59 protein-coding genes, 2 tRNA genes and 1 CRISPR repeat array (2 of these 62 running past the window's edge) are annotated in these 54499 nt (G+C 62.3%); of the genes, 20 read left to right on the top strand and 41 right to left on the bottom strand.

The window, feature by feature from the left end; translation table 11 throughout:
* Window positions 1–3075: a CRISPR direct-repeat array (repeat unit 28 nt; unit sequence CTGCACTGCCGGATAGGCAGCTCAGAAA); it reaches 13 nt to the left of the window's first position.
* Between the two features lie 153 nt (window positions 3076–3228).
* The 5 genes from BMZ23_RS10390 to BMZ23_RS10380 form a co-directional block, all read right to left on the bottom strand.
* Complete coding sequence (locus tag BMZ23_RS10390) at window positions 3229–3438, bottom strand: hypothetical protein (RefSeq protein ID WP_093476512.1); 210 nt, start codon at window positions 3436–3438, stop codon at window positions 3229–3231.
* Between the two features lie 139 nt (window positions 3439–3577).
* On the bottom strand, window positions 3578–3676 hold the full coding sequence (locus tag BMZ23_RS15200; RefSeq protein ID WP_281242323.1) for a DUF4113 domain-containing protein: 99 nt from the start codon (window positions 3674–3676) through the stop codon (window positions 3578–3580).
* A gap of 9 nt (window positions 3677–3685) precedes the next feature.
* The gene (locus tag BMZ23_RS15195) at window positions 3686–4264 is read right to left on the bottom strand and encodes a DinB/UmuC family translesion DNA polymerase (protein ID WP_245748184.1); all 579 of its coding nucleotides are present in this window, start codon (window positions 4262–4264) and stop codon (window positions 3686–3688) included.
* Window positions 4265–4288: 24 nt separating this feature from the next.
* Window positions 4289–4633: a Y-family DNA polymerase gene (locus BMZ23_RS15190; protein ID WP_245748183.1), complete on the bottom strand. Its 345-nt coding sequence runs from the start codon at window positions 4631–4633 to the stop codon at window positions 4289–4291.
* Between the two features lie 5 nt (window positions 4634–4638).
* Entirely contained in the window at window positions 4639–5388 is a 750-nt protein-coding gene (locus tag BMZ23_RS10380; RefSeq protein ID WP_093476510.1) for a CLCA_X family protein, read from the bottom strand.
* A 378-nt stretch (window positions 5389–5766) separates the two neighbouring features.
* On the opposite strand from BMZ23_RS10380, the gene BMZ23_RS10375 reads away from it, so the two are divergent.
* A complete protein-coding gene (locus BMZ23_RS10375) occupies window positions 5767–6075 on the top strand; it encodes a hypothetical protein (RefSeq protein ID WP_093476508.1) in 309 nt (102 codons plus the stop codon).
* Between the two features lie 166 nt (window positions 6076–6241).
* Here the strand turns inward: BMZ23_RS10375 and BMZ23_RS10370 are convergent, their stop codons facing one another.
* Together BMZ23_RS10370 and BMZ23_RS10365 are read right to left on the bottom strand one after the other, a co-directional pair.
* Window positions 6242–6886, bottom strand: a complete 645-nt coding sequence (locus BMZ23_RS10370) for a metallophosphatase domain-containing protein (RefSeq protein WP_093476506.1) — start codon at window positions 6884–6886, stop codon at window positions 6242–6244.
* Window positions 6883–7518, bottom strand: coding sequence for a 3'-5' exonuclease (locus BMZ23_RS10365; RefSeq protein WP_093476504.1), 636 nt, complete (start codon window positions 7516–7518; stop codon window positions 6883–6885). Before BMZ23_RS10365 ends, BMZ23_RS10370 begins: the two co-directional genes overlap by 4 nt.
* A 697-nt stretch (window positions 7519–8215) precedes the next feature.
* On the opposite strand from BMZ23_RS10365, the gene BMZ23_RS10360 reads away from it, so the two are divergent.
* Entirely contained in the window at window positions 8216–8602 is a 387-nt protein-coding gene (locus BMZ23_RS10360; protein WP_093476552.1) for an antitoxin Xre/MbcA/ParS toxin-binding domain-containing protein, read from the top strand.
* 107 nt (window positions 8603–8709) lie between these two features.
* Here BMZ23_RS10360 and BMZ23_RS10355 read toward each other — a convergent pair whose 3' ends face one another.
* The 7 genes from BMZ23_RS10355 to BMZ23_RS10325 all read right to left on the bottom strand — a co-directional run bounded on the left by BMZ23_RS10355 (window position 8710) and on the right by BMZ23_RS10325 (window position 13721).
* Window positions 8710–8964 carry a helix-turn-helix transcriptional regulator gene (locus BMZ23_RS10355; RefSeq protein WP_093476502.1) on the bottom strand — a complete coding sequence of 85 codons (255 nt, stop codon included), beginning with the start codon at window positions 8962–8964 and terminating at the stop codon, window positions 8710–8712.
* A 185-nt stretch (window positions 8965–9149) separates the two neighbouring features.
* Window positions 9150–9225, bottom strand: a tRNA-Thr gene (locus BMZ23_RS10350).
* Window positions 9226–9552: 327 nt separating this feature from the next.
* Window positions 9553–10752: a methyltransferase gene (locus tag BMZ23_RS10345; protein WP_093476500.1), complete on the bottom strand. Its 1200-nt coding sequence runs from the start codon at window positions 10750–10752 to the stop codon at window positions 9553–9555.
* Between the two features lies 1 nt (window position 10753).
* Window positions 10754–11455: an ABC transporter permease gene (locus BMZ23_RS10340; RefSeq protein ID WP_093476498.1), complete on the bottom strand. Its 702-nt coding sequence runs from the start codon at window positions 11453–11455 to the stop codon at window positions 10754–10756.
* Window positions 11452–12144 carry an ABC transporter permease gene (locus BMZ23_RS10335; RefSeq protein WP_093476496.1) on the bottom strand — a complete coding sequence of 231 codons (693 nt, stop codon included), beginning with the start codon at window positions 12142–12144 and terminating at the stop codon, window positions 11452–11454. The genes BMZ23_RS10340 and BMZ23_RS10335 overlap by 4 nt, the downstream gene beginning before the upstream one ends.
* A gap of 44 nt (window positions 12145–12188) precedes the next feature.
* Window positions 12189–12941, bottom strand: coding sequence for an ABC transporter substrate-binding protein (locus tag BMZ23_RS10330; RefSeq protein WP_093476494.1), 753 nt, complete (start codon window positions 12939–12941; stop codon window positions 12189–12191).
* A gap of 12 nt (window positions 12942–12953) precedes the next feature.
* Window positions 12954–13721, bottom strand: a complete 768-nt coding sequence (locus tag BMZ23_RS10325; protein ID WP_093476492.1) for an ABC transporter ATP-binding protein — start codon at window positions 13719–13721, stop codon at window positions 12954–12956.
* Between the two features lie 469 nt (window positions 13722–14190).
* Here BMZ23_RS10325 and BMZ23_RS10320 point away from each other — a divergent pair, with 469 nt between their 5' ends.
* The 3 genes from BMZ23_RS10320 to BMZ23_RS10305 all read left to right on the top strand — a co-directional run bounded on the left by BMZ23_RS10320 (window position 14191) and on the right by BMZ23_RS10305 (window position 19398).
* The gene (locus BMZ23_RS10320; protein WP_093476490.1) at window positions 14191–15507 is read left to right on the top strand and encodes a tyrosine-type recombinase/integrase; all 1317 of its coding nucleotides are present in this window, start codon (window positions 14191–14193) and stop codon (window positions 15505–15507) included.
* Between the two features lie 2 nt (window positions 15508–15509).
* Window positions 15510–16256, top strand: coding sequence for a hypothetical protein (locus tag BMZ23_RS10315; protein ID WP_093476488.1), 747 nt, complete (start codon window positions 15510–15512; stop codon window positions 16254–16256).
* A 754-nt stretch (window positions 16257–17010) separates the two neighbouring features.
* Window positions 17011–19398: an ATP-binding protein gene (locus BMZ23_RS10305; protein WP_177197265.1), complete on the top strand. Its 2388-nt coding sequence runs from the start codon at window positions 17011–17013 to the stop codon at window positions 19396–19398.
* A gap of 794 nt (window positions 19399–20192) precedes the next feature.
* On the opposite strand, the gene BMZ23_RS10300 is transcribed toward BMZ23_RS10305, so the two are convergent.
* From BMZ23_RS10300 to BMZ23_RS10280, 5 genes are all read right to left on the bottom strand, one after another.
* Window positions 20193–20268 (bottom strand) — tRNA-Phe (locus tag BMZ23_RS10300).
* An 83-nt stretch (window positions 20269–20351) separates the two neighbouring features.
* On the bottom strand, window positions 20352–20624 hold the full coding sequence (locus BMZ23_RS10295; protein ID WP_093476484.1) for an oxidative damage protection protein: 273 nt from the start codon (window positions 20622–20624) through the stop codon (window positions 20352–20354).
* 13 nt (window positions 20625–20637) lie between these two features.
* Window positions 20638–21705, bottom strand: coding sequence for an A/G-specific adenine glycosylase (gene mutY / locus BMZ23_RS10290; RefSeq protein WP_093476482.1), 1068 nt, complete (start codon window positions 21703–21705; stop codon window positions 20638–20640).
* The gene (locus BMZ23_RS10285) at window positions 21702–23888 is read right to left on the bottom strand and encodes an AsmA family protein (RefSeq protein ID WP_093476480.1); all 2187 of its coding nucleotides are present in this window, start codon (window positions 23886–23888) and stop codon (window positions 21702–21704) included. The genes mutY and BMZ23_RS10285 overlap by 4 nt, the downstream gene beginning before the upstream one ends.
* 41 nt (window positions 23889–23929) lie before the next feature.
* Entirely contained in the window at window positions 23930–25045 is a 1116-nt protein-coding gene (locus tag BMZ23_RS10280; RefSeq protein ID WP_093476478.1) for an NAD(P)/FAD-dependent oxidoreductase, read from the bottom strand.
* Window positions 25046–25156: 111 nt separating this feature from the next.
* Here BMZ23_RS10280 and hisB point away from each other — a divergent pair, with 111 nt between their 5' ends.
* The 4 genes from hisB (at window position 25157) to hisF (ending at window position 28037) form a co-directional block, all read left to right on the top strand.
* Window positions 25157–25750: an imidazoleglycerol-phosphate dehydratase HisB gene (gene hisB, locus BMZ23_RS10275; RefSeq protein ID WP_093476476.1), complete on the top strand. Its 594-nt coding sequence runs from the start codon at window positions 25157–25159 to the stop codon at window positions 25748–25750.
* Entirely contained in the window at window positions 25750–26385 is a 636-nt protein-coding gene (gene hisH, locus BMZ23_RS10270; protein WP_093476474.1) for an imidazole glycerol phosphate synthase subunit HisH, read from the top strand. The genes hisB and hisH overlap by 1 nt, the downstream gene beginning before the upstream one ends.
* A gap of 97 nt (window positions 26386–26482) precedes the next feature.
* Entirely contained in the window at window positions 26483–27226 is a 744-nt protein-coding gene (gene hisA / locus BMZ23_RS10265; protein ID WP_093476472.1) for a 1-(5-phosphoribosyl)-5-[(5-phosphoribosylamino)methylideneamino]imidazole-4-carboxamide isomerase, read from the top strand.
* Window positions 27227–27263: 37 nt separating this feature from the next.
* Window positions 27264–28037, top strand: coding sequence for an imidazole glycerol phosphate synthase subunit HisF (gene hisF / locus BMZ23_RS10260; RefSeq protein WP_093476470.1), 774 nt, complete (start codon window positions 27264–27266; stop codon window positions 28035–28037).
* Here the strand turns inward: hisF and BMZ23_RS10255 are convergent, their stop codons facing one another.
* Window positions 28038–28640: a helix-turn-helix domain-containing protein gene (locus BMZ23_RS10255; protein ID WP_093476467.1), complete on the bottom strand. Its 603-nt coding sequence runs from the start codon at window positions 28638–28640 to the stop codon at window positions 28038–28040.
* 104 nt (window positions 28641–28744) lie between these two features.
* Between BMZ23_RS10255 and BMZ23_RS10250 the strand changes: the two genes are divergently transcribed.
* A complete protein-coding gene (locus BMZ23_RS10250; protein WP_245748182.1) occupies window positions 28745–29101 on the top strand; it encodes a DUF1329 domain-containing protein in 357 nt (118 codons plus the stop codon).
* A gap of 170 nt (window positions 29102–29271) precedes the next feature.
* Here BMZ23_RS10250 and BMZ23_RS10245 read toward each other — a convergent pair whose 3' ends face one another.
* The 10 genes from BMZ23_RS10245 to nrdR form a co-directional block, all read right to left on the bottom strand.
* Window positions 29272–29718: a hypothetical protein gene (locus BMZ23_RS10245; protein ID WP_093476461.1), complete on the bottom strand. Its 447-nt coding sequence runs from the start codon at window positions 29716–29718 to the stop codon at window positions 29272–29274.
* Complete coding sequence (gene ribA, locus BMZ23_RS10240) at window positions 29718–30329, bottom strand: GTP cyclohydrolase II (RefSeq protein ID WP_093476458.1); 612 nt, start codon at window positions 30327–30329, stop codon at window positions 29718–29720. The genes BMZ23_RS10245 and ribA overlap by 1 nt, the downstream gene beginning before the upstream one ends.
* Window positions 30330–30438: 109 nt before the next feature.
* A complete protein-coding gene (locus tag BMZ23_RS10235) occupies window positions 30439–30927 on the bottom strand; it encodes a phosphatidylglycerophosphatase A family protein (protein ID WP_093476455.1) in 489 nt (162 codons plus the stop codon).
* Window positions 30920–31900, bottom strand: a complete 981-nt coding sequence (gene thiL / locus BMZ23_RS10230) for a thiamine-phosphate kinase (protein WP_093476548.1) — start codon at window positions 31898–31900, stop codon at window positions 30920–30922. The genes BMZ23_RS10235 and thiL overlap by 8 nt, the downstream gene beginning before the upstream one ends.
* Before the next feature lie 28 nt (window positions 31901–31928).
* Window positions 31929–32408, bottom strand: coding sequence for a transcription antitermination factor NusB (nusB, locus tag BMZ23_RS10225; protein ID WP_093476452.1), 480 nt, complete (start codon window positions 32406–32408; stop codon window positions 31929–31931).
* A complete protein-coding gene (gene ribH, locus BMZ23_RS10220; RefSeq protein WP_093476449.1) occupies window positions 32409–32885 on the bottom strand; it encodes a 6,7-dimethyl-8-ribityllumazine synthase in 477 nt (158 codons plus the stop codon).
* Window positions 32886–32937: 52 nt separating this feature from the next.
* Window positions 32938–34032, bottom strand: a complete 1095-nt coding sequence (ribBA, locus tag BMZ23_RS10215) for a bifunctional 3,4-dihydroxy-2-butanone-4-phosphate synthase/GTP cyclohydrolase II (RefSeq protein ID WP_093476446.1) — start codon at window positions 34030–34032, stop codon at window positions 32938–32940.
* A 22-nt stretch (window positions 34033–34054) separates the two neighbouring features.
* Window positions 34055–34720 carry a riboflavin synthase gene (locus tag BMZ23_RS10210; protein WP_093476443.1) on the bottom strand — a complete coding sequence of 222 codons (666 nt, stop codon included), beginning with the start codon at window positions 34718–34720 and terminating at the stop codon, window positions 34055–34057.
* A gap of 81 nt (window positions 34721–34801) precedes the next feature.
* Entirely contained in the window at window positions 34802–35950 is a 1149-nt protein-coding gene (gene ribD / locus BMZ23_RS10205) for a bifunctional diaminohydroxyphosphoribosylaminopyrimidine deaminase/5-amino-6-(5-phosphoribosylamino)uracil reductase RibD (protein WP_093476440.1), read from the bottom strand.
* Window positions 35943–36413 (bottom strand): transcriptional regulator NrdR, encoded by a 471-nt coding sequence (gene nrdR / locus BMZ23_RS10200; RefSeq protein WP_093476437.1) that lies wholly within the window; start codon window positions 36411–36413, stop codon window positions 35943–35945. Before nrdR ends, ribD begins: the two co-directional genes overlap by 8 nt.
* A gap of 109 nt (window positions 36414–36522) precedes the next feature.
* Here nrdR and BMZ23_RS10195 point away from each other — a divergent pair, with 109 nt between their 5' ends.
* The 6 genes from BMZ23_RS10195 to BMZ23_RS10170 all read left to right on the top strand — a co-directional run bounded on the left by BMZ23_RS10195 (window position 36523) and on the right by BMZ23_RS10170 (window position 41421).
* On the top strand, window positions 36523–37173 hold the full coding sequence (locus tag BMZ23_RS10195) for a class I SAM-dependent methyltransferase (RefSeq protein ID WP_093476435.1): 651 nt from the start codon (window positions 36523–36525) through the stop codon (window positions 37171–37173).
* Between the two features lie 72 nt (window positions 37174–37245).
* Window positions 37246–38121, top strand: coding sequence for a thioredoxin (trxA, locus tag BMZ23_RS10190; protein WP_093476432.1), 876 nt, complete (start codon window positions 37246–37248; stop codon window positions 38119–38121).
* Between the two features lie 133 nt (window positions 38122–38254).
* Window positions 38255–38902: a DUF2796 domain-containing protein gene (locus BMZ23_RS10185; protein WP_093476429.1), complete on the top strand. Its 648-nt coding sequence runs from the start codon at window positions 38255–38257 to the stop codon at window positions 38900–38902.
* 24 nt (window positions 38903–38926) lie between these two features.
* A complete protein-coding gene (locus BMZ23_RS10180) occupies window positions 38927–39637 on the top strand; it encodes an ATP-binding cassette domain-containing protein (RefSeq protein ID WP_093476426.1) in 711 nt (236 codons plus the stop codon).
* A complete protein-coding gene (locus BMZ23_RS10175; RefSeq protein ID WP_093476423.1) occupies window positions 39637–40899 on the top strand; it encodes an ABC transporter permease in 1263 nt (420 codons plus the stop codon). The genes BMZ23_RS10180 and BMZ23_RS10175 overlap by 1 nt, the downstream gene beginning before the upstream one ends.
* A 9-nt stretch (window positions 40900–40908) precedes the next feature.
* Window positions 40909–41421 carry a DUF3299 domain-containing protein gene (locus tag BMZ23_RS10170; protein WP_093476420.1) on the top strand — a complete coding sequence of 171 codons (513 nt, stop codon included), beginning with the start codon at window positions 40909–40911 and terminating at the stop codon, window positions 41419–41421.
* Here the strand turns inward: BMZ23_RS10170 and BMZ23_RS10165 are convergent.
* Genes BMZ23_RS10165 through BMZ23_RS10140 form a run of 6 tightly spaced genes read right to left on the bottom strand, consistent with a single transcriptional unit; the run spans window position 41409 to window position 46335 of the window.
* Window positions 41409–42611: a tetratricopeptide repeat protein gene (locus BMZ23_RS10165; protein ID WP_093476417.1), complete on the bottom strand. Its 1203-nt coding sequence runs from the start codon at window positions 42609–42611 to the stop codon at window positions 41409–41411. The two genes, BMZ23_RS10170 and BMZ23_RS10165, sit on opposite strands and share 13 nt — an antisense overlap.
* On the bottom strand, window positions 42608–43288 hold the full coding sequence (locus tag BMZ23_RS10160; protein WP_093476415.1) for an energy transducer TonB: 681 nt from the start codon (window positions 43286–43288) through the stop codon (window positions 42608–42610). The genes BMZ23_RS10165 and BMZ23_RS10160 overlap by 4 nt, the downstream gene beginning before the upstream one ends.
* Window positions 43288–43701, bottom strand: coding sequence for an ExbD/TolR family protein (locus BMZ23_RS10155; RefSeq protein ID WP_093476412.1), 414 nt, complete (start codon window positions 43699–43701; stop codon window positions 43288–43290). The genes BMZ23_RS10160 and BMZ23_RS10155 overlap by 1 nt, the downstream gene beginning before the upstream one ends.
* A 15-nt stretch (window positions 43702–43716) precedes the next feature.
* Window positions 43717–44232: a MotA/TolQ/ExbB proton channel family protein gene (locus tag BMZ23_RS10150; protein ID WP_245748180.1), complete on the bottom strand. Its 516-nt coding sequence runs from the start codon at window positions 44230–44232 to the stop codon at window positions 43717–43719.
* Complete coding sequence (locus BMZ23_RS10145; protein ID WP_093476410.1) at window positions 44225–45577, bottom strand: MotA/TolQ/ExbB proton channel family protein; 1353 nt, start codon at window positions 45575–45577, stop codon at window positions 44225–44227. The genes BMZ23_RS10150 and BMZ23_RS10145 overlap by 8 nt, the downstream gene beginning before the upstream one ends.
* Window positions 45574–46335 (bottom strand): DUF3450 domain-containing protein, encoded by a 762-nt coding sequence (locus BMZ23_RS10140; protein ID WP_177197264.1) that lies wholly within the window; start codon window positions 46333–46335, stop codon window positions 45574–45576. Before BMZ23_RS10140 ends, BMZ23_RS10145 begins: the two co-directional genes overlap by 4 nt.
* Window positions 46336–46564: 229 nt before the next feature.
* Here BMZ23_RS10140 and BMZ23_RS10135 point away from each other — a divergent pair, with 229 nt between their 5' ends.
* Window positions 46565–47248: an OmpW/AlkL family protein gene (locus BMZ23_RS10135; RefSeq protein WP_093476404.1), complete on the top strand. Its 684-nt coding sequence runs from the start codon at window positions 46565–46567 to the stop codon at window positions 47246–47248.
* A 54-nt stretch (window positions 47249–47302) separates the two neighbouring features.
* On the opposite strand, the gene BMZ23_RS10130 is transcribed toward BMZ23_RS10135, so the two are convergent.
* The 3 genes from BMZ23_RS10130 to BMZ23_RS15065 form a co-directional block, all read right to left on the bottom strand.
* Window positions 47303–48172, bottom strand: a complete 870-nt coding sequence (locus BMZ23_RS10130) for a sugar nucleotide-binding protein (RefSeq protein ID WP_177197263.1) — start codon at window positions 48170–48172, stop codon at window positions 47303–47305.
* Window positions 48173–48238: 66 nt separating this feature from the next.
* Entirely contained in the window at window positions 48239–48916 is a 678-nt protein-coding gene (locus tag BMZ23_RS10125) for a histidine phosphatase family protein (RefSeq protein WP_093476398.1), read from the bottom strand.
* A gap of 92 nt (window positions 48917–49008) precedes the next feature.
* A complete protein-coding gene (locus BMZ23_RS15065) occupies window positions 49009–49272 on the bottom strand; it encodes a hypothetical protein (RefSeq protein WP_218143592.1) in 264 nt (87 codons plus the stop codon).
* A gap of 71 nt (window positions 49273–49343) precedes the next feature.
* On the opposite strand from BMZ23_RS15065, the gene BMZ23_RS15060 reads away from it, so the two are divergent.
* Together BMZ23_RS15060 and BMZ23_RS10120 are read left to right on the top strand one after the other, a co-directional pair.
* Window positions 49344–49928, top strand: coding sequence for a cache domain-containing protein (locus BMZ23_RS15060; RefSeq protein WP_218143591.1), 585 nt, complete (start codon window positions 49344–49346; stop codon window positions 49926–49928).
* Window positions 49886–51619 (top strand): HD domain-containing phosphohydrolase, encoded by a 1734-nt coding sequence (locus BMZ23_RS10120; RefSeq protein WP_218143590.1) that lies wholly within the window; start codon window positions 49886–49888, stop codon window positions 51617–51619. Before BMZ23_RS15060 ends, BMZ23_RS10120 begins: the two co-directional genes overlap by 43 nt.
* A 101-nt stretch (window positions 51620–51720) precedes the next feature.
* On the opposite strand, the gene ssb is transcribed toward BMZ23_RS10120, so the two are convergent.
* Together ssb and BMZ23_RS10110 are read right to left on the bottom strand one after the other, a co-directional pair.
* A complete protein-coding gene (gene ssb, locus BMZ23_RS10115) occupies window positions 51721–52200 on the bottom strand; it encodes a single-stranded DNA-binding protein (RefSeq protein ID WP_093476395.1) in 480 nt (159 codons plus the stop codon).
* A 23-nt stretch (window positions 52201–52223) separates the two neighbouring features.
* Window positions 52224–53597 carry an MFS transporter gene (locus BMZ23_RS10110; RefSeq protein WP_093476392.1) on the bottom strand — a complete coding sequence of 458 codons (1374 nt, stop codon included), beginning with the start codon at window positions 53595–53597 and terminating at the stop codon, window positions 52224–52226.
* A gap of 178 nt (window positions 53598–53775) precedes the next feature.
* On the opposite strand from BMZ23_RS10110, the gene uvrA reads away from it, so the two are divergent.
* Window positions 53776–54499, top strand: partial view of an excinuclease ABC subunit UvrA gene (gene uvrA / locus BMZ23_RS10105; RefSeq protein ID WP_093476389.1) — the 5' end (the start) only. It continues 2108 nt past the right edge of the window; only the first 724 of its 2832 coding nucleotides appear in the window; its start codon is at window positions 53776–53778; the stop codon falls past the right edge of the window.

Below are 54499 nucleotides of genomic sequence, written 5' to 3'. Positions count from 1 at the left end.
TAGGCAGCTCAGAAAATAGGCGGATGAGGCGGTTGAACAGGCGCCCCCTGCACTGCCGGATAGGCAGCTCAGAAAATCTGGTGACGTTCGCGTATCTTGCCTCATATCTGCACTGCCGGATAGGCAGCTCAGAAAAGAGCCCCTATGCATGCCCACGGGTTCAAGATCTGCACTGCCGGATAGGCAGCTCAGAAATATTTGGGCGGTACACAACACACGGATTTCTTCTGCACTGCCGGATAGGCAGCTCAGAAAATCACCCCGTACCCGGCCAGCATCTTCAGGCCCTGCACTGCCGGATAGGCAGCTCAGAAAATCAGTGCGGCGGTGACCATCGGCGGCATTGCCTGCACTGCCGGATAGGCAGCTCAGAAAGCGCGGCACTGGTTGCTGGCGCGGGGAGTGAGCTGCACTGCCGGATAGGCAGCTCAGAAAAGACGGACAGTGGTGCGACCAGCGCGACACATCTGCACTGCCGGATAGGCAGCTCAGAAACCCTCCCGCTTCTGGTGGGTGGCGAGGGCATCCTGCACTGCCGGATAGGCAGCTCAGAAATTCGGCGATGCGTACCGCGATCCGCGGGTGCACTGCACTGCCGGATAGGCAGCTCAGAAATATGCCGGGCTGGGCGCGTTGTACCTCTACGACTGCACTGCCGGATAGGCAGCTCAGAAATGGAAGGAAACCTCATCCAGCTGCAGAACGACCTGCACTGCCGGATAGGCAGCTCAGAAAAAGAGACGGGAGCCGGTGCGGGTCAGTCCAGACTGCACTGCCGGATAGGCAGCTCAGAAAAGCAGTACCGGCTGGTAATGCCGAGTGACATCCTGCACTGCCGGATAGGCAGCTCAGAAATTGTTGCTTTCCCACTCTGACCTTGCAGGGACCTGCACTGCCGGATAGGCAGCTCAGAAAAATAGCGATCAGCATGACACGCGCTTCTGGCGCTGCACTGCCGGATAGGCAGCTCAGAAAAAGAGCCGCCACGGAACGGCAGGCGCTCAGCCCTGCACTGCCGGATAGGCAGCTCAGAAATCTATCTGATCCAGCAGGGCGCGCTCGCGTTCCTGCACTGCCGGATAGGCAGCTCAGAAAAGGAAGAAGCAGCACCCCGCCAGAGCCCCTATCTGCACTGCCGGATAGGCAGCTCAGAAAAAGAGCCCGCGCAGATAGCGCGGGTCTGGGTTCTGCACTGCCGGATAGGCAGCTCAGAAAAGCGGGGAAGGTCGGTATTGGAGTGCATGGAACTGCACTGCCGGATAGGCAGCTCAGAAAATGCGGTCGGGCAGTACGCACAATGCACAGTCCTGCACTGCCGGATAGGCAGCTCAGAAATACCCGGAAATTCACCCGGAAGATTGGATCTCCTGCACTGCCGGATAGGCAGCTCAGAAAAACGACACCGCCGCCGCGCTCGAACTGCCAGACTGCACTGCCGGATAGGCAGCTCAGAAAAGACCGATGGAAGTATTGCGAATTGGGCCTACCTGCACTGCCGGATAGGCAGCTCAGAAAATGCGCGGGTGCTAATGGGCATCATTCACCACCTGCACTGCCGGATAGGCAGCTCAGAAAATCGATGTCAGTAAGGAGTATGTCAACGTGAACTGCACTGCCGGATAGGCAGCTCAGAAAAAATCATGAACTCCTGCGGGGGTGCCGTCATGCTGCACTGCCGGATAGGCAGCTCAGAAAACCGCAGCGCGGGCCGGTAAGCCCTTGCCACGCTGCACTGCCGGATAGGCAGCTCAGAAATCATGGGTCAGGTGTGCCCGGCACGGCTTCTCCTGCACTGCCGGATAGGCAGCTCAGAAAATCGCTGATCCGGTACAGCACTGCCTCGGTTTCTGCACTGCCGGATAGGCAGCTCAGAAAAGTCTCAATCAGCGCCACTTCGGCGCGGGTCTCTGCACTGCCGGATAGGCAGCTCAGAAAAGGCCATATGAGGTGCCTGCACCTCTTGCCCCCTGCACTGCCGGATAGGCAGCTCAGAAAATCCGGGAGCAGATCAAGCGCGGCGACCTGCCCTGCACTGCCGGATAGGCAGCTCAGAAAAATTCCGCTATCCGCGCCTTGTCGGCTGCGACCTGCACTGCCGGATAGGCAGCTCAGAAACACCGCAAGCAAGGGGGTGAGTGATGGACAACCTGCACTGCCGGATAGGCAGCTCAGAAATTGGCGGATGTCAACCTCAAGAACGTCAACCCCTGCACTGCCGGATAGGCAGCTCAGAAATCCATGGATACCACGTCCAGATTGGTGAACAACTGCACTGCCGGATAGGCAGCTCAGAAAACTACGACGCCGAGCGTGACGTGCTGATCCGGCTGCACTGCCGGATAGGCAGCTCAGAAAATTACGGCGGCTGCACATACCAGGGCGCCGGCCTGCACTGCCGGATAGGCAGCTCAGAAAAGCTGCCCGGCGAGAATCTCGCCGGTGACCGGCTGCACTGCCGGATAGGCAGCTCAGAAACGACCAAATAACTTAAAGGGATCAAGCGCTTACTGCACTGCCGGATAGGCAGCTCAGAAAAACAGCACGGCGCGTGTAGTCCCGGTGTAGATCTGCACTGCCGGATAGGCAGCTCAGAAAGATATCCAGCGACTCATACAGCGTAGTGCCGGCTGCACTGCCGGATAGGCAGCTCAGAAAAAGGCAAGCCGGTGAAGTTTTCCCGCGCAAAGCTGCACTGCCGGATAGGCAGCTCAGAAATATGTCGACACGCACCACATACCGGCCCGGTGCTGCACTGCCGGATAGGCAGCTCAGAAAACATGCGCCTGCCATCTGCGCTCACTGAAAGGCTGCACTGCCGGATAGGCAGCTCAGAAATTCATCGAGCAGGCCGACCTTGACCGCAATCCCTGCACTGCCGGATAGGCAGCTCAGAAATTGACCGCCGTTATCGCTGCGTCATGCGCAATCTGCACTGCCGGATAGGCAGCTCAGAAAATAATCGACCATTGGTTAACCCATGCGAAAAACTGCACTGCCGGATAGGCAGCTCAGAAATAGCCCAAGGCGGCACTATCCAAAGCCTGCCACTGCACTGCCGGATAGGCAGCTCAGAAATATGAGTAACGAGCAGTACACTCGCTCAGGTTGATTCGGTTCGGTAGCGCAATCAATGAAGAACATGAGTGAGTGCAGCAAGCTTTCATCGCTCAGCTGGAGGGCGCCAACCGGAAATCACGCCGAAAACAGACTATAAAACCAGCTATTAACTCAGTCTTTTACCAGCCCATTCTTAACAAGGAAGTCCTCAAGGGTTTCTCCAGGAATGGTTGGGCCGGCATCTTCGTCATAGCTCTGCATGCCGACGCAAATGAACCGTTTGATCAGCTGCTCAACAGTGATGCCGAGTTCCTGTGCTCTGCGTTCCATTAACTCGGGCAACGTATCCCGATCGCTAAAGTTGAGTTGAATCTTTGTCATGCGAACATCCTAGCAAACCTTGGACGTTGATTTGCCAATCACAATATTTGGTTGTTTGAAACACTCCGCTCCCTAGCCTGCATGCGGCAGGTCGTGCCGGATAAATAGTTTATTACAGCTGCGCTTAGGCCATAGATCATCACTTCACCCACGGCAAGGCCTCCCAGTCTGTCGTATACGCCGGCGACAGATGCCCACGGCGCATCGCATAGGCGGCAGGTCCTGCCTCTCTGGCTATGTATGCGGCTTACCGGTACTTTTTGTTTATCGCATCCATCACGGCCATCAGGCGCTTGGATCTGGCTGAATCTGCTGTCTGCCCCGCAGTACTGCCAAACAGATCCCCCTGATTGCCTGATTCTCTGACCAGGTCTCCCAACATGACGCCGGCCTTGGCGTAATCAAAACCATCCCGGTACATCGGTCTGAGCAGGTTCAACGCCTGCTGCACAATCACCCGTGTGTCGTGACTGGGTGTGACAAGTCTCACACTTGCACTGCTCGAGTATTGCGGTGCGCTGGCCTTGAACGGATTGGTTCGGATAAACACCATCAGCGCTCCGGCATACTGTCCCCCACCGCGCAGTTTCTCGGTAGCACGCGCCGCAAAATGTGTTACTGCCTCTTCCAGTTCGCTGAGCTTTTGCAAAGCCTGACCAAAGGACCGGGAGCACATGATCTGCTGCTTTGCCGGTGGAACATCCTCCCACGGCACACAGGCAATACCGTTGAGCTCGCGGGCGGTGCACTCCAGAACCACAGAGAACTTTTTTCTCAGCGTTGCCGGATCAGCATCGGCCAACTGCAATGCCGTGCCTATGCCCATGGCCTGAAGCTTTACGCTGAGTTTTCATCCAACACCCCATACGCTCTCAACCACTACCTGCGCCATCAAGCGCCTTTGCCTGGCAGGGTCGGTCAGATCGACCACACCGCCAGTCGCCGGGTATTTCTTCGCCGCATGATTGACCAGCGTACGCGTCGGTGCGATGCCCACACATACCGGCACTCCTATGTTGTGCTGGATGGTGGCTCTGACTTGCCGACCGAAATACTCGAAAGACACGACCTGATCCAGCCCGCTCAGATTCGACAGCACGACAACCGGGGTATGGCGCAGGTCCGGGCGAAACAGCTTTTCGCAGGAGGCGTAGAAATTATTGCAGTCGACCAGTGCGTAAACCGGTTTGTGCATTCGGCTCACCCGGCTTTGGCCTGCTCGCGGTGCAGCGCAGCACCCAGAGCAGCAAAGTAGCACTCGAAGGATTCGTTGATTCGCCGCCGATGCTCGCCCTGCGGATAGAGTCCTGCTCTGGCTTCGTCGGAGTGACGGGTTCCGTTCACCAGAAACCGGTTTCGTGGCTGACTGTCTTCGATGAAGGCTTCAAATGCGCGGGCGCACAGCTCTTCCGGTCTGGCGTAGTAGATGGTCTTCAACTGGCGGTCTGTCGCTTGGGAGATTTTGAACAGCACACTGGGCGCTGTGCCATCCTCGTTCAGCAGAATGGTCTGGTAGCAGGTGCCCAGCAGCGCCGTCAGTGGATGGGAGCTGGTGTCGTCGTTGTTCAGCCAAGCACTGGAAGCAAAGCAGGCCTGCCCGGCATTCGGATAGACCTTGCTGCCCATGTGATGATCAAAGGCATGAAACCATTCATGCGCCAGACTGCCTGCACCGGCATTTTTGGCCAGTGCCAGTTGCCGTGTCGCGGGCAGGTAGTGCGCTGCCACGCCGGGCCTGCCACCGATGCCATACTGCAACCCCAGCGTGCTGCGCAGTGAAATCAGCGTTTCCGGGCCGCGCAGGATGCTCATCAGGTCACACAGGGCCTGATAGAACTTGCCTGCTGCGCGGTCCCGCTCCTGCGGTGTCACCCAGCGTCCGACTTCAATGCTGCGAAAATCAAATCGTCGCCTTACCGTTACGAAGGAAACGTCAGGCCCAAACGTCATCCCTGCCCTCCGCGCTTCAGCGACCGAACCACGTTGGTTACGATCCCAAAGACCTGCACCTAAGACTGGTTTAATATCCAGCATTCTGACGAGAGAGCAGCAACAGGTCAACCGCAGCGAGGCATGACCTTTTAGCAGTGGCTCAGGGGGCTCCGCCGATGTTGTGCCCCATCATCGACTGTAACCGCTTGACCTCTGCAACAAAGGCCGCATAGTTGAAAATTTCCCCAAGGGTAAGGCTGTCCATGGTCACTGAAGGTCTCTTGATCCGTGAATCGATTTATTGGAAGCCAAACGTAAAATGCGCGATGGCTCGCCCAAAGCAGCAGCCTGCCATGCGCTATCATCGCTGACAACGCAATACGCGGGAGAGGCCCCATGAAAATCGTCGAGACACAAAACGTTCCGATCACTACCGATGTGCTCTGTGATGTATGCGGCACCTCCACCACAAAACCCGGTACACCTGCACAGTTTGGCGTGCTCTCAGCCCACTGGGGCTATGGTTCGCAGCATGATGGTGAACGCTATGAGGTCCACCTGTGCGAGGGCTGCTTTTTCAGCACCCTGTCGGGACTGGGACGTCAGCGGATGGTTGAGCATTTGTTCGACGAAGAATCCGATCAGGCGATCAAACCTGACGCTCCGTTCGGTCTGGTCGAACACGACAACTATTTCAAGGACTGAGTGGTGCGGCGCCACAGCAGCCCTCAGCCATACAGAGGACCCTCCGGACTCAACAGCCGTGCAAAAGCCACTCTCGCAGGCGCTGCTGCCTGGTCGCAGGGCAAGAATACCCGACGGTTTCGATGAGCAGTGAGTCGCAGAGCGCGTCGGAACCGCTACCGTGAGCCTAGATACGGCTGGCCAGATTCAGCACTATTGGTGGGTTAATGGGCTGGTATTGCGCGTTGCAGGTGCTGGCGTTGATCAGGGTGAGCGGCCCACGCTGATAGATGCCATAGCCTTCGTGAATATGCCCAAAGACATGGGCTTTGAGGGACAGCCTGTCAATACGCTGCATAAGCTCGGCACACCCAACATTTCTGGGCCCCAGTCCCAGCGCAACCTCATCTCCGATACCCCTCGGCGGGCCGTGGGTAATAAGCACGTCCGTGTTGTCAGGGATGCGCGACCAGGCATCGTACAACGGCTGGCCCGGATCTAACATAAATGCCCAGTTCCAGAATGTAGGTGTCCAGGGTGAGCCCCAGAAACGAACGCCTTCAATTTCAATGCCGCTGTCTTCAAGGTAAATCGCATGGCTGAGTGCTTCGCGCGCCTGCTCCGGGCTGTCCTGAAATACCCAGTCGTGGTTGCCGGCAATAACGATTTTGTACCGGTGGGGCAATGTGCCCAGCCAATCATTGAGCTCAACAACATTGTCCAGCGTGCCCTGACCAAGACTGTCACCTGCATGGATCAGCACATCCCCATCTGGAATGTCACAAATGCTGTGATGCATGCTGTGCGTGTCGGAGATGCAAACAAGTTTCATCGGATTTTCTGTCGTGGGTTGTGAATCGCTGGGTCGGCCGGATTGCTAACCAGCTCATCCTGCAGCGACCAGTCTAAAAATGGCATTAAGCGGGCGATGTTCCACGCATCGTCAACCCCACGGTGGGGCTGGCCGTCAAACGCCAGCTCATGATAAGCCAGCGCATAGGCAAGGCTGGTTTTCTTGCGCTGTCTGGTGGTGCGTCGCCAGAGCTTCTTCAAGTTTAGGTGTGGCAGGTTCAGTAGTTGCGAATCGGCATTATCGAGGGCGCATTGTGCTGTCAGCTGGTTCAGATCGTAGTTGCCCCAGCTGCCCCAGAGGGCAACCGTTTCCGTACCTTCAAGCCAGGCGTTCATTTGATCAATAACGTCCTTTAGCGGTGTCGCGTTATCCACCACGGCTTGCGTGATTTGTGTCAGTGCAATGCAGAGCTCGCTGAGAATGGGCTGGCGTTCAGGCCGCACGATGAACGAGCGCGTATCCAGAACAGTGCCAAGCCGATTGGTCAGCACGCAGCCAATCTCGATGATTTCCATGGTGTGAATACTTTGCGTCCCGCCCTCTGGAGTAGCTGCATCCCAGCAGGTAGCTTCGAGGTCAACCACGAGAATTGGGGAGTTATGCTCCTGCATGAGTGGTAGCCTTGCCCTTAGTCAGATCGCTGAATCACAGAAGCTTTCGAGAAGACCGCTTGGCCTGAATGATGGGGCGTCAATGGGGCTCAGTGCAATTCACCATCCGCAACTCAGCAACATCACCGCACATACCTATCATGGGCCCCCGCAAACAGGTCTTGTCATTTCCACGCCGCAGTCCGGACAGGAAACCGCCTGATCAGTGATCCGCCGTCCACAATTTGTGCAATCAATCAGCGCCATGCGGGTTCCCTCTGCCCTGCTCTGACAAGATATACCCTCATGCGACAAAGCAGGTCGCCCCTTTGGTTTTCCGTTGGAGAAGGAGCCGGTCAAGTTACAGGCGCGCATCACGTCGACAGCGGCCTGGCTGCTGGCAGCAGCTTGGGATCTATACATCCTGTGCTAGCTTAAGTACTGCTGGTTCCCGGCACCTGATTGGGAGAGTGAAAATGACCGTTGTCTACGCAACAGCAGCCATCATCGGCGCACTTGGCTTGGCCACCATCATTGGATTGTTTGTAGCTAAGCGCCTCGACAAGAAATACGGCACCGAAAAAACAGGCAAGTAAACTACCCCGCGGAAAAGCGTGCGATGCACGCGAGTGATTCATTGTTCTGCCGAGCTGTCTTCCGGTTGGGTGTTTATCTGATCTGCCCCGACGCAAGAAGGCGCACTATTCGAGAGGCTGTTATGGATAATCTCCACGAAAAGCTGGCTTTGCCGAAAGGTCACTACTCTCTTCACGTTGCTGTACTTTCGGGTCTGCCTGTTTCATTGATCTCTGATCTGGCAAGTATTCTTGGCAGATCGCCAGCTCAGGTCGCCGAATGGGTCGCCGAATTCTCCGGCAACACTGTGATGACCTTGCGGGCCGGTGAGACTTTCTGTCGCCTTGTTGAGATCCTCGATGCGCTATTGGAGCTGCACGATGAGAATCACGAAGCTGCGCTCCACTGGCTAACGACACCGAATATGGTGTTGTCCAATGAGAGGCCGATCGAACTGCTGACAACCGAGGCTGGTGCACGCGCCGTACGACAGGCTATTTGTGCGATTGAATATGGACTTCCAGTTTGATCCCTGCCGATGGAAGTTTCGGGCTGAAGGTGCTGGGTCAGATATGCGAGTGAGCGTGCAGCAACGTTGAGGATTGAAGCTGCCCCGTCCTTGGGGCATCAGGGAAATCAATGCTTGGTATTCCTCTTGCTCAACCATTGCATCAATTCTCGTTCAGACCAACGTACCGACCGTCCTACCTGATAGCGCCCAGGAATAGAGGGGTTCAGCTTGATCATCCGCCAGAGCGTCTGGCGACTGATATTCAGTATCAGGCAAACCTCGTCAGACGTTCGCAACACTTCGTTAGGCAGGGGTGATTTGCGCCCCAAGGCTTGCGGGGATGGCTGGCGGGAAAAATCTGATTTGGTGTGTTTATCCATGAGTGACTCCTTGCTTGTAAGGGAGCCCCTATAAAATACGAGTTGCGCAGCCAGCGTTTGCTGAAATGGTGGCTATTTTCACTTTAAAAAAAATTTTCTTCGGGGAAACGGTACCTGAAACGGTACCCTGAAGCCGAAAATGAAAAAGGCCCGCAGCGGAGGCGGGCCTAAGTCATTGATCTATATGGTGCCGGCACCAGGAGTCGAACCCGGGACCTACTGATTACAAGTCAGTTGCTCTACCAGCTGAGCTATACCGGCATGGGGCTGCATTATATAGGGCCTGCGGCTTCTGTAAAGCATCATGAAGCGCTTGACGACGGTAGAAAAGTCACAACCCTGCTTGTGAATGTTTTTTCCCGTAGCGCTTGACATATCCCCCGCAACTCCTTGTTTTCCAATGCACAGCCGCACTGTTCGTTTTCTGCTCAATTGCCTGCAGGCCGCGCCGTTGCTGGCTTTTGTGAAGTTACCGGGCAGTCACCCACACACTTGTGCACAGTTGTCGGGGATAACGCCCGGCGCACACTTTCTGTGGATAACTCTGTGAAGAACAGGTGTGCAGCCTGCGGATGGAACAGCGACTGCTCAGTCGCGCTCGGCCAGCAGCAGTAAATTGCGCGGGGTTAGCTGGCTGGGGCAGAAGGTACCGAGCTGCACCCGGTAGCCCTGCTCCTGCAGGAACAGCGCGCGATCCAGCAGCAGCCAGATTTCCAGTGGGCGGCGGAACAGTGCGCGCAGCAGTTCCAGCCCGCGCACCTGTTGCAGGCGTTGCCAGCCACGCTGTTCCAGTTGCTGCCAGTCGGCCGGTGCCGGCAGCTGCAGCTGGTGATGCGCGGCCAGATCCAGGCAGAACGCGGCAAAACCCAGTGTCAGTGCGCTTTCCGGGCGTGACGGGGTGGGCAGGTAGCTGTCGCTGCCGCGTGCCTCGCGCTGCCACAGGTCGAAGGCCAGTCGCCAGGCCATCGAAGTGTCACGCAGGCGGCGCACACGCTGCCCGGCGGTGACGGTTTCCTGCAGCGGCAGGCGCAGGTCTTCGGTATCCAGCTGCAGGCTGGCGTGACTGGCGGCCTGTGACAGCGGCTGGTAGTGCGGGCCGCTGATACGGTTGTAGCAGCAGGGTGACAACGCCAGCTGCCGGCAACCTTGGGCGGCGGCCTGGCGCAGCAGGGCCAGGTGCAGTTCGCCACAGGCGTGCAATGCCACTACCGAATGCTGCGGCTGCAGCAGCGCCCAGCTGGCGGGCTGCAGCACGTCGGCGTCGCAGTGTTCGGCCGTTACGCCAAGGCGCTGGCTGAGCTCGCTACCTGCGCGGTTGAGCTGCGGATCATGCTCCAGGCACAGCAGCGGCTGCCCGGTTTGCCAGGCCAGCAGCCGGCCCAGATGACCCTTGCCGGCGCACCAGTCGAGCCAGTGGCGGGTCGGCTGCTGCCAGCGCGTCAGGCTGCCGGCGGCAAAGCGAGTGATCTGCTGCCATTTGCGTCCGGGAATATGCCGCGACAGCAGTTCCGGCAGCTCTGCCGGTGTGTCGCCGCTCCAGTCCGGCAGCTGGCTGAACTGCAGCGCCTGGGCTGCCAGCGTGGCAAAGGGCTCGGCCGCCTGCAACTGCCACGGCTGGTTGTGCAGGTGCTCGCTGTGCGCCAGCGGCAGTTGCCGCAGCTCGGCAGCGAGTGCCGGCCAGTCGGCTTCCCAGGGCAGCTGCAGATGTTCGAAGGGTTTGGCGCGCCAGACCGGCTGGTACTCGGCCAGCCAGGCATCCAGCGCGGCGAAGCGCGCGGCGAAGTCCATGTCAGCGTTTGCGACTGGCGTCCACCTTGAGCCAGATCTCCAGGCGGCGGAACAGCCAGGTGAACAGCAGGGTGATGATCAGGTAGATCAGGCCGGCGACCAGGAAGAACATTTCGTACTGGTAGGTACGCGAGTTGATGGTGCGGATCACGCCCATGATGTCCATCAGCGTCACCGTGTAGACCACTGCACTGGCCTTGAGCATCAGGATGATCTCGTTGCCATAGGCCGGCAGGCCGATGCGGATGGCGCGCGGCAGGATGATGTACTGCAGCGCCTGGCGCCGCGACATGCCGAGTGCGCGTGCCGCCTCGACCTCACCCGGCGGCACCGCCTGGATGGCGCCACGCAGGATCTCGGCGATATAGGCGGCGGTGTGCAGGGTCATGGTCAGCAGGGCACACCAGTAGGGCTCGCGCAGCCACGGCCAGAGCGCGCTCTGGCGCACCATCTCGAATTGCGACAGCCCGTAATAGACCAGAAACAGCTGCAACAGCAGCGGCGTGCCACGGAAGAAGAAAATGTAGCTGTAGGGCAGCGCCTGGATGTACCAGTGGCGCGAGGCGCGGGCCAGCCCCAGCGGAATCGCCAGAATCAGGCCAACCACCACGGCAATCCCGACCAGCTGCAGGGTCACCAGTGTGCCCTCTAGCAGCTGCGGCGCCCAGCGGACCAGCAATTCCCAGCGTTCGCCCAGGGTCATAGCTCGGTCCTCGTGAAACCACGGTTGGCACGCCGCTCAAACCAGTGCAGGGCGGCCATGATGATCACCGTCAGCGCGAGATAGATCAGCGCGGCGGCAAAGTAGAAGGTGAACGGCTCCTTGGTCGCGTTGGCTGCAACCTGGGCCTTGCGCATGATCTCGTCGAGGGTGATCAGCGATACCAGCGCGGTGTCCTTGAGCAGGATCAGGTAGAGATTGCCAAGCCCCGGCAGTGCCACCCGCCACAGTTGCGGCAGGGTGATGCGCCAGAAGATCCGCGCATTCGACAGGCCCAGCGCCTGCCCGGCTTCCTTTTGTCCCGGCGGGATAGACAGCAGCGCGCCGCGGAATACTTCGGTGGCATAGGCACCGAAGCACAGTGCCAGCGCCAGGGTTCCGGCAACAAAGGGACTGAGGGTCAGGTGCGGGTTGCCGAAATAACTGCCAATCCAGTTCATCAGCGACACTGTGCCGAAATAGGCCATCAGTACCCACAGGGTTTCCGGCACACCGCGCACCACCGAGGTGTAGAAACCACCGCAACCGCGCAGCAGGCGGTTGTCGGAAATCTTCGCGCTGGCACCCAGCAGGCCGAACACCAGACCCAGGGCTACCGAGGCCAGTGACAGGCGAATGGTCATCCAGGTCCCTTCAACCAGGGCCGGGCCGAAACCGTGCAAATCGAACATGGAGTTCCTGCGGTACCGGGCCCCGCAGGGCCCGGCTCACCGGATCAGTAAATGCTGAAGGGGAAGTACTTGGCGTTGATTTTCTCGTAGGTGCCGTCCTCGACGATCTCGGCCAGCGCCTTGTTCAGACGCTCGCGCAGCGGGTCGCCCTTGCGCACGGCGATGCCGATACGGTCGTTGTCGAACACCGGCTCACCCTTGAACTCGAAATTCTGGCCAGCGGCACTCTGCAGCCACTCGTACTGCACCAGGTTGTCGGCCAGTACACCATCGATGCGGCCGGCAGCCATGTCGAGGTAGGCGTTTTCCTGGGTGTCATACAGGCGCACACGCACCACCTTGCCCAGATTGTCTTCCAGCCACTGACCGGCGATGGTCGCACGCTGGGCACCGATGGTCTTGCCCTTCAGGCTTGCTTCGTCAACCTGGAAGTTCACCGACTTGGGCGCCACGAACTGCAGCTTGTTGGTGTAGTAGGGCTCGGTGAAGTCGACCGCCTGCATGCGCTCCTCAGTGATCGACATGGAAGCGATCAGGAAGTCAAAACGACGGGTGTTCAGGGCCGGAATGATGCCATCCCAATCAGAGGTAACCACCGAGCACTCGGCGCCCATCTTCTCGCACAGCGCGTGGGCGATATCGAGATCAAAGCCTACTGCGGTGCCACTGCTGTCGATTTCATTGAACGGAGGGTAGGCGCCCTCGGTACCGATACGCAGCTTGTCGGCAGCCTGCGCACCCAGGCTGACCAGCATGGCGGCCGCGCCGGCCAGCAGAATCTTCTTGTACTTTTGCATGGTTACTGCTCCTTACCTGTGACTGGACATGAATTGCTTGCAGCGCTCCGATTGCGGGCGCTCAAACACTTGTTCGGGCGTGCCAATCTCCTCCACCAGGCCCTGGTGCAAGAACACCACCTGGCTTGAAACCTGACGGGCAAAGCCCATTTCGTGGGTCACCAACAGCATAGTACGCCCTTCCTCGGCCAGCGCACGGATCACGCTGAGCACTTCCTGGACCATTTCCGGGTCCAAGGCCGAGGTCGGCTCGTCAAACAGAATCACCCGTGGCTGCATGGCCAGGGTACGGGCAATCGCAGCGCGCTGCTGCTGACCACCGGAAAGCTGTGCAGGAAAGGCATGGCGCTTGTCGTAGATGCCAACCTTCTGCAGGAACACCTCGGCGGCGGCAATCGCATCCTGCTTGCTCTGCCCCAGCACCCGACGCGGCGCCTCGATGATGTTGTCGAGAATGCTCATGTGCGGCCACAGGTTGAAGCTCTGGAATACGAAGCCGACATTGGCCCGCAGCCGGTTGATCTGCCGGTTGTCGGCAGCCACCAGCGCACCATCACGCGCCGGCTTCAGCCGCAGTTCCTCGCCAGCAACGAAGATCTGACCCTGATGCGGGTTTTCCAGCAGATTGATACAGCGCAGCAGGGTGCTCTTGCCAGAACCGGAAGAGCCGAGAATGGAGATCACGTCACCGTCACGCGCCAGCAGATCAACGCCCTTGAGCACTTCAAGGTCGCCATAACGCTTGTGCAGGTCACGCACTTCCAGAGCAGGGGGGGTCATCGTTGCCTTTCCACCTGGGAGCCCACTGGCACCCATCAGTTGAACCGCGCAATCGGGTAGCTCGACAGATCCATCTGCAACTTTCCCGTCATAACAGCGGGAAAGCTAGCACAGCGACAGCCCATGACCAAGAACCGACTTGCAGTCACGACGGGCAAGCCACGGCAAAATGTGTACGCTGCGCCATCCGGAAAACAAAAAAGCCCGCTGGTGAAAGCCAGCGGGCTTCAAAGATGGTGCCCAGGGACGGAATCGAACCGCCGACACGGGGATTTTCAATCCGCACCTTTGAAGCTTTTGCTTGCTTGATAAACCTTGAGCAAACCCACTAAAATCAATGCTTGCAGCAGAATATCCACAGACCGGGCATTGATAGGCATTGATTACATTTTGCCCATTTTGCTTACATTTCTGCTTACATCCGCCATTACATGCTTACATGTAAACAATCACCAGCAGGGGCACCAGCATGGCTAAAGTGGCTTTCACCGCAAAACGAATTGCCGATTTTACATGCCCAGCAGACAAACAACAGGCTTTCTTGTGGGACACCACAGCGCCCGGCCTTGGTTTGCGTGCCACCCCTACCGGAAAGCCGGCCTTTATATTTCAAAGCCGCTACCAAGGCAAGTCTGTACGCATCACGATTGGCAGCCCTACCGCATGGGATATACCCACCGCACAGGCCAAAGCGCGGGAATTGCAGCGCCTGATTGATGAGGGCAGCGACCCGCGAGAAAGCAAGCGCCAGCAGCTTGCCAAAGCTAAGGCAGCCAAGGCCAAGCGGGAATCTGAAGCAGTCACCTTTGCCGAGGCATGGCAGGCATACACCAAAGCACGCGCCCCACACTGGGGAGAACACCACAGAAAAGACCACGAGAAACAGGTTAGGCCGCCGGGCACTACCAAAGCAGGAAAGCCCGCAATTGCAGGCCCGCTGTTCTGCTTCATGAATAAGCGCCTAGCCGAGCTGACCCCGGAGGCAATCGAACGATGGGCAGCCCGTGAAGGCAAGGCCCGCCCAACCACAGCCCGGCTAGGCTGGCGACTGCTTAAGGCTTTTCTTGCATGGTGCGGAACCCAGAACCAATACAGGGCACTGGTGCAAGACAACCCCGCCGACAGCAAGAAAGCCCGCGAATCATTAGGCACCCCCAAAGCCAAGCAGGACGCGATACGCAAAGGGCAGATTGCAGCTTTTTTCCAAGCAGCCCAGGGAGTGAGCAGCCCGACGATAAGCGCCTACTTGCAGGCCATGCTACTGACTGGCGCAAGGCCCGGCGAATTGCTGGCGCTCAAATGGGCAGACATTAACGAGCAGTGGGGCAGCATCACCCTACGCGATAAGGACGAATCCAAAGGTGGCAAGGACGGCACACGGGACATTCCATTGACCCCCTATGTCCGGCACTTGCTGGCCAGCCTACCCCGCCGCAGCGAATGGGTTTTTTCAAGCGCCACCTTGAACCAGCCAATCAATCCGCCACGGCAGCGCATGGGTGACGTTGCCCGCATATCCGGCATTGACGGCCTGAGCCTGCATGGCTTGCGCCGATCCTTCGGCAGTCTGTCCGAATGGCTGGAGATACCAGCAGGCGTGATTGCACAGATACAGGGGCACAAGCCCAGCGCCACAGCCGAAAAACACTACCGGGTAAGGGAGCTGGATTTGTTGGCAGTGCATCATGCCCGCTTTGAGGCGTGGATTCTGGAGCAAGCAGGTATCGCCTTTGACCGGAACCAACAGCACGGCGGTTTGCGCGTGGTAGCAGGCAGGGAGGCGTGAGCATGGCTAAGAAAGACCACACACTAAGCCGGCTAACTTACATTTCCGGCGGTTGGAATCCAGTTGATATCCGGATTCCGAGGAGGTACACAAAACACTCTGACGGCACCAGCGAACTATCAGAAATAACGCCGGATGATATAGCCCGGTTCGAAGATAGTCCCGTTCGCGAGGCTCTGGAGGATCTTCACAGCTTTGGTGTAATCGAGCCGCTTTTGTTTCAGCTAGAACAGGGGAACCCGGCCATTCTGAGAAATCCGGAGGCCGCCCGAATCATTGCCGAAGCTGCACGGGGGAAAGGCATCAAAGGCAGAGGCCGGAAAAAATCACCCGCTGTTGTTGCGAGAGACAGGTGCATTTGCCAAGCGGTGCATGAGCTAAACGAAATGGGATACCCCATCAAAGGGGATATTGAAGCAGAAACAGCTTGCGGGTTAGTGGCCAAGCGCATCGCACTATCAGCGGAACAGGTGTACACGATTTGGAACGTTCGAAAGCCTGACCAGGACAACTTTTCAAGCAACTTTTACCGGAGCTTTCATTATTGGAAGCACACACTAACAAACCCCGGCTGGGTGCCGACAACACCTAAAGATGTTTTACAGGAATATTTTCCCAAAAAGGAAGGGAACGCCGGAGAGAGAGAAACCGAGATAATGGAAGCCTTGGCAAAAGAGTATTTCCGCTGCTTCTATGTTCGCGTTATCAACGCCATTAAACGCCGACCCGGCAACCGCTGGGGTTTATGATATTGGCCCAAATAACAAACTTATATAACCAATCAGGAATCAGCAACCTGCCGCCATTGTTCAATGAATCGGAAGGAGATTCAGCCAATGGCAAGCACAATCCATACCCAGCAGACAGAAACAGCCGCCGCATGCTTCCCTGAGCGAATCGCGCCAGTATTCCCCCCGCTAGACCAGGAAACCCGCCCCACGATAGGCACAGCAGCAGCAGCCTACTACCTAGACCGGAAAGTGCAGACCCTGCACATATGGGCATGCAAAGAGAATGGCCCGGTTCGGCCTGTTCGCGTGCATGGCCGGCTGGCTTGGCCAGTCGCTGAGATTAAGCGCGTACTAGGTGTAGAGGGCTAAACAATGAGCAAAAAAAAGGCCCCAGACCAAACAGCCCAGAGCCTCAACACACGCCCGCAGCATACCATACCCCCGCGCATGAAGCGGCTACTTCTAGCCTTGCTAAGTCGGCATGAAGGGATCACACGAGAGGAAGCCGACCGCATAGCGCCAGCCAGTAACGGCCCCCACTATGTTAGCCAGCTACGCAATCGCCTTGACCTAGAGATTCCTTGCGAGCGTGTGAACTGCACCACACGCGACGGAGAGGCCAGCTGGTACGGGCTTTACTACCTGACCAAACAGGATAGAGCCAAAGCGCGGGAGTTTCTGCAATGACCACCACCACAGCATTCTGGCTGGCTTGCATGATGCTGGCCTGCACCTATTACACATGGCGGGCACGCCGTGGGGAGGGTTCAGAATGACAGCCCTACCCTTTGCAGTGAATCAGGACGGCAGAACAACAACCCTACCGCCCCCAGCACGGCTAAGCCTGTTTGATAGCCACAGCGCAACCACAGCGGCAAGGTTCATCACCTTAGCCGAACTGGTGGCAATGGCAGAGCAGCCAACTATTGGCCCCAAAGGCGAGTCAGCCCTGATTACCCCCTTTGAGAGTCAGCGCAAAACAGCCGACGCAGCGCAGCGAGCAATGTTTGCAGCCGTGATTATCGACCACGACCACGACAGCCGGACGGCAGGTGATATACGCACGCTATATGGCCCGGCTGGTTTTGATGTTTGTTACCTTGCCTTCACCAGCAGCCACCACATGCAGGAGAAGAACGGGGAGCCAGCCGCGCCCCGCTGGAAAGTGGTTGTGCCATTCGCCGCGCCAGTAGACGCAGACACCGCCGCCGAGCTTTCGGCAGGTATCGCCTACTCACTGACGACAGACGCAGCACAGGCCCGCAAGCAGCAGGGGTTTTACGCCCCCAACAAGCTGCACCCAAGCGCCCCTTATGAGTACATAGACCAGCTTGGGGAATCTTGGGAATGGCTACACGCTGACGACGGGGAAAGCTGTTTCATTCAGGAAGCCGCGCAAGGATGGGCGGAGCTGCAAAAAGCCGAGGAAAAGGCAGCCAGCACGGCTAGGGACAAGCCCCGCACCTGCAACACAGAACAGGCCGGAATAATTGGCCATATCTTGCAGGCGCATAACATGCCCAACCTGCTGGTACAGCATGGCTACCAGCGCAAAGGCAAAGGCTTGTATCTGTCACCCACCAGCGCCAGCGGCATTGCAGGGGTAAGGCTGCTAGAGCGTGACGGCAAGCAGGTTATATACAGCCACCACGGCCCCAGCGATCCGCTATCAGCCGACAACCACGACGGGCACTCCCTCGATGTTGCAGACGTTCTATGCGCCCTGAGATATGGCGGGGACATTGCCCGCATGGTCAAAGAGGAGGCGGACCGGCTAGACGAGGACGGACAGAAGCAGCGCCAGCGGGAATACATGCAGGAGCTGGAGCGCCAGCGCAAGACAGAGGCGTTTAACGCCCCGCCTGTTACGGACAGTACGCCAGCCCCTGAAGCGCAAGCAGGCGGCCAGCCAGAGCCGCCAGAGCCGCACCACCTGACCCGCTTTGTCGATATAGGCCAGCAGCCAGAGCCGCCTAACTGGCTTTTGCCGGGCTTCATTGCGGAAGGCGTGGTAATGATTGCAGGCGGCCACGGGGTAGGCAAAACGACGGCCATACTCCCCCTATCCCTAGCCGTTGCTGGGGTTCATCCGCAGCAGTATGAGCTTGCACCGGAACACTGGCGGCATGTTGTTTACATCACTGAGGACACGGCCCAGGCAGGACGGATTATTGCCGGTTATGGGGAGCACCTGGACTGGCCCGGCGGCAGAGGGGTGCCCGACAGGATCAGGGAACGCTTGCATGTTGTAGAAGCCCGGCGGGCTGGCGCGGGCTATGTCGCACTGGCTGGCGAGTATTACCGGGAGCACTACAGCCGGACAATCACCAGCACCGGAGCGGATGGGCAGCAATACACAGCAGAGCTATTGCCGCTGGTTGTTATCGACACCCTGGCCGCCACGATTCACCTGGAGAACGAGAACGACAACAGCGAGGCTAGCGCAGCCATTGCAGCCCTGAAACAGCAGTTTGCAGGCTTGCCCGTGTGGATAGTAGGACACACCGCCAAGGCTAATCTAAGCCGCTCTGAGGCCATTACAGCCCGTGGCGCAAGCGCCTTTGAGGCAGACGCCAATCAGGTGCTGTATCTGGTGCATGAGGAAAAGAACGGCACCCGCTGGCTGATGCGCGGCAAAACCCGCTTTGAAGCTGAATGGGCAGAGCTTGAGATTCGCAGCGATAGCCGAACCATCACGGCGCTAAATCGGTTTGGCGCTGAGGAAAGTCTGACGCTTCGATGGGCAGTCGCTACCCCACCAGACAAGGGACGGGCCGAGCGTATCAAGCAGACCAAGGCAGAACACGAGGAGCGCGACAGGGAAGCCCTGAGAGAGCGCCTGATGCAACTGGTGGCCAATGCCTTTGCCCAAGGCCAGCGCCTCAACAAGTCAGCCCTACGCAGCCAGGCAGGCGGCAATGCAACAACAACCGGGTGCAACATTGATGCGCTGCTGGCAGACGGCTGGCTTTATGAGGTCGAGATACCAGCCCCAGACCGGCTAAGAAACAAACCCAGCTTTCTGGTTGCTCTGACGGAGTCCGAACGGGAGGCGTTTACAGCTACCGGCGAGCTGCCGGCACATAAGCTGGAGATCCCCCCAGACTGGAAAAAGCCACCAGCGCCAGCCCCAGAAACAGCGCAGGAGGGCGAACAATGAAAACGGAACGGCATGGAACGGCCAAGCGCGAAACGGGCTATTTCCTAGCCGGGCTGGGGGTGGGTAATGCTGTTCCAGAATTGATGTTCCCCTAAGGAAAAGAACGACGGAACGGCATGGCGGGGGTTTAATCCCCCCGCCTACTTGCCCGTTATTCCAGCTATTCAGAACGACAAGGAACGGCATAGAACGGCATAGAACGGCAATGCAGGAGAAGGCCCAGGAAAAAGCGCAACAGCCCGGCTAGGTTATGCCGACACAACACGCGCAAGCCACACCCGCAGCCATTGCCGACCGGCAGAATTAAAGCCCAACCCAGGGCAGGCAAACCCCACTCAAACCCCACGCGCCAGCTCTATGCTGCCTGGCCCGCCTTCACGCCAATAAAAGCGCCTCAGCAAGATTCCAGGCGGCCAGCACCCTGCCGCAGCCCAACCAGGGGGAGGGGGTAATCTGAGGCTCAGGGCAAAGGTTATGCGGGAACGACGGGGGGAGCTAGATTTTCGTTCCCACAAAATTCATGTTTTGGGGTAGTAGCAACGGAGTTCGCTTTCTACACCCCACGCACGCGAGGGTAATTCAGCGCCGAAAGCTGGCGCGATATTTCCCGCCTATAAAAAACGGCTGAGCAAGATTTATCGGGCATCACAGGCGAGAGAAATTCAGATCCTAAGGCTGGCACAGAACCACATCGAAAGCGCACCTTTCGGGAAATGCGCTTACATCCGCCGTTACATACCCCAGAAAGCAAAAAGGCCGCATCGAGTGAATGCGGCCTAACTGCTTGATTTAGATGGTGCCCAGGGACGGAATCGAACCGCCGACACGGGGATTTTCAATCCCCTGCTCTACCGACTGAGCTACCTGGGCGACAGGGCCGCTATTAAACGTTTTGTGCCCTGCACTGTCAAGCGTCCCGCAAAAAATATTTCATGCTTTCAGGTGGTTGCCACTTAATTGCTCGGCGGCACGTAGCCTTCGGCCTTTTCGTAGTCTTCGCCGGCGAGAAACTTGTCCATCTGCTGCTGGATGTACTTGCGGTCCTCGGGGTCCATCATGTTCAGGCGGCGCTCGTTGATCAGCATGGTCTGGTGTGCAGTCCATTCCTCCCAGGCGCGCTTCGACACATCCTGGAAAATCGCTTCGCCCTTCGGGCCGGGATACGGCGGACGTTCCAGTCCGGGCAATTCCTGCTGGTACTTGCGGCACATCACCATGCGTGTCATGGACCTTTCCTCTTCAGGCGTGGTTATCGATCAGCGCGGCAGCGCGCTGCAGCAGCCGACTGACCGGCGCTGCCAGCCCCAGTCGGCCTGGCTGGCGCAGGTTATACCAGAGCTGCCCGGCCTCGGCCACGCCCGGCGGCGCCTCGATGCGTAACAGCAGCGGCTGGATATCCAGATGAAAGTGGCTGAACGTATGTCGCAGTGGCTCCAGTGGCTCCAGTGGCTGGCGCGCGGACACCGCCCAACCCTGCCCGGCCAGCCAGTCATCCAGCTGCGCCTGCGCCTCGAACTGCGGCGGACACCAGAGCCCGCCCCACAGGCCGGCGTCCGGCCGCCGCTGCAGCCAGACATCACCATCCGCATTGACCAGCAACGGCATCAGGCAACTGCGCTCGGGCAGCGCCTTGCGCGGCCGCGAATGCGGCCAGGCCGCCGGGGTGCCACTGGCATAGGCCAGACAACCCCGCTGCAACGGACAGCGTGCACAGTCCGGCTTGCTGCGGCTGCACAGGGTGGCGCCCAGATCCATCATCGCCTGGGTGTAGTGGTTGAAACGCTGTGCCGGGGTGTACTGCTCAGCCAGCTGCCACAGCCGCGCCTGCACTGCCGCCTCGCCCGGCCAGCCATCCACCGCGTGGTAGCGCGCCAGCACCCGTTTCACGTTGCCATCCAGAATCGGCGCACGCAGGTTCATTGACAGGCTGGCAATTGCCCCGGCGGTGGAGCGGCCAATACCCGGCAGGGCGATCAGCGCGTCAAGATTGGCCGGCAGCTCACCCTCATGTTGCTGCATCACCATCTGCGCGGCACGCTGCAGGTTGCGCGCACGACTGTAGTAGCCCAGCCCGGTCCACAGGTGTAGTACCTCGTCGGGGTCGGCCGCTGCCAGCGCCGGCAGGCTTGGCAGCGCCTGCATAAAGCGCTGGAAATACGGGATCACCGTAGTCACCTGGGTCTGCTGCAGCATGATCTCCGAAACCCAGACGCGGTAGGGATTGATGTCCTGCTGCCAGGGCAGATCCTTGCGGCCGTGCTGGTCGTACCAGTCCAGCACGGCCCCGGCAAAGTCCCTGTCACTCACCGCCCGAGCAATCCGCGGATCGCATCACGCACTGCCGGTGCCTGCTCGCCAAGCCGGTCCTGTAGCTTCTCCTCAACCTTGCGCTGCGCCTCACTGCCCAGCAGCTGCGCGGCAATCCGGCCTACGCCGTCGGTATCCACACCACAGCTACTGGCCGCATTGTGCAGGTAGCCATGGCAACGCACCGGCCATTCGATGCCGACATAGCGGCGATTGATCTGACAGGCCGGATCCGGCATTTCTCGGGTATCGCCTTCCAGCAGCAGCCCCAACCGGTAGTCGATACGCTGCGGCGGCAGCTCGATCTGTCCACGACCCTTGGCCTGAATGCCCGGCAGGGCCACCAGCAGGTCATTGCCGCTGATGGTGCCGTTGGCCATGCGGAAGCTGCCGGACAAGCTACGGAACGGCGTGTCCTCGCTGCCGACCGGCTCGGCCATGCTGCTGCGGTTGGCCAGTGCAATGGCGCGGCATAGCTGCTGCTCCAGGTTGACGCCCAGCAGAGCCCCATCCGTGATATCGAAGGAAGCCGTGCCGCCCAGGGTATCGGTCCAGCGTTTCACACTGTTGCCGGCGACCTGCGCCTGCAAGTTGCCATTGATGCGTCCGCGCACCTGTTCGGCTACCTCGTAGGCGCGCTGCAGCGCCAGCACGTCAATCCCGGCCAGTTCGGCATTCAGCTTGATGGTCAGCGGCGTCTGGCGACTGTCGATGTCGGCGTTGGCCTTGAAGCTGCCGGCAAACGCCTGACCATTCAGCGACTCCAGACGCACCCGACCATCACGGGCACGGGCAGCCAGCAGGAACTGCTGGATATCCTGCCCGGTCAGACGCACCTGCCCCAGCTCCAGCCGCGCCTGCAGATCCAGTTTGGCCAGCAGATCCAGCGGCAATACCGGCTCATCGCTCCAGGGCTCAGGCGGCGCATCCGAGCGACTGCCGCCGCGACCGGCAGTGCTGCCCGAGCTACCAGAGCTACCCGAGCTGGCAGCAGTGCCAGCCTCAGTCGGCGGCAGGTAGCGGTCCAGATCCAGTTGATCGCCCTTGAGCTCGACGCGCAGGGCGGAACGGCTGAAATCGGTGATTCCCAGCACACCGCTCAGCTGGCTGCCATCCAGCGTCAGCTGCAGGTCCTCCAGCAGCAGACTGTTACTGCCGCCAGTCAGGCGGGCGCTGAGGGCGACCTTTTCCAGGGCGCGCGGATCAGCGGTGTCCGGTACCTCCTGCCCGAGGGCGGCCAGCAGCTTGCGCGCATCGAACTCGGCCAGCTGCAGCTGACCGGCAAGAGCCGGTTCGCTGTTCAGCTGGCTGACGCGCAGCTTGCCGCTGCCGCGCAAATCCGCCAGCGACAGCCGCAACTGGTCCAGATCCAGCAGTTGCGCCGCCAGATCGGCCAGCACATCAGCCTGCAGCTGCAGGTTTACCGCACGCCCGGAGAAGGGCTCGCCACTGGCATCCAGTTTCAGGTCCAGTCCGTTGAGCTGATAGCGCTGCAGGCCCAGATCGAACTGCGCCACCGATTTCAGGTCGATGCGCGCACGCAGCGCCGGTTGTTCCATGCTAAGCAGGCCAAGGAAGGCCAGTTCGAAGGGCTTGCCCTCGATCAACGCGCCGGTGCTCAGGCTGACATCCTGCAACTGCAGGGTCTGGCCGCCCTGGGCATCGCGATAGCTGACCTGAGCATTGGTGATACGCACACTGTCGATGGCGATATCCAGTGGTCTGGCCGCTGTCGGCTGTTCGTCAGCCTCGGCCGGGCGGCTGCTGGCAGCCTCGCCAGCCGGCTTGCCCAGTTGCTCCCAGTTACCCTTGCCATCGGCATCACGCTGCAGGTCCAGCACCACGCTGTCGATGATCACATCGCTCATGCGCAACTGGCGGCGCAGCAACGGCAGCACCTCGACGCCCAGCCCCAGGGTACCGACCTCCGCGAGGCTCGACTGGTCCTCGCCCAGCGGCGCCACGGCCACCTGCTTGAGCTCGATTCCCAGCCAGGGGAACAGCGACCAGCCGATATCGCCACCCAGGGTCAGCTCGACGCCGGCCTGCTCGCGGGCAGCCTGCTGGATCTGCTCCTTGTAATCGTTCGGGTCAAACAGCCGGGTCAGGAAAAACAACACGGCAACCACCAGCAGCACAGCTGCCAGCAACACCAGTCCGAGTACTCGGGCAAGCGATTTCATCGGGAGCTCCTTGCGCTTGTTCAAAGTATGCAGCCTTCACCTTACTCCGCCGCCAGCCGCTCTGCCACCTCACGGGCCAGCGCCAGGCTGGCGGTCAGGCCGGGCGACTCGATGCCATACAGGTTGATCAGGCCGGGCAAGCCGTGACTGCTGCGACTCTGGACCTGAAAATCCGCCGCCGGTTCCCCGGGGCCACTGAGCTTGGCGCGCATCCCGGCATAGGCCGGCTGCAGGCGTGCGGCATCCAGATCCGGCCAGTAGCGGCGAATGGCGGCGGCAAAGTAGTCACGCAGGCGCTCGTCGACCTGATAGTCGACATCCTCGCAGTAGCGCACATCCGGGCCGAAACGCAGCTGCCCGGCCAGATCCAGGGTGGCGTGCACGCCGAGCCCGGCGGTATTGGTTTCCGGCATCGGATAGACCAGATGGCGGAACGGGTGCGCGCCGGCATGACTGAAATAGCGTCCCTGGCAGGGGTGCAGGCGGGGCGTGCAGGCCTGCAGCGCCGGCAGGCTGGCGGCCAGCCGGGTGGCAAACAGGCCGGCGCAATTGACCAGCCAGCGGCAGCCGAGCACAAACGGCTGGCCAGCGCTGTCGCCCTGCAGTTGCCAGCCGCCAGCCTGCGGCACTATCCGTTCAACCCGGGTGTGGCAATGCAGCTGCCCACCGTGCGCCTGCAGGTCGGCCTCGTAGGACTGCAGCAGCGCATGGCTGTCTACTATGCCGGTGAGCGGTGACCAGAGCCCGGCCACCGCACGCAGTTGCGGCTCTCGCGCCAGCACCTCGGCAGCGTTCAGTGGCTGCAGCTCGATACCATTGGCTGCGGCGTTGGCCTGCAAGCGCTGCAGGGCCGGGCGCTGGTCATCCGCAACCGCCACCAGCAACTTGCCGATACGCCGGTGCGGCACCCCGCGCTCGGCGCACCAGGCGTACAGCAGCTCGCGGCCCTCACGGCACAGGCGCGCCTTCAGCGAGCCCGGCGCGTAGTAGATACCGGCATGGATCACCTCGCTGTTGCGGCTGGAGGCATGCTGGCCCGGCCAGCCTTCCTGTTCCAGCACCAGTACCTGGCGGCCGCGCGCAGCCAGCTCGCGGGCCACCGCCAGCCCGACCACCCCGGCGCCGACCACCACCACGTCCACGTCCACGTCGATCATTGAAAAACTCTGTCCTGCCGATAAATGGGAGCCATTGGCCGGGCTGTAGCCCCTGCCCGGCGCACACCGTATAATGCACGGCCTTTACAGATTATTCAGCGGAGAACTGCCATGGCTGAGCGCAAGGCCAGCGTCGAGCGCAACACTCTCGAGACCCAGGTCAAGGTGTCGATCAATCTCGACGGCACCGGCCAGGCCGACCTGGACATTGGTGTGCCCTTTCTTGAGCACATGCTGGACCAGATCGCCCGGCACGGCCTGATCGACCTCGACATCAAGTGCCGTGGTGACCTGCACATCGACGACCACCACACCGTCGAGGACGTCGGCATCACCCTCGGCCAGGCCTTTGCCAAAGCGGTCGGTGACAAGAAGGGCATTCGTCGCTACGGCCACAGTTATGTGCCGCTGGACGAGGCGCTGTCACGCGTGGTGATCGACTTCTCCGGCCGTCCCGGCCTGCACATGGATATCCCCTACACCAGAGCAACCGTCGGCGGCTTTGACGTCGACCTGTTCATGGAATTCTTCCAGGGCTTCGTCAACCACGCGCAGACCACCCTGCACATCGACAATCTGAAGGGGGTCAACACCCACCACCAGATCGAGACAGTGTTCAAGGCCTTTGGCCGGGCGCTGCGTATGGCACTGGAAGAAGACCCGCGCATGTCCGGCATGATGCCGTCGACCAAGGGCTGCCTGTAATGCCCTCAGTTGCGGTTATCGACTATGGCATGGGCAACCTGCACTCGGTGGCCAAGGCGCTGGAGCACGTCGGTGCACGTCAGGTTGAGGTGACCAGCGATGCCGAGCGCATCCTCGCCGCCGACCGCGTGGTGCTGCCGGGTGTCGGCGCCATCCGTGACTGCGTCAGCGAACTGCGCCAGCTCGGCCTGGACAGCGTGGTGCGCCAGGCCGCAACGGAAAAGCCGCTGCTGGGCATCTGCGTCGGCATGCAGATGCTGCTGGAGCGCAGCGAGGAAAACGGCGGCGTCGATGGCCTCGGGCTGTTCCCCGGCCAGGTGCGTTTCTTCGGTGACGAGCTGCGCGAGGCCAGCGGCGAACGTCTCAAGGTGCCGCACATGGGCTGGAATCAGGTCACCCAGAGCATCGACCACCCGCTGTGGCACCGCATCGAGCAGAACGCGCGTTTCTATTTCGTGCACAGCTACTATGCCGAACCCGGCAGACAGACTGCCGGACGCTGCCACTACGGCGTCGACTTTGCCGCCGCGGTAGCCGCCGATAACGTATTCGCCACCCAGTTCCACCCGGAAAAGAGCCACACCAACGGCCTGCAGTTGCTGCAGAATTTTCTGGTCTGGGACGGGCGCTGGTAAACCGAATAAACCCGTTAACCCCGCTTCAGGCTGAAGGCCCCACTCCGCGCTCAGCCTCAAGCCTTGAGCGATGCCAGAGCATCGAGGACCCCGCAGCATGCTGATTATCCCCGCTATTGACCTCAAGGACGGCGCCTGCGTGCGTCTGCGTCAGGGCCTGATGGAGGATGCCACGGTATTTTCCGACGATCCGGTGGCGATGGCCGCGCGCTGGGTCGAGGCCGGCTGCCGGCGCCTGCATCTGGTCGACCTGAACGGTGCCTTCGAGGGCAAACCGGTGAATGGCGAGGCGGTCACCGCGATCGCCCGGCGCTACCCGGACCTGCCAATCCAGATCGGTGGCGGCATCCGCTCGCTGGAAACCATCGAGGAATATGTGCGCGCCGGGGTCAGCTACGTGATCATCGGCACCAAGGCGGTGAAGCAGCCGGAATTTGTCGGCGAGGCCTGCCGCGCCTTCCCCGGCAAGGTGATCGTCGGGCTGGACGCCAAGGACGGCTTCGTCGCCACCGACGGCTGGGCCGAGGTCAGCAGCATCCAGGTCATTGATCTGGCCAGGCGCTTTGAAGCCGATGGCGTGTCAGCGATTGTCTACACCGACATCGCCAAGGACGGCATGATGCAGGGCTGCAATGTCGAAGCCACTGCGGCGCTGGCGAATGCCACCTCGATTCCGGTGATCGCCTCCGGCGGCATCCACAATCTTGGCGACATCCAGGCCCTGCTCGACGCCTGCGCCCCCGGCATCATCGGCGCCATCACCGGCCGCGCCATCTATGAAGGCACGCTGGATGTGGCCGAGGCGCAGGCGCTCTGCGACCGCCACGGCGATCGCGCCTGAGGCAAGACAATCAACCTTTTCACCCCGGAGAACTGACATGCCCCTGGCCAAACGCATCATCCCCTGCCTCGATGTCGACAACGGTCGCGTGGTCAAGGGCGTGCAGTTCGAGAATATCCGCGATGCCGGTGACCCGGTGGAGATTGCCCGCCGCTATAACGAGCAGGGTGCCGACGAGATCACCTTCCTCGACATCACCGCCAGTCACCAGGAACGCGACACCACCCTGCATACCGTCGAGCGCATGGCCAGCCAGGTGTTCATTCCGCTGACCGTGGGTGGCGGTGTGCGCACCGTCAGCGATATCCGCAACCTGCTGAATGCCGGCGCCGACAAGGTTTCGATCAATACCGCAGCGGTGTTCAATCCGGAGTTCGTCGGCGAGGCTGCCGACCGTTTCGGCTCGCAGTGCATAGTCGTGGCGATTGACGCCAAACGGGTCTCCGCCCCCGGCGAGCCGGGCCGCTGGGAAATCTTCACCCACGGTGGGCGCAAGCCAACCGGGCTGGATGCGGTGGAGTGGGCGAAGAAGATGGAAGCCCTCGGCGCCGGTGAAATCCTGCTGACCAGCATGGATCAGGACGGTGTAAAAAGCGGCTACGACCTCGGTGTCACCCGCGCCATCAGCGATGCCCTGCATATCCCGGTGATCGCCTCCGGCGGCGTTGGCAACCTGCAGCACCTGGCCGATGGCGTGCTGCAAGGCGGCGCCGATGCGGTGCTGGCCGCCAGCATCTTCCACTTCGGCGAGTACAGCATCGCCGAGGCCAAGGCCTTTATGGCCGCACAGGGCATCGAGATGCGGCTGTAATCAGGCCGACCGACGGCTGGCGGCAGGCATATCCTGGCGCTGGCGCCGGTAATCACTGGGACTGATGCCCGTCCAGCGCCGGAACGCCCGGGTGAAACTGCTGGGCTCATGAAAACCCAGCTCATAGGCAATGCTGGTAAGTGACCTGGCCGAGTCCTGCAATAGTCTCACCCCCTCTTCTCTGCGCACCTGATCCAGCAGTTGCTCATAACTGGCGCCCTGCTGTTTGAGCAGACGCCTCAGATGCCGCGTGCTGATTCCCATGGATACAGCAATTTCCACCTCGCTCAACCGCCCGGTCGACAGCAGTCGGAGCATGCTGTGTCTGACCTGCTCAACCAGATCCAGTGCAGTTCTGCTTGCCAGCAAGTTTCGTAGCGTTCCAGAAATGCCATTGAACAAAACGGGCGCTGCGCCCGGCAAGCAACAGTCCAGGGCCTGCCGGCTCAACTGCAGGGCAAAGCCCTCTGCTTCAATCAGGCGCAGACCGGCAAACCGGCTTTCACCATTGATTTGCCCCGCAGGCAATTGCAGCATCAATTGCTCACGCATCACGCCAAGCGACTCGACCAGCCTGACACAAACCCCCAGCAGCGCCTGCATGTGCTGCCCATGTGGCCGCCCAATCGGCAACAGTCGCAGAGTGGCTCCCTGAGCACCAATGCTCAGGTCTGCCCTGGCCTGACAGCTGATAAGCTCGAAAAATCGTGTCAGGCAACCGAGCGCTGCACCGTATGTGGGAAGTTCAGGGCAACGTGAAACAGGGTCAGCGGCACATTTACGCCCAGCGTAACTTCTTCGTTGACGAAGACTCCTGGATGATCAACCTGGCGGACCACTACGACGGTCGTGGCACCCTGTGGCGCGTAGGCGAGGGCCACCTGGCTCACAACTATGTCGAGAAGCTGCCGGGCTACGCCATCGAAACCCTGTATGACCTGCTGGCCGGCCGCTACATTGCCCTGGGCATGTACACCGAGGAAGTTTCTGCTCCGCAGTACGACTTCGTGCCGAGCTATAACCAGTTCACCCCGGCCGCGCTGAGGGCTGCGGGGGTGCGTTGATTTACGGTGTTGTTGGGTAATTTAGGCCGGTTGACAGTGCCCGGTACCGGACCGTGTCCAGCCAGGGATGGCTGGACGCGAGCTTACAGGGATGTACTTGCAGCGTGTCCGGTACTGGGGGCTGGCAAACGTGCTTGCACGGAAAGACAGGGGCTGGGTGTTTTTGCGACTCAGCCCTGCCGCGCCGCGCGAACCCAGGCGCCTGGCGGGCGATACAGCAGCAGGACCGCCTGGCTGGCCAGCACCAGCAGCACCAGGGCGGCGGTATCGGCGGTGCAGAGAAAATGCAGCATGCCGGCCCAGCCCGGCAGCTTGGCTACCAGCATGCCGTTCAGTTGCTGGCGGTGCAGGATAGACCAGGCCTCGGCGCGGGTATCATCATCGGCCTCCCTGGTCGCCTCAATGTGCATAAGCGCCCGCTTGTAATGCGGAAAACGCCACAGCGACAGAAAAATCAGTGCCATTCCGGCAATAAACAGCGGCAGCGCCGCCTCTTCCCAGGCCGCCGCCTGCTCGCTGAGCAGCCAGACCAGGGCGACCGGCAACAGCAGTGAGGCGCCAACCTGCATGCGCCAGTTGCGCTGCAGGGTCAGCCAGTGGGGACGATCATCAAACATCAGTCAGCCTCGGCCTGGTGCAGGTTACCGAGCATATGACCGAGCTTGCCGGCCTTGGTTGCCAGGTACTTGCGGTTGAACGGATTCAGACCGAACTGCAGCGGCAGGCGCTCGGCCACCGGAATGCCGAACTCCTCCAGCGCCTTGACCTTGCGCGGATTGTTGGTCAGCAGCTTGAGGCTGCGGATGCCCAGATGCTCGAGCATCGGCCGGCAGATTCCGTAGTCACGCATGTCCGCGCCAAAGCCCAGACGCTCGTTGGCTTCCACGGTATCGGCGCCCTGATCCTGCAGGTTGTAGGCGCGGATCTTGTTCATCAGGCCGATACCACGGCCCTCCTGACGCAGGTACAGCAGGGCGCCGCGGCCTTCAGCGGCAATCGCCTTGAGCGCCGCTTCCAGCTGGAAGCCACAGTCGCAGCGCAGGCTGAACAGCGCATCACCGGTCAGGCACTCGGAATGCAAACGACCCAGCACCGGCTTGCCATCGGCGATATCGCCCATGGTCAGGACCACATGCTCCTTGCCGTTTTCGTCATCGACGAAGCCGTGCATGGTGAAGGTTCCCCACTGGGTCGGCAATTGGGATGAGGCTACGAAGGTGACTGCCACACCTTTCTCCTGAACAGGCTGATTGCGAGGGTCGCCATCTTAGCAGGATTGCCCGGATGGCGGCGGCTAATGTTACTTTATAACAAGATTCCCTGTCAGTGACTGACGCTCAGGCCAGCAGCAGGACGGCACCCTGCAGGACCAGCCAGGCCATGATACCGGCCAGAATGTCGTCGAGCATGATGCCCAGCCCGCCATGTACGTGGCGGTCGGCCCAGCGGATCGGCCAGGGCTTCCAAATATCGAACAGGCGGAACAGCAGGAAACCGGCGAGCAGCCAGCCCCAGCCGGGCGGTGCCAGCCACAGGGTCAGCCACAGGCCGACAAACTCGTCCCAGACAATGCCGCCGTGATCATGTACGCCCAGATCCCGCGAGGTGCGTCCGCACAGCCAGATACCGAGCAGTGTGCTGAGCAGCAGTACCAGTGCATAACCGCCGGCCGGCAACTGCTGCCAGAGCAGCACGAACGGCAGGGCCGCCAGTGTGCCCCAGGTGCCGGGAGCTCTGGGCATGGCGCCGCTGCCGAAGCCGAAGGCGAGAAAATGCACCGGGTTGCGCCATACCGAGGCGGGTGTCGGCTGTCGCTTGTCAGTCATGCCGGGACTCCGTGAAGTGCTGATAGCCATTCGGTTGCTCGATGCGCTGCTGGTCCAGCCAGACGCCGTCGCCGGCCTGTACTTCACCGATCACGCTGACCTCGAAGCCCTGGCTGGCCCAGACCTTCAGACAGCGCTCGCTGGCCGGTGGCAGGCAGAACAGCAGCCGGTAGTCATCGCCGGCGCCGAGCATCCACTGCCGCCGTTGCGCTTCTGGCCAGCTGGCCAGTGCGGCAGAGCAGGGCAGGTCGGCGCTGCGCAGGTGCAGCGCCACGCCACTGGCGCGGGCCAGTTGCGCGGCATCGGCCAGCAGGCCGTCGGACAGGTCGATGGCCGCACTGGCCACACCGGCCAGCTCCAGCCCCAGTTCGCACTGGGCCTGCGGGCGCCAGTAGCGTTGCAGCAGGTAGTCGCGCGCCGCCGGATCCAGTGCGGCCGGCGCCGGCTGGCCCTGCAGCAGCGCCAGCGCGGCACCGGCATCGCCAAGGCTGCCGCCGACACACAGCAGATCGCCCGGTTTGGCATCGCTGCGGCGCACCACCCGGCGCGCCTCGACCTCGCCAAACACGGTGACGTTGATATTCAGCGGGCCGCGTGTGGTGTCACCACCGATCAGCGCAATTCGATGGTCGCCGGCGGCGCTGGCCAGTCCTTCGGCAAAGCCGGCCAGCCAGGCTTCATCAGCCTGTGGCAGGGTCAGCGCCAGGGTGAAGCCGACCGGCATGGCGCCCATCGCCGCCAGATCGCTGACGGCCACCGCCAGCGCCCGGTAACCGACATCGGCGGGCTGGTGGTCAGCCGGAAAATGCACGCCCTCGACCAGACTGTCTGTGGAGATCACCAGTTGCTTGTAGTCGGTGGGGGCCAGCATGGCGGCATCGTCACCGATGCCGAGGGCTATCCGGGAGACATCGCCAGCCCCCTGCAGGGCTGGCTGGCGGAAGAAGCGCTCGATCAGTTGGAATTCGCCCAGCGCCATGCCGGTTGCCTCCAGCAGGGGATCAGTGCCGGCGGGCGGCGTTCACCTCGACACTGCGCAGGCGCGGGGCCAGCTTGTCGAGAATGCCGTTGACGTACTTGTGGCCGTCAGTGGCGCCGAAGGTCTTGGCCAGCTCGATACCTTCGTTGATCACCACCCGGTAGGGTACGTCGATACGCTTGCTCAGTTCGTAGACGCCGATGCGCAGGATCGCCAGCTCAACCGGGTCAACTTCCTGCAGCGGGCGGTCGATCACGCTGTCTAGCATGCCGTCCAGCTCGGTCAGGTTACGCGGCACGCCGGTCAGCAGTTCGCGGAAATAGGCGCCATCGACCTTGCTGAAGTCGTTGTCGACCAGGAACTGTGCCTCGATGTCGTTCAGCGGCTGATCGGCCATCTGCCAGGAGTACAGGGCCTGCAGGGCCAGGCTGCGGGCCTTGCGGCGGGCAGACGGCTTGGGTTGGCCGGCGCTGCGCGTCGGCCGTGGCTGCTGCTCGCTCACTCAGGCCCCCAGCTGCTTGATCACACTGACCATTTCGATGGCTGACATGGCGGCTTCGGCGCCCTTGTTGCCGGCCTTGGTGCCGGAGCGCTCGATGGCCTGCTCGATGCTGTCCACGGTGAGTACGCCGAAGGCCACCGGGATGCCGTATTCCAGCGACAGGGCGCCGACGCCCTTGGTGCATTCGTTGGCAACAAATTCAAAGTGCGGAGTGCCGCCACGGATCACCGCGCCGAGGGTGATGATGGCGTCGAAGCGCTTGAGTTCAGCGACCTTCTTTACCATCAGCGGGATTTCAAAGGCACCGGGTACACGGACAATGGTGATGTCCTCGTCCTTCACGCCGTGCCGCTTGAGCGCATCCACTGCACCGGTTACCAGGCTTTCCACCACGAAACTGTTGAAACGGCCAACCACCAATGCATAGCGGCCCTGGGTGGCAATGAAATCGCCTTCGATGTTGCGGATTGCAGTCATGTCGTCACTCTCTTGAAAGAACAGGCGGAGCGCCAGGCCCCGCCGGGGGCGGTTATTCGCAGGGCAGGTATTCTACTACTTCCAGGTCGAATCCGGATATGGCGTTGAATTTCATCGGCAGCGACAGCAGGCGCATCTTGCGCACACCCAGATCGCGCAGGATCTGCGAGCCAACGCCGACGGTGTTGTAGGTGGCCGGGCGACGCACCGGCGTTTCATTGCCGGCCAGTTGCTGCACATGGTGCAGCAGTTCGTCGCCACCCATCTGGTTGCCCAGCAGCAGCACCACGCCGTTGCCCTGTTCGGCCAGCTTGGCCATCGCCGCGCGCAGGCTCCAGCGGCCCGGCTGGCGGACCATGAACAGGTCGCGCAGCGGGTCCATGTTATGCACCCGTACCAGCGTCGGGTTTTCCGGCTGGATATCGCCGAGGGTCAGCGCCAGATGCGCGGAACCGTCCAGGCTGTCGCGGTAGCTGACCAAATTGAAGCTGCCCAGCTCGGTGTCCAGCGGCTGTTCGGCGACCCGCTGCACGGTGCGCTCGTTGAGCAGGCGGTAGTGGATCAGGTCGGCGATGGTGCCGATCTTCAGGTCGTGCTGCTTGGCAAACTCTTCCAGCTCGGGGCGGCGCGCCATGCTGCCGTCCTCGTTCATGATTTCGCAGATCACCGCCGATTCGCCAAAACCGGCCATCCGCGACAGGTCGCAGGATGCTTCGGTGTGGCCGGCGCGTGCCAGCACGCCGCCGGGCTGGGCCATCAGCGGAAAGATGTGGCCGGGGCTGACGATGTCCTCGGCGCAGGCGTTCGGTGCGGCGGCAGCCTGCACGGTGCGCGCCCGGTCGGCGGCGGAAATGCCGGTGGTGACGCCGGTGGCGGCCTCGATGGAAACGGTGAACTTGGTGCCGAAGCCGGAACCGTTGCGCTGCACCATCAGCGGCAGTTTCAGCCGCTCGCAGCGCTCCAGGCTCATCGGCATGCAGATCAGGCCGCGGCCGAAGCGCGCCATGAAATTGATGTGCTCGGGCTGGCAGGCCTCGGCGGCCATGATCAGGTCGCCCTCGTTCTCGCGGTCCTCGTCATCCATCAGGATGACCATCTTGCCGGCGCGGATGTCTTCGATCAGTTCTTCGATGCTGTTGAGTTTCATGCGGCCCTCCGGGGCACCGTGATCAGGATTTGAGATAGCCGTTGCGCGCCAGAAAGTCCAGACTGATGCTGCCCTCGGCCTGCGGGTCGGCGGCCCGCTCGCCAAGCAGCAGACGCTCCAGGTAGCGTGCAATCAGATCCACCTCGAGATTCACCAGCGAACCACTCTGGTAATCATCCATGATGGTTTCCTGCAGGGTATGCGGCACGATATTGAGGTGGAACACTGCCCCCTCAACCGCATTCACCGTCAGGCTGATCCCGTCGACGGTGATCGAGCCCTTGTGGGCGATATATTTGGCCAGATCGGCCGGCGCCTCGATGCGAAAATGCCAGGAGCGCGCATCCTGCTGGCGCGACAGCACCTTGCCGACGCCGTCAACATGGCCGCTGACCAGATGGCCGCCGAGTCGCGAGCTTGGCGTCAGGGCCTTTTCCAGATTGACCCGGCTGCCTTCGCGCAGACCGGAGAGCGCAGTGCGGCGAATGGTTTCCTGACTGACATCGGCCCAGAAACCGTCGCCGGGCAGTTCCACCGCAGTCAGGCAAACGCCGTTGACCGCGATGCTGTCGCCCAGCTTGACGTCGGCCAGATCCAGTTTGCCGGTCTGTACATAGAGCCGCACGTCACCGCCGCGCGGTTGCAGGCTGCGAATCCGTCCGATCGCCTCGATGATGCCTGTGAACATGGGGAACCCCTTGTGACGGGCCGTACCGGGTACGGCGCTGCAAATGCCGCCAGCGACTGGCTGCCGGCGAAAAAACCGGCATTATACGCCGCTTTTGGACTCCTTGCTGTGCCCGTCGAGCGGTTGCGGGCGAGCAGTGATGCGCCAGTCCTCACCGACCGCGCGCACCTCGCTGATCTGCAGGCGCGGCGCCTCGGCCATCTGTGCCAGCGGCAGCTCCAGCAGCGGACGAGCCAGGCTGCCAAGCAGGGTCGGCGCCAGATATACCAGCAGCTCATCGACCAGACCAGCCTGCCAGAAGGCACCGGCCAGCCGTGCTCCGGACTCCACCAGCACCTCATTGCAGCCGCGCCGCGCCAGCTCGGCCAGCAGCGCCTGCAGATCGACCTGGCCTGCGCTGCCCGGCAATGCCAGCAGCTCGCTTCCGGCTGCCTGCCATTCGCCGGCACGCCCCTGGTCATGGTGGCAGACCACCAGGGTGGGCCCGTGCTGCTGGAACAGCCGGGCATCCAGCGGCACCCGCAGGCGCCCGTCAATCAGCGCCCGCAGCGGCTGCGCGGCGGCGGCGCGCTCTGCCAGTGCCGGCTCCAGTCCCAGCTGTTCGGCGCGCACAGTCAGCGCCGAGCTGTCCTGCAGCACTGCATCGGCACCGCTGATCACGGCATCGCTGCGCGCGCGCAGGCGCTGTACGTCGGCGCGGGCAGCGGCGCCGGTGATCCACTGGCTTTCGCCGCTGGCCATCGCCGTGCGCCCGTCCAGGCTCATTGCCAGTTTCAGTCGGACCCACGGCAGGCCGCCGCGCATGCGCCGGATAAAACCGCGATTGAGTGCCTCGGCCTCCGCCTGCAAGACCCCGCAGCTGACTTCCACGCCAGCATCACGCAGGCGTTGCAGGCCGCGTCCGGCGACCTGCGGATTGGGGTCCTGCATGGCCGCCACCACCCGGCTGACACCGGCAGCCAGCAGTGCGTCGGCGCACGGCGGGGTCTTGCCGAAATGGCTGCAGGGTTCGAGGGTGACGTAGGCGGTGGCGCCACGGGCGCGCTCGCCGGCGGCGCCCAGCGCGTTGACCTCGGCATGTCCTTCGCCGGCGCGGGCATGCCAGCCCTCGCCAATCAGTACGCCATCCTTGACCAGCACACAGCCGACCCGCGGGTTGGAACGCACCGTATACAGCCCGCGTTCGGCCAGCTGCAGGGCGCGGGCCATCCAGGCGCGGTCGTCAGTCATCGGCACTGTCCTGACCGCGCGCCAGCCGTTCGATTTCCTCGCGGAACTGGTTGAGGTCCTGGAAGCGCCGGTACACCGAGGCGAAGCGGATGTAGGCCACCTCGTCGAGCTGCTTCAGCTCGTTCATTACCATCTCGCCAACCACCATGGCCTTGACCTCGCGCTCGCCGGTGGCACGCAGGGCATGCTTGATGCGACCGATCGAGGCTTCGATCTGCTCGACGCTGACCGGGCGCTTCTCCAGTGCCCGCAGCATGCCGGCGCGCAGCTTGTCCTCGTCGAACGGCTGGCGTCGGCCGTCCTGCTTGATCAGGCGCGGCAACACCAGCTCGGCGGTTTCAAAGGTGGTAAAGCGTTCCTGACAGGCCAGGCACTCGCGGCGCCGGCGAACCTGATCGCCATCGGCGACCAGTCGTGAGTCGATCACCTTGGTGTCGTGTGCACCACAGAATGGACAATGCATGCTTGGGTTCCCGAAGCTGGAAGGCAGCGGCCATCTTACCCCGCAGACGGAGCGGAATAAACGCGCCGGGGCAGGTAGAATCGACCAGCCCTTGCCCTGGAGTGGACGCATGCGTGTTGCCCGCCTTGAACAGCAGCTGCATCAGGTGTTGCCCGATGCCCGCCTGCAACTGACCGCCTTGCCCGGTCTTGAACAGCTGCGGCTGTGGTTGCTCGATCCGCAGAACCTGCAGCGCGCCTTCAGCAGCGAGGAAACCCGCCTGCTGCTGGAACGCCCGCCCTACTGGGGCTTCTGCTGGGGCAGCGGGCTGGCGCTGGCGCGCTGGGTGCTGCAGCACCCGCAGCAGGTGCGTGGCAAGCGGGTGCTGGATTTTGGCAGCGGCTCGGGGGTGGTGGCGATTGCCTGTGCACTGGCCGGCGCCGCGTGCAGCATCGCCTGCGACCTGGACCCGCCGGCGCTTTTGGCCTGTGCGCTGAACGCCGAGGCCAATGGCGTGAGCCTTGCGTTGAGTGACGACTATTTCCGTGTCGATGGCGATCTGGATCTGCTGATTGCCGCTGATGTGCTGTACGACCGCGACAACCACCCGCTGCTCGAACACTTCCTGCAGCGCGCCGACCGCGTATTGCTGGCCGACTCGCGCGTGCGTGACCTGCAACACCCCGGCCTGCAGCGCCTGCAGACCCTGGCCGGGCAGACCTGGCCGGACCTTGGCGAGCCGCTGGCATTTCGTGAGGTGGCACTCTACGGCGGTGTTTGACCGCTGCGCTTGAACCCCGCCGGTGCAGCCCCCACTATGCGCAGAACCAACCCATTCTGCGGATGCCCGGTGATGAGTCAGTCCCCTGTTGTTTTTGATGTCGGCAGCGCCGATTTCGACCGTTATGTGCTTGAAAACTCCTTCCACAAGCCGGTGCTGGTGGACTTCTGGGCCGACTGGTGCGCGCCCTGCAAGGCACTGATGCCGGTGCTGGCGAAAATCACCGAGGGTTACCGGGGCGAGTTGCTGCTGGCCAAGGTCAATTGCGACCAGCACCCGGAGCTGACCCAGCGCTTCGGTATCCGCAGCCTGCCGACCGTGGTGCTGTTCAAGGATGGCCAGCCGGTCGATGGCTTTATGGGCGCGCAGCCGGAAGCAGCCATCCGTGAGCTGCTCAAGCCGCATGTGGCGGAGCCGCCGGCCGAGGAGGAGACTGTTGACCTGCAGGGCCAGGCCCTGGCGTTGCTGGAGGCCGGGCAGGCCGAGGCGGCGATTGCCCTGTTGCAGCCGGCGCTGGCGCAGCAGCCGGAGGATGCCCTGCTGCTGTTGCTGGCCCGCGCACTGGCACACAACGGTCAGCTGGAGGAGGCCGAGCAGGTGCTTGGCACCTTGCAGTCGGCGGATGCGCACAAGGCGGCGGTCAGCGCCGTACGTGCGCAGCTGGCGGTACTGCGTCAGCTGGTCGATGTGCCGCCGCGTGCGGCGCTGATCGAGCGGCTGCAGGCCAGTCCGCATGACAGCCAGGCGCTGTACCAGCTGGCCCTGCGCGATCTGGCCGAGCAGCGCCACGAGCCGGCGCTGGGTGGACTGCTGGCGCTGTTCCAGCATGACCGTGGCTACCGCGAGGGGATTGCCCACAAGACCCTGCTGCAGGTGTTCGATCTGCTCGGCAGCGAGCACCCGCTGACCATCGCCTACCGGCGCAAGCTGTATCAGATACTGTACTGAAATATCCTGTCAATGCTGCTGGTGTCAGGCATCAGCAGCTACCGAGCACCCAGAAACATTCAGGCCGTGGACGCGCGAATAGTTACAAGATAACATTCCGGAGACATCCACTGACTGCTGGAGATACCTGACGATGCGCACCCTACCCTTGCTTGCCGGTGGACTGCTGACTGCCCTGAGTCTTGCTGTCCACGCCCACGACCATGGTCATGACCACCACAAGCATGACCATAACCATGACCACGCCGAGCATCAGCATGGCGATACCCTGGGTGCACACCAGCACGGGGTAGCCAGCCTGAATCTGGTGGTGGCCGATGGGCATGTTGCCATCGAGCTGCACAGCCCGGCCGACAACCTGCTGGGTTTCGAACATCTGCCGAGCAGCGCCGAGGACAAGGCCCGCGTGCGCCAGCTGATGACACAACTGCAGGATGTCGCCAATGTTGTGCAGCTGCCGGCAGCGGCTGGTTGCACGCTGGTCGACAGCGAGCTGAGCAGCCCGCTGTTCGCCGCGCTGGACAAGGCTGACAGCCAGGCGCAGCACAAACATGACCATGACCATGACCATGACCACAAGGCTGCGGATGACGAGCACGCGCACAACGATATCGAGCTGCACTACCACTTCAACTGCGCCAATGCCGGTAGTCTGGATCAGCTGCGGGTGACCCTGTTTGAACAGTTCCCGCGCACCGAACGACTGCTGCTGCAAGCGGTAACACCCAAGGGCCAACAGGGCGGCGAACTGACTGCAGCCAATCCAGTCATAGTGTTCTGATTCAGCCATTCAGGTAACCCCGGCATGTCGCACCCGGTCATCGACCTTGAGAATATCCACTACGCCTGGCCCGGCCAGCCGACGCTGCTGTCGATAGAACGGCTGCAGCTGCTGGCCGGCGAGCGGGTGTTCCTCAAGGGGCCGTCGGGCAGCGGCAAGACCACCCTGCTCGGGCTGCTCGGTGGTGTCTACCTGCCGGACAGCGGTCGTATCCGCCTGCTCGGCCAGGACATGGCGGCACTGTCCTCCAGCGCCCGCGACCGCTTCCGTGCCGATCACAGCGGCTATATCTTCCAGATGTTCAACCTGCTGCCCTACCTGTCGCTGGTCGACAACGTGGTATTGCCCTGCCGCTTCTCGCGCCTACGCCGCCAGCGTGCCGAGCAACGCCACGGCAGTCTGCAGCAGGCCGCACTGACATTGCTCGGGCATCTCGGCCTGTCCGATCCGGCACTGCTGCAGCGTCCGGTCACCCAGTTGTCGATCGGCCAGCAGCAGCGGGTGGCCTCGGCCCGCGCATTGATCGGCAGCCCGGAGCTGGTGATTGCCGACGAACCGACCTCGGCACTCGATGCCGACAGCCGCGAGGCCTTTCTGCAGCTGCTGTTTGCCGAGTGCGCAGCGGCCGGCAGCAGCCTGTTGTTTGTCAGCCACGACGCCTCGCTCGAGCGGCTGTTCGACCGCAGCCTGTCGCTGCTGCAGATCAACCGCGCGGCACAGCCGGAGGTACTCTGATGCAGCTCCTGCGACTGGCCCTGCTGAGCCTGGCCAACCGGCGTTTTTCCGCGCTGCTGACATTGCTGGCGATTGCCCTCAGCGTGACCCTGCTGCTGGCGGTGGAAAAGGTCCGCAGCGAGGCGCGCGCCAGCTTCGCCAGCACCATCAGCGGTACCGACCTGATTGTCGGTGCGCGTTCCGGCTCGGTGCAGCTGCTGCTGTACTCGGTATTCCGTATCGGCAACGCCAGCAACAATATCCGCTGGGACAGCTTTGAACAGATTGCCGCACACCCGCGGGTAGCCTGGGCGATCCCACTGTCGCTGGGCGACTCGCACCAGGGCTATCCGGTGCTGGGTACCAATCATGACTATTTCAGCCACTACCGCTATGGCCGCGGCCAGGCCCTGCAGCTGGCCAGCGGTGCCGTGTTTGATGACCTGTATGAGGTGGTGCTGGGCGCCGACGTGGCGCGTGAACTGAACTACCGGCCTGGCGATGAAATCGTACTGGCGCATGGCACCGGTCGGGTCAGCTTTGTCGACCACGCCGACAAGCCGTTTGTGGTCAGCGGCATACTGGCGCGTACCGGCACCCCGGTCGATCGCACCCTGCATATCAGCCTGGAAGGCATGCAGGCGCTGCATGTGGACTGGCAGCAGGGGATGCCGGCGCGTGGCGCGGCACGCATCGACGCTGATCAGGCGCGCCAGCTGGATCTGACACCCAAGGCCATCACCGCCATCTTGCTTGGCCTGACCAGCCCGGTCAGCACCTTTGCCGTACAGCGCGAGGTCAACCAGTTCCGTGGCGAACCCTTGCAGGCGATTCTGCCGGGGGTCGCCCTGCAGGAGTTGTGGAGCCTGCTCGGCATCGCCGAAAAGGCGCTGCTGCTGGTGTCCGGCTTTGTCGTGCTGACCGGACTGATCGGCATGCTCACGGCGATCCTTGCCAGCCTCAACGAGCGGCGCCGGGAAATGGCCATCCTGCGCTCGGTCGGCGCCCGCCCGCGACACATCTTCGGCCTGCTGTTGCTGGAGGCGCTGGGACTGACGCTGGGCGGCATTCTGCTGGGTGTTGGCCTGCTGTATGTCGGCCTGTGGCTGGCGCAGCCCTGGCTGCTCAGCCAGTACGGGCTGTTCATCGCGATCAGCGCGCCCGGTGTCTATGAAGCCAAACTGATTGGCGCCATACTGCTGGCCAGCCTGCTGATCGGCAGCGTGCCGGCCTGGCGCGCCTATCGCCAGTCACTGGTTGACGGCCTGTCCATTCGTACCTGAGGTGTGCCCATGCGCCTGTTTTCTGCCCTGTTGCTGGGCGTCCTGCTGAGTCTGCCGGCGCTGGCCGCCGAGGAACTGCACTGGAAGGATCTGGTGCCGCCGGAGGCCCGCGACCTGCTCGGTATGCCACAACCGGTGCATGACCTGTCGCTGTTGGCCGATGCGCTGGAAGACAGCGAATACGGTGACCCGGCAGTACAAAGCATGCCGAATGCCCCGGTGGTGGCCGAACTGGATGGCCGGAAGATCCGCCTGCCCGGCTATGTGGTGCCGCTGGGCATCAATGAGCGCAGCGAGGTCGACGAGTTTCTGCTGGTGCCCTACTTCGGCGCCTGCATCCATGTGCCGCCGCCACCGTCGAACCAGATAGTGCATGTGCGCAGCCGTCAGGGCATTGCCCTGGCCGACCTTTACCAGCCGTTCTGGATTACCGGCACCATGCAGGTGGAAGCCATCGAAAGCGAGCTGGCGAATGCCGGCTACCGTATCGAACAGGCCGAGGTGGAAGCCTACAGTTTCTGAGCCTCGGCCTGCTGTTCCAGCCAGGCCAGCAACCGGCCGGCTTCGCGGGCCTGCGGATTGTTGCCACTGACCTGACGCAGTGACTGGCGGGCCGCATCCAGTTCACCCAGCGCATAGCGCGCATAGCCCTGCCACAGTCGGATCTGCCGCTGCTGCTCGGCGCTGGCGCCGGACTCGGCACGGGCCAGACTGCGCAATGCCGCCGGCCAGTCCTCCTGCTCAACTTGCAAGCCTGCCACCTGCAACCAGTGGCGGCTCTGGCCACTGCGCTCGGCCAGTGACTGCCAGCTGTCAATGGCGCGCTGGCGCTCACGAGCGCGCTGCCAGAGGCCAGCCAGTTGCTCGCGGCGCTGCTGGTTAGCAGCCAGCACACCCTGCGCCAGCAGTTGTTCCAGCAGGCTTGCCGCCTGCCAGGGCGCCCCGGCTCGCACCTGCAGGGCAATCAGGTTATCCAGGTCGGCGTCGCTCAAACCCAACCCGCCCAGTTGCGCCAGCCGCAGGGCGGCAGCAGCCTCACGCTGGCGTCCGTCCAGACTGCGCAACGCCGCCAGTTGCCGCCAGTGCTCGGGCTTGCCCGGTTCGCGCTGCAGCAATACCTGTAACCAGCGCTCAGCCTCGCGGTAGCGTTTTTCCTGGTGGTTCATGCCGACCAGCAGCTGGTACCAGACACTGTCGATGCGTGGATCGGCCCGCACCACCTGCTCGGCCAGCGGAATCGCCTTGCGGTACTGCTGCTGGCGACTCCAGACCTGCACCAGCAGGCGCTTGCCGTCCAGATCCAGACTGCCCGCCTGCAGCTCACGCTCAAGCAGGGTTGCGGCATCGCGGTAGCGTCCGACCTGCGCCAGCAGCTGTGCCAGATTACGCCTGTCCTGCGCGGCGGCGGCCGGCTCCAGCTGATTGCGCGACAGCGCCCGCTCAAACCAGCGCACGGCTTGATTCCAGTCCTCGCCGGCAACCGCCAGATAGGCCAGCCGCTGCTCCAGCAACGCCTGTTCCAGCGAGCCGTCACGGGACTGCCCAAGCGCACTGTTGAGTAATCGTTGTGCGCCAGCCAGGTCGCCCTGCTGCTGGGCTTGTTGTGCTTGCGTCAGGGCAGTGAAGACCGCCGGCTGAATCGCCTGCTGGGCCAGTACCGGAGTTGCCAGCAGGCAGACGCTGAAGAACCAGCAGCGCCAGACGGATTTCATCGGCGACCTCCTTGCAGACGGAAATACAGGGTTTTGGTGGCCTCGCGCGATACCGCCTGACCATTCTCCCGGCGCGGCGCAAAGCGCCAGCGCAGGGCGGCACGCCGGGCCTCGCGCTCGAACACGCCAGCGGGTTCGGCATGGGTCACGCGCAGGTTGGCCACACGGCCCTCCGGCGTAATGGTAAAGGCCAGGGTCACCTGACCCTCGATGCCGGCCGCCAGTGCACGCTGCGGGTAGTCCGGCGGGATATCTACCAGCGGGGTGACTTCTTCGGACAGCGACGGACCACTGTCGGCTGGCGCCGGCGCCGTCACCGGTGCGGTCTGCGCAGCGGTCAGCCCCTGCAGGCTGGGTGCCTGACTGAGCGCCAGGCCGACCTCGATATTAGGTATCCGGATATTCAGTTCGACCTGACTCATCGGCGGCTGTGGCGGTTGCGGTTGCAGCTGCGGGGTCAGCGGCTGTACCAGCGCCGGCTGCTCCGGTGGCGGCTCGCGCTGCTGGCGTTCGCGCCGCTGGCTGTCAGAGTCGCTCAGCGAACGCACGAAGTTGACCCGCGCCAGCTCGCGCAGCTCCTCCCCCGGCCCGCTCGGCGGCATCACCAGCAGCACCATCAGCGCAAACAGCGCCAGGGATACCAGCAGCGCCAGCGCAAAGCTGAGCAGCAGGCGCATCAACGGCTCTCCAGCGTGGCCGCCAGCGCCACATCCTGCACCCCGGCCATACGCACCTGATCCATCACCTGGATCACCAGCCCGCTGCGCGCATCACGGTCGGCCTGCACCACCACGCTGCTGTCCGGCTGGTCGACGCGCATGCGCTCCACCGCAGCACGCACCGCACGCACATCGACGGTCTGCCGGTCGATCCAGATTTCGCCGTTGGCACTTACCGCAATCAGGATGTTGCCGCGGGTCTGCGGGGCAGCGCTGGAGGCGCTGGGGGTCTGTACGGTGATTCCCGACTCCTTGATAAAGGAGCTGGTGACAATAAAGAAAATCAGCATGATAAAGACGATGTCGAGCATCGGGGTCAGGTCGATCCCGGCTTCTTCGTCATTGCCTGCATGGTGTCTGCGCATGCGCATCCTGTACTGCTCCTGTTACTGGTGACGCAGGCGGTCGCTGAGGCGTTGCAAGGCCCTGCGCGACTGCTGGTCGAGGCGGGCCAGGCAGAACAGCCCGCTGATGGCGATGACCATGCCGGCCATGGTCGGCACTGTGGCGCGCGAAACGCCGGAGGCCATGGCGCGCGGATTGCCGTTGCCGCTCAGCGCCATCACATCGAATACCTGAATCATCCCGCTGACCGTGCCGAGCAGCCCGAGCAGCGGGCACAGGGCGATCAGCACGCGGATCACCGGCTGGTTGCGCTGCAGCTGCTGCTGGGCGCGCGACAGCCAGGCGCTGCGCACATGCCGCGCTGCCGAACTACCCTGTTGCAGACGCTGCTGCCAGGCCCGCTGGTAATCCCGCGACAGCTGCGGAAACACCCGCGCCAGATACCACAGACGCTCGATCATCAGCGTCCATAGCAGCACGGTGACGGCAAGGATGCTCCACAGCACCCAGCCGCCACTGTCGAGGAAATCCCGCAGCAGCCACAGCGCATCAGTCACCGCGCTTGTCCCCGTTACCCAGATGCAGGGCAATCAACCCGGCACTCTGCTGCTCCAGCAACTGCACCAGCGCCTTGCTGCGGGCGGCAACCAGGCCGTGCAGGAACAGCAGCGGAATCGCCGCGATCAGACCCAGCACGGTGGTCACCAGTGCCTGGGAAATACCGCCGGCCATCAGCTTCGGATCGCCGGTGCCAAACAGGGTGATGGCCTGGAAGGTGGCAATCATCCCGGTGACCGTACCGAGCAGACCGAGCAGCGGGGCCACCGCTGCCAGCAGCTTGAGCAGGCTCTGGCCGCGCTCCAGTTTCGGGGTTTCCTTGAGGATCGCCTCGTCCAGCTTCAGCTCCAGCGTGTCCAGTTCCTCCAGACGCGGTCGCGAACCAATCACCCCGAGCACCCGGCCCAGCGGGTTGTCATCGCGCAGCTGGTCAAGGTCACGGATCTGCCGGTCCACCCGGGTCTGGATCAGCTGCAGCCAGCCGAGCCGGGCAAACGACAGCAACACGCCGAAGATACCGAGGGCGATGATCACATAACCAACCAGACCACCCTGGGCAATCCGCTCCAGCAGGCTGGGGGTCAGTTGCAACTGGCTGATCACGTTGCCACGGGTCGGATCGACCCACAGCTCGGCAACGCCTTCGCGGGTTGCCACAAAGGATTCCGCCAGTGCGCGCCCGGCGGGCTGACGCGGCGCCACCAGCAGCCGGTTGTGTTCCGGCTGGTACAGCAGATAGTCGCTACCGGCCAACGCGCTGAAGGGACCCAGGGCAACCACCTGGGTCGTCTGCTGATTGCCGTCCAGCCCGATTACCGGCGCCTGGAAACGACTGACCCGGGCGCTGGCGGCCAGGTCCTCGACCAGCGTCAGCCAGAAACCTTCCAGCTGCTCGACGGTGGGAATACGGCGACTTTCCGACAACTCGCGAAGCTGTTGCGTGCGTTGCGACAGCTGCACATTGAGCATCGAGTCCTGCCACTGGCTGAGGCTGTCGCCGGCGCTCTGGCGGACCACGCCGAACAGCTCGCCAAGGTTGCCACTGCGTTGCTGCAGCTCGATTTCCGCCTCGGCCAGAGCCTGATCCAGCTGGTCAAACTCGGTCCGCAACTGTTCGCTGCGCACCTGCACCGCCGCCAGTTCGCGTTCGGCACCGGCCATGCGCTGTTGCTGCTTCTGTTGCTCGCGGACAAATTCGGCCTCGCGGGCCTGCATCACCGCCTGCTCAGTGCTGCGCTGCTCGCGGATGCTGCGCAGCAGCTCATCCGGGGTGGCCGGCTGGGCCTGCAGCAGGGGTGCCAGCAACAGGCCGAGCAGCACTGGCAGAATCATCCGTATCTTCATGGCTGCACCTCCAGCTCAACCGCAGCGGGAAACGGCAGGCGCAGCATCACTGGCACCTGCTGCTGGCGGGCAGTCCGCATACCCTGTTCAAGACTGCGGCGGTAGCCGTCATCCAGCGGCTGCCAACTGCCACTGCGCCTGTCCCACCAACCCTGCTCACGGCCATCCAGGCTCTGGTAAAACAGCATCAGCCGGCCAATACGCAGAAAGTCCACCAGACGCTCCTCGCCATCCTGCTGCAGGCTGCCGCGCCAGGCCTCCAGGGTGCGGCCATAGTCGCTTTCAATCTGGTAGGCCTCGACGATGCGCCGGTACTTTTCCGCCACACTGATATCCGGGCGCTGCATCAGCTCATCAATCTGCTGCAGGCGCAGGCTGCGCTCCTCCGGCAGAAACGGCAGATCCAGCGCCACGAACTGCTGCAATCCGGCATGCATGCGCTGAATCAGCGGCAGCACCGCCTGCTGCGTCTGCTCGATGCTGCCGAGTTGTTCCTGCAGGGCCTGCAGATCATTGCGCTGGACCTCGACCATCTCGGCCAGACGCTGGTTGTACTGCTCCAGCTGCTCACGCTGCTGTAGCGCCAGACGATAGCGCTGCAGGGCCTCGCGCCCGGCATCATCAAGCTGATCGATCCGCTGCTGCGAGGCCTGCGCCTCACGCTGCAGCTGTTCGCTCTCACCCAGCGAACGCTCCAGCGCCGACTGCGCCAGCACCAGCCCGGGGAGCAACAGCACCACCAATGCAAACACTCTCATCCCGCTCTCCAGCCATGCCCACCGGGGGCAAATAAAAGAGAAGCATTATCATCTCAGCCCGTAGCGATTACAACCGTAATGCGACCGCGCGCCGCAGGATAAAGGAACACAGCGTTGCACAAATACCAACACAACACGCAAGGTTTTATTGCCACAGATCAATAACCACTCACAATGCATGGATTAGAGTCCGTCCCATCAGCACACACACCCAAAGGGAGAGACTTCCATGTCCAAGACCATCCGCACCGCTGCCGCTCTGCTGCTTGCTCCGGCCCTGCTGGCCAGTGCCATTTCCGCCCAGGCCCACCAGGCCGGTGACATCATCGTCCGCGCCGGTGCCGTCACCGTTGACCCGCGCGAAGACAGCAGTAACCTCAAGCTGGCTGGCATCGGCGCCCTGCCTGGCACTAGCGCCACGCTGGACAGCAACACCCAGCTGGGTCTGAACTTTGTCTATATGCTCAGCAACAACCTGGGTATCGAGGTGCTGGCCGCCACCCCGTTCAAGCATGACGTGGGTGTCAAGGGTCTGGGCGGCCTGGATGGCAAGCTGGGCAGCATCAAGCACCTGCCGCCGACCGTCAGTGCCGTATGGTATCCGCTGGACGGCAACGACGCGTTCAAGCCCTACGTGGGCGCCGGTATCAACTACACCACCTTTTTCAGTGAAGACCTGACCAGCGAACGCAAGGGCCAGCAGTTCAGCGGCCTGTCGCTGGACGACTCCTGGGGTCTGGCTGTTCAGGTCGGTGCTGACTACATGATCACTGACAAGCTGATGCTGAACGCCCAGCTTCGCTATGTCGATATCAGCACCACTGCCACCACCAGCCTTGCCGGCACCCGAGTGAAGGTTGATGTAGACGTCGACCCCTGGGTCTATATGGTTGGTCTGGGCTACAAGTTCTGATCGATTCATGACGCACTGCACAACGGCCGCTTCAGCGGCCGTTGTTGTTTCTGCTCAAGGCTTGACCAGTTCGGCCAACTGAGTACGCCAGGCGCGCGGCTTGATACCGAACACATGGGTAATGCGTTTGCAGGACAGCGCCGCATTACGCGGCTCGAAGACAGCCTGTGGCTGTGTTTCAAAAGCCACCGGCAGAATCTGCGGATCGGCATCAATCTGACCACGGGCCAGCAGCTCCTGGGCCAGCACCTTGGCAAGACTGATCCAGCTGCTCGCCTCGCTGCTGCCATAGTGATAGATGCCACTCAGATCGGCACCACAGTCGGACTGCTTGAGCATCGCCAGCAACACCCGCGCGGCATCCGCCAGCGGTGTCGGGTTACCGCGCCACTCCTCGGCCAGTTGCAACGGCTGGCCACTGCGCAGGCCGGCCAGCAGCTGGCCGAACTGCGCCTGCGGTGCCGGATCAAGCAACCAGCTCAGACGCAGGATCAGATGTCGTCCACCGGCATTGCACAGGCGCTGTTCCAGCGCTGCCTGCAGGGCACCCAGACGTCCGACCGGCTGCGGCAGATCCTTTTCGCTCCACAGGGTCGGCTTGCCGCCATCGAATACCCGGGCGCTGCTGGGCCACAACAGCAGGCAATCCTGCGCGGCGCAGGTATCAATCAACCCCTCGCAGCTTTGCTGCCATTCATCCAGTGCCGCCACTTCCGGCTCACCCAGCAAGGCCGGCCAGTCGGCATGCCGCAGATCAACCAGTGCGCCGCCACGCCACGGCTCCAGCCACTCGGCAAGGGCTTGAGGGTCGGCGTTATCCGGCAGGGTAACCGGTACCAGGCGGATTCCTTCGGCCTGCGCCTGCTCCAGCAAGAGTCGGGCGAGCGTGCCTTCGGCACCCAGCAGGGCTATCTTCATGCGCATCAATGACTTTCCGTCGGCTCTTTTTGATTGCCGCATTGTGCCGCGCTGCGGCATCGACGTCACCCGTCAGGCGTAGCTGATCAGCTCGCTGCGCTGCGGATGCTCCAAATGCGGTATGCCGTTAAAGCTGACCAGTCGCAGTTTCCCGCCACCAATTACGCACTGGGTGATCGCCGTATTGCGGGTTTGCAGGTTCAGGTCGACCATGGTTTCCGCTGGCGCCTGCAACAACAACCGCAGCAGCATGGCAATGGCTCCCCCTGAGCTGACTACCAGCACACGCTGTCCGGCAAAACGCCCGGCGATCTCCTCGCCGATCGACTGCATGCGCTGTTCAAAGCCACTCCAGGGCTCCGGCAAATCACCTTGCAACCCGTCATCGGACCACAACAGAATCGCCTTGCGCAGACGCCGGAAGAAATCCCGCACCTGCGGCTTGTCCGGGAGGGCATCCTCCGGATGCTGCGCCAGATAGGCCCGCAAAATGCTGTGGAAATCGAATTCATTCAGTTCCTGACGCACCTCTGCCGCCGGAAGCCCCTGCGGCATGCCACGGGCAATGCCTTCGGCGGTTTCACGATGGCGCTGCATATCGCCGGCCAGCAACTGGTCGAATTGCAGGCCTCGCGCGGCGAAGTACTCACCCAGAAGCACCGACTGCCGATGCCCAAGCGCCGAGAGCTGGTCGTAGTTGCCACTGCCGAAAGAGGCCTGGCCGTGACGCACAAAATAAATTTCCGACATGCTCGCTCCGCAGACTTTATATATGCAGGCACCCTAGCGCAGACAACCGTCAATGCAAGGATCATAAGCCGGAGCAAGCACGGACCATAAGGTCACCTTAAGCCGACGCCGTGTTTCCGGCAGTCCTGCGATTGGCGCCTATACTTCAGACCAGCAGCCAGCAACGGCCCTTTCTCCGCGCAAGAAACAACGCCATGCCCCGAAGCTTTCCGCTGCACATCCATCTGCTCGGTCTGGCTCTGGGCCTGATCCTGCTGGTCGGCGGGCTGCTGAGCGGTATCGGTCAGCACATGACCTCGCAGATGATGGAAAACGTCGCCGAAGATCTGGCGCTGCGCATTGATCGCGAGCTGCATGGCAGTCTGCTGGAGCGTGTACAACCTGCAGACATGGCATTACGCCTGTTACAGACGGCAGCACCTATCTGGTGCAAAGCATCGAGCATGGCCTGCCAGAACCGGCGGAGCGGTATCTGTTCCTCGACACCAACATGCAGATACTCGAGACTCGTGAGCAACCCGATTACCCCGATCAGTTTGACCCCCGTCAGCGCGACTGGTACCGCCACGCCGACAGCAGCGGCGAGCTGCTGGTAACAGCGCCCTATGCCTATTTTTCCGATCGCCAGAGCGGCATCACCCTGGCCCGGCGGGTACCAGGCAGTGCGGTCGTACTGGGGGCCGACATTCGTCTGAACACCCTGAGCCAGGTGCTCGCCAGCCAGCGCGTCACACCTGGTAGCCGGCTGGCCCTGGTGGATGCCAGCGGCCGCCTGCTGGTCCACGACAATCCCGACCAGCCTGCGGCACTTCTGGATGAACAGGGCCGCGCCCGACTGCACCCGTTGGCCAGCCTGCCGTCTGCTCCCTTCCACGGACAGCACGCGCTACTCGACAGACTGCTGAATACTCCGTACGCAGCCCCCTGCCGCCCTCACGCATACGCGAGGTGGCCACCCTCGGCGCAACCATGGCTGACATGCGCCGCACCATCCGGCGTTTCCTCGAACTGAATACTGCGGTGGCTGGCGAACCGGATTTTGGCCACCTGCTGCCGCGCCTGCTCGGCGAAACACTGTCGGCCATCCACGCCCGTGGCGGCGTGCTGTATCTGGCCAGAGAAGGGCAACTGGTTCCTGTTGCTGCACTGGATGCCGATGGCCGCATACTCTCGGATGGCACCCTGTGGGGTGCCGACAGCTGTGATGATAGCGACCGTCTGGGTCAGCTGGCCCGGACACTGGATGCACTCGGGCCATTGCTCGGCGAGGCAGTCAGCCACCTGCAGATACAGACAAGGGCACTGTCCCCTGCCGACCTTGACGCACTGGGCCTGCCGCAGCAACCCGACACACCCCACTCAAGCCAGGCGATCGCTGTGCCGCTGGCCAACCGGCAGAACGAGCTGGTCGGTGCCATGTTGCTGCTGCTGGACGCACCAGTCGACGAGGACCGGCTGGCGTTTATCCGTGCCCTCTCGGGCCTGGCGGCGGTGACCCTGGAAGCACGCGCGCTGATTGCCGCACAGAAGGCCCTGCTGGACGCCATGCAGCGCATGATTGCCGGTGCCATTGATGCCAAGAGCCAGCACACCGGCGGCCACTGCGCGCGGGTGCCGGAACTCGCACGCCTGATTGCCGAAGCGGCCTGCGCTGCCGAGCACGGCCCGTTCGCTGACTTCCAGCTCGATGACAATGACTGGGAAACCCTGCGTATGGCCGCCTGGCTGCACGACTGCGGCAAAATCACCACCCCTGAGTATGTGGTCGACAAGGCCACCAAGCTGCAAACACTCTACGATCGTATCCACGAAATCCGCATGCGCTTTGAGGTGCTCAAGTGCGAAGCGCAGTTGCGTTGCCTGCAAGACATTATTGACGGCGCCGATGCCAGCCAGCGCCACCAGCAGTGCCGCCACGAACTGGCGCAGCTGGACGAGGAGTTCGCCTTTGTTGCCCATTGCAACCAGGGCAGCGAATCGATGGCCGAAGCCGATACCCAGCGCCTGCAGCAGATTGCCGAACGCCGCTGGACGCGCACCCTGGATGACCACCTGGGTCTGTCCCACGACAACCTGCAACGCAAACCGAAGACGGCAGAAGCCACGCTGCCGCAGTCCGAACCCTTGCTGGCCGATCGCCCGGAACACCTGATCGAGCGCCCGCCCAAGGAGCGCATCGAGCCGGACAACCCCTGGGGCTTCCGTATGGCAGCGCCGCAATGGCACCAGAACCTCGGCGAACTGCACAACCTGTGCGTGCGCTACGGCACCCTGACCGAGGAAGAACGCTACCTGATCAACTTCCACATAGTGCAGACCGAGATCATGCTGCGCCAACTGCCCTTCCCGCCGCACCTGTCTCAGGTACCGGCAGTAGCTGCTGCGCACCATGAAAGGATGGACGGCAGCGGCTACCCGAAACAGCTGAGCGGTGAGCAGATGCAGCCGATGGCACGGATGATGGCAGTTGCCGACATCTTCGAGGCACTGACCGCCGCCGACCGTCCCTACAAGGACGGCAAGCCCCTGTCCGAAGCCCTGTCGATCATGTCACGCATGGCCCGCAGCGGGCATATCGACCCGCAACTGTTCAGCCTGTTTGTACGCGCCGGGGTCTACCGCCAGTACGCCAGCGCCTTTTTGCCGGAACGGCAGATTGATGCGGTTGACGAGGAGGCCCTGCTGGCCGGGCTGGAGGGCTGATTCGGGCGACACGCAGCACCTGCACAAATGACCGGAAAACAGAAACCCCCGCAGCGCGGGGGTTTCTGTTTAACCGGTTACCTATCCGTCCGAGGCTGTCCTCAGAACGGAATATCATCATCAAAGCTGTCGTAATCCGGCGCCGGCTGGGCTGCAGGCTGAGGGGCCGGCTGCTGGCTTTGCTGCGGACGCTGGGGGGCGGACTGGCGCGGCGCCATGCCTTCACTGCTACCCTGATTGCGGCTGTCGAGCAGTTGCATCTGACCGCCCATATCGACTACCACCTCGGTGGTGTAGCGCTTGACGCCATCCTTTTCCCATTCGCGGGTCTGCAGGCGGCCTTCGACATACAGCTTGGAGCCCTTGCGCGCATACTCTCCAACCACTTCGGCAACCTTGCCGAAGAACACCACGCGGTGCCACTCGGTACGTTCCTGCAGCTGCCCGGTCTGCTTGTCCTTCCAGCTGTCACTGGTCGCCAGCGTGACGTTTGCCACTGCGTTGCCATTGGGCAGATAACGGACTTCCGGGTCACCGCCAACGTTACCGATCAGAATTACCTTGTTGACGCCTCTGGCCATTGTCTTTTCTCCTGAATGATCTGTTATCGAGCCGGCTGCAGTGCCTGCTCCAGTGTTTCGCGGTCGACAAGCTTGCTGTCCGCCTTGACGTAGGCGGCGGCCTCTTCGGCCACCAATACCGCCTCTGCCACGCCCGGCACCGCGAGAATACGCCGGAGCAACGCCTCGTCAGCCATCAGCGCGTCGGGCACGGCCAGACGGAAACTGGTGACATAGGGAGGCTCACGCATGGTAGCACCAATCATCCACCAGGTCAGGGCAAGGACACCGCAGCAGGCGAACACCCCACCCAGCCCCCAGAATGAATAAACCGCCCCGCCGAGCACCCCGCCGAGCGCCGCGCCGAGGAACTGGCTGGTGGAATACACGCCCATCGCGGTGCCCTTGGCGCCGGCCGGGGCCAGCTTGCTAAGCATCGACGGCAGGGTCGCTTCAAGCACATTGAAACCAAGGAAGTACAACACCATCAGCAGCACCATCGCCAGCAGCGAGTGCATGCCCAGCCACAGCAGCGGCTGCACCAGTGCCAGTAACAGGATGGCGCCGAGCACCACGCGCTTCATGCGCCGCTGCCGTTCGGCATAAATGATAAAGGGCACCATGCCGACAAAGGACACCAGCAGCGCCACCAGGTACACCCACCAGTGATCCTCGCGCGGCAGCCCGGCCTGCTCCTGCAGGGCCAGCGGAATGGCAACGAAACTGGCCATGAGGATTGCATGTAACACGGCGATACCGTAATTCAGCCGCAGCAGTTCAGCATTGCGCAAGGTCGGCCAGAAAGCACCACTGGCTACCCCTGCCTCGCGATGGCGGGCTACATCCTGCGGGGTCGGCACGGCCTTCCATATCAGCAAGATACCTATCAGAGCCAGCCCGGTGGTGACCAGAAAAACGGCCTGCAGACCGCCGGCCCGGGCTATCAGCGGCCCGGCCACCATCGCCAGCGCAAATGACAGGCCGATACTCATGCCGATCATTGCCATCGCCTTGGTGCGATGCTGCTCACGGGTCAGGTCGGCAACCAGCGCCATCACCGCGGCGGCAATTGCACCGGCACCCTGCAGCACGCGGCCGGCAATCACCCCCCAGATGCTGTCAGCCTGGGCCGCCAGCAGACCGCCGAGGGCGAACAGCAGCAGGCCGCCAATGATCACGGGCTTACGGCCGATGCGGTCGGACAGCATGCCGAAGGGAATCTGCAGGCAGGCCTGGGTCAGGCCGTAGGCACCAATCGCCACGCCGATCAGCAACGGGGTGGCGCCCGCCAGCCCCTGCCCCCAGGTGGCCAGCACCGGCAGCACCATAAACAGGCCGAGCATGCGAAAGGCAAATACCGCGGCCAGCGAACCCGCCGCCCGGCGCTCGCCAGAAGTCATTGAATCAGCCTGCTGCATGGAGTCTCCGCAATCAGCCCTGCAAAAAGCGCGCAGTTTAGCATGCCCGCCAGCGGCCGCACTGCGGCAGTGCGCCCCATACCCGGCGGCGTATGGCAAATCAGCGGCCGGAGCTTTTGCCGGGCTATCCGGCGCGGCGTTATACTGTGCCGCTTTGCCGGTCACGAGTGCTGACGCAGTGGATACCATCCTGATCCGTGGGGCACGCACCCACAACCTGAAAAACATTGACCTCGACCTGCCGCGCGACAAGCTGATCGTGATCACCGGGCTGTCCGGCTCGGGCAAATCCTCACTGGCCTTCGACACCCTCTACGCCGAGGGCCAGCGCCGCTATGTCGAGTCGCTGTCGGCCTACGCCCGGCAATTCCTGTCGATGATGGAAAAACCCGATGTCGATCACATCGAGGGCCTGTCGCCGGCAATTTCCATCGAACAGAAGTCCACCTCGCACAACCCGCGCTCGACGGTTGGCACCATCACCGAGATCTACGACTACCTGCGCCTGCTGTTTGCCCGGGTCGGCATTCCGCGCTGCCCGGACCACGACCTGCCCTTGCAGGCCCAGACGGTCAGCCAGATGGTCGATCAGGTGCTGGCCATGCCCGAGGGCAGCAAGCTGATGCTGCTGGCGCCGGTAATCCGCGAGCGCAAGGGCGAGCACCTGGCGATTCTCGAGGAACTGCGCGCCCAGGGCTTCGTGCGTGCGCGCATCGACGGCCGGGTGCATGACCTGGACGAGGCGCCGGCACTTGACAAGCAGCGCAAGCACAGCATCGAGGTGGTGGTTGACCGCTTCAAGGTGCGCGAGGACCTGCAGTTGCGGCTGGCCGAATCCTTCGAGACCGCCCTGCACCTGGCCGACGGCATCGCCATTGTGGCGCCGATGGAGGGTGAGGACG

This window comes from Halopseudomonas yangmingensis (assembly GCF_900114825.1).
Lineage (GTDB): Bacteria > Pseudomonadota > Gammaproteobacteria > Pseudomonadales > Pseudomonadaceae > Halopseudomonas > Halopseudomonas yangmingensis.
The sequence above is the reverse complement of the archived record's forward strand: the minus strand, read 5'-3'. Positions and strand labels throughout refer to the sequence as shown.

Excerpts from the sequence above, each read along its gene's own strand:
- BMZ23_RS10390 (WP_093476512.1), bottom strand. The coding sequence starts at position 3,438 with ATGACAAAGATTCAACTCAACTTTAGCGATCGGGATACGTTGCCCGAG.
- BMZ23_RS15195 (WP_245748184.1), bottom strand. The coding sequence starts at position 4,264 with ATGGGCATAGGCACGGCATTGCAGTTGGCCGATGCTGATCCGGCAACG.
- BMZ23_RS15190 (WP_245748183.1), bottom strand. The coding sequence starts at position 4,633 with ATGCACAAACCGGTTTACGCACTGGTCGACTGCAATAATTTCTACGCC.
- BMZ23_RS10380 (WP_093476510.1), bottom strand. The coding sequence starts at position 5,388 with ATGACGTTTGGGCCTGACGTTTCCTTCGTAACGGTAAGGCGACGATTT.
- BMZ23_RS10375 (WP_093476508.1), top strand. The coding sequence starts at position 5,767 with ATGAAAATCGTCGAGACACAAAACGTTCCGATCACTACCGATGTGCTC.
- BMZ23_RS10370 (WP_093476506.1), bottom strand. The coding sequence starts at position 6,886 with ATGAAACTTGTTTGCATCTCCGACACGCACAGCATGCATCACAGCATT.
- BMZ23_RS10365 (WP_093476504.1), bottom strand. The coding sequence starts at position 7,518 with ATGCAGGAGCATAACTCCCCAATTCTCGTGGTTGACCTCGAAGCTACC.
- BMZ23_RS10360 (WP_093476552.1), top strand. The coding sequence starts at position 8,216 with ATGGATAATCTCCACGAAAAGCTGGCTTTGCCGAAAGGTCACTACTCT.
- BMZ23_RS10355 (WP_093476502.1), bottom strand. The coding sequence starts at position 8,964 with ATGGATAAACACACCAAATCAGATTTTTCCCGCCAGCCATCCCCGCAA.
- BMZ23_RS10345 (WP_093476500.1), bottom strand. The coding sequence starts at position 10,752 with ATGGACTTCGCCGCGCGCTTCGCCGCGCTGGATGCCTGGCTGGCCGAG.
- BMZ23_RS10340 (WP_093476498.1), bottom strand. The coding sequence starts at position 11,455 with ATGACCCTGGGCGAACGCTGGGAATTGCTGGTCCGCTGGGCGCCGCAG.
- BMZ23_RS10335 (WP_093476496.1), bottom strand. The coding sequence starts at position 12,144 with ATGTTCGATTTGCACGGTTTCGGCCCGGCCCTGGTTGAAGGGACCTGG.
- BMZ23_RS10330 (WP_093476494.1), bottom strand. The coding sequence starts at position 12,941 with ATGCAAAAGTACAAGAAGATTCTGCTGGCCGGCGCGGCCGCCATGCTG.
- BMZ23_RS10325 (WP_093476492.1), bottom strand. The coding sequence starts at position 13,721 with ATGACCCCCCCTGCTCTGGAAGTGCGTGACCTGCACAAGCGTTATGGC.
- BMZ23_RS10320 (WP_093476490.1), top strand. The coding sequence starts at position 14,191 with ATGGCTAAAGTGGCTTTCACCGCAAAACGAATTGCCGATTTTACATGC.
- BMZ23_RS10315 (WP_093476488.1), top strand. The coding sequence starts at position 15,510 with ATGGCTAAGAAAGACCACACACTAAGCCGGCTAACTTACATTTCCGGC.
- BMZ23_RS10305 (WP_177197265.1), top strand. The coding sequence starts at position 17,011 with ATGACAGCCCTACCCTTTGCAGTGAATCAGGACGGCAGAACAACAACC.
- BMZ23_RS10295 (WP_093476484.1), bottom strand. The coding sequence starts at position 20,624 with ATGACACGCATGGTGATGTGCCGCAAGTACCAGCAGGAATTGCCCGGA.
- BMZ23_RS10285 (WP_093476480.1), bottom strand. The coding sequence starts at position 23,888 with ATGAAATCGCTTGCCCGAGTACTCGGACTGGTGTTGCTGGCAGCTGTG.
- BMZ23_RS10280 (WP_093476478.1), bottom strand. The coding sequence starts at position 25,045 with ATGATCGACGTGGACGTGGACGTGGTGGTGGTCGGCGCCGGGGTGGTC.
- hisB (WP_093476476.1), top strand. The coding sequence starts at position 25,157 with ATGGCTGAGCGCAAGGCCAGCGTCGAGCGCAACACTCTCGAGACCCAG.
- hisH (WP_093476474.1), top strand. The coding sequence starts at position 25,750 with ATGCCCTCAGTTGCGGTTATCGACTATGGCATGGGCAACCTGCACTCG.
- hisA (WP_093476472.1), top strand. The coding sequence starts at position 26,483 with ATGCTGATTATCCCCGCTATTGACCTCAAGGACGGCGCCTGCGTGCGT.
- hisF (WP_093476470.1), top strand. The coding sequence starts at position 27,264 with ATGCCCCTGGCCAAACGCATCATCCCCTGCCTCGATGTCGACAACGGT.
- BMZ23_RS10255 (WP_093476467.1), bottom strand. The coding sequence starts at position 28,640 with ATGCAGGCGCTGCTGGGGGTTTGTGTCAGGCTGGTCGAGTCGCTTGGC.
- BMZ23_RS10245 (WP_093476461.1), bottom strand. The coding sequence starts at position 29,718 with ATGTTTGATGATCGTCCCCACTGGCTGACCCTGCAGCGCAACTGGCGC.
- BMZ23_RS10235 (WP_093476455.1), bottom strand. The coding sequence starts at position 30,927 with ATGACTGACAAGCGACAGCCGACACCCGCCTCGGTATGGCGCAACCCG.
- ribH (WP_093476449.1), bottom strand. The coding sequence starts at position 32,885 with ATGACTGCAATCCGCAACATCGAAGGCGATTTCATTGCCACCCAGGGC.
- ribBA (WP_093476446.1), bottom strand. The coding sequence starts at position 34,032 with ATGAAACTCAACAGCATCGAAGAACTGATCGAAGACATCCGCGCCGGC.
- BMZ23_RS10210 (WP_093476443.1), bottom strand. The coding sequence starts at position 34,720 with ATGTTCACAGGCATCATCGAGGCGATCGGACGGATTCGCAGCCTGCAA.
- ribD (WP_093476440.1), bottom strand. The coding sequence starts at position 35,950 with ATGACTGACGACCGCGCCTGGATGGCCCGCGCCCTGCAGCTGGCCGAA.
- nrdR (WP_093476437.1), bottom strand. The coding sequence starts at position 36,413 with ATGCATTGTCCATTCTGTGGTGCACACGACACCAAGGTGATCGACTCA.
- BMZ23_RS10195 (WP_093476435.1), top strand. The coding sequence starts at position 36,523 with ATGCGTGTTGCCCGCCTTGAACAGCAGCTGCATCAGGTGTTGCCCGAT.
- trxA (WP_093476432.1), top strand. The coding sequence starts at position 37,246 with ATGAGTCAGTCCCCTGTTGTTTTTGATGTCGGCAGCGCCGATTTCGAC.
- BMZ23_RS10185 (WP_093476429.1), top strand. The coding sequence starts at position 38,255 with ATGCGCACCCTACCCTTGCTTGCCGGTGGACTGCTGACTGCCCTGAGT.
- BMZ23_RS10180 (WP_093476426.1), top strand. The coding sequence starts at position 38,927 with ATGTCGCACCCGGTCATCGACCTTGAGAATATCCACTACGCCTGGCCC.
- BMZ23_RS10175 (WP_093476423.1), top strand. The coding sequence starts at position 39,637 with ATGCAGCTCCTGCGACTGGCCCTGCTGAGCCTGGCCAACCGGCGTTTT.
- BMZ23_RS10170 (WP_093476420.1), top strand. The coding sequence starts at position 40,909 with ATGCGCCTGTTTTCTGCCCTGTTGCTGGGCGTCCTGCTGAGTCTGCCG.
- BMZ23_RS10165 (WP_093476417.1), bottom strand. The coding sequence starts at position 42,611 with ATGAAATCCGTCTGGCGCTGCTGGTTCTTCAGCGTCTGCCTGCTGGCA.
- BMZ23_RS10160 (WP_093476415.1), bottom strand. The coding sequence starts at position 43,288 with ATGCGCCTGCTGCTCAGCTTTGCGCTGGCGCTGCTGGTATCCCTGGCG.
- BMZ23_RS10155 (WP_093476412.1), bottom strand. The coding sequence starts at position 43,701 with ATGCGCATGCGCAGACACCATGCAGGCAATGACGAAGAAGCCGGGATC.
- BMZ23_RS10145 (WP_093476410.1), bottom strand. The coding sequence starts at position 45,577 with ATGAAGATACGGATGATTCTGCCAGTGCTGCTCGGCCTGTTGCTGGCA.
- BMZ23_RS10140 (WP_177197264.1), bottom strand. The coding sequence starts at position 46,335 with ATGAGAGTGTTTGCATTGGTGGTGCTGTTGCTCCCCGGGCTGGTGCTG.
- BMZ23_RS10135 (WP_093476404.1), top strand. The coding sequence starts at position 46,565 with ATGTCCAAGACCATCCGCACCGCTGCCGCTCTGCTGCTTGCTCCGGCC.
- BMZ23_RS10130 (WP_177197263.1), bottom strand. The coding sequence starts at position 48,172 with ATGCGCATGAAGATAGCCCTGCTGGGTGCCGAAGGCACGCTCGCCCGA.
- BMZ23_RS10125 (WP_093476398.1), bottom strand. The coding sequence starts at position 48,916 with ATGTCGGAAATTTATTTTGTGCGTCACGGCCAGGCCTCTTTCGGCAGT.
- BMZ23_RS15065 (WP_218143592.1), bottom strand. The coding sequence starts at position 49,272 with ATGCAGCTCGCGATCAATGCGCAGCGCCAGATCTTCGGCGACGTTTTC.
- BMZ23_RS10120 (WP_218143590.1), top strand. The coding sequence starts at position 49,886 with ATGGCTGACATGCGCCGCACCATCCGGCGTTTCCTCGAACTGAATACT.
- ssb (WP_093476395.1), bottom strand. The coding sequence starts at position 52,200 with ATGGCCAGAGGCGTCAACAAGGTAATTCTGATCGGTAACGTTGGCGGT.
- BMZ23_RS10110 (WP_093476392.1), bottom strand. The coding sequence starts at position 53,597 with ATGCAGCAGGCTGATTCAATGACTTCTGGCGAGCGCCGGGCGGCGGGT.